Below are 57,671 nucleotides of genomic sequence, written 5' to 3'. Positions count from 1 at the left end.
CTTGCATTTTCTTTTTTCAGCTTCAACTGCTGCTGTAATTCCTCCAATCTTGGTGCCGAAAAATGTTCTTTTTCTATTTTCTCCAGCAAAAGTGCATACTGTCCAATTATTTTATCAATATCATCCGATTTAGCTATTTCTAACTGAATTCGTTTTAAAAACTTACCTAAAACGATCAGATTGAGGATAAACAAATAACTTAAACTCTTCAAAATAATCAAATCAGAAGTGAATAAGTAAGCTATAAACGTCATCAAAAACACAACCGGACTTATATAAGAGAAAAACAAAGTCCATTTAGGTAAAGGCTCGCTGTTAGACCGACTCCAGACCAACAAAGATTTGTAACTCGGTTCATTATCTTCGGCAACTTTGGCTAAAGCCAAAAACTCCTGACGAAATTCTATTTTTGAAGTCAACTCTTTTATTGCTTGTTGATTTTCCTGAATTTGTTTGTTAGAAGATTTTTGCAACAAACTATCCGCTAAAGTCTTTTTTCCAATGTAAGTTGCCGTTCTGTTCAAATATTGAAACAGGGAATTATTTCCAAAAATATCCAAATCATACGCATAAGGATGATGAAAATCTGTAAACTCAGCTCCATTTTCAAAAGGGATTTTTTTTCGTTCCAAAAAATCCAACTCGTCCTGATTGATATTCAAAAGTGACTGATTCAATTTTCTTTGAAACTGAAGTTGGGAATGTCTTCGCATTAACCCAATAAAAATGACCAAAAACAATCCGGAAAACAACAAATAAAAAAAGCTGTTTTGCTGGAAATAATAATATAATGACAATAAAAAAAGCGCTATGCCTCCTAATCGCAACAAACTAATTAAATTATACTTTCGATTGATTTTACTTAATTCAGCGGTAAAAAAAGAAATTTTGGACGGATATATATTCATAATTCAAAAATGAATTACAAATATAACGGAGCTTGTATTATAATTGCCCTTTTTTAGCTTAATCTTAAAAAAGTTAAAGCATAAAATTACCGAAAATTCATAAATACATTTTTAAATTTTCTAATTTTCAATCAAAAAAATCACTGAATAGGAATCGCTAAAATAGGAATATCCCAATGCGCTGCAATGTCTTTAGTTAAACTGTGATGGAACAAACTTTTAAAGAAGTTGTGTTTGTAAGCTAACATTATCAATATATCGATATCTTTAAACAAAATAAAATCAAGAATACTTTCTTTCACTTCTTCGCTGAAAACCACATTAAATTCCACCGGATCATGGGCAAATTCAGCTTCCCATTCTTTAATTGTTTCTTTGGATACATCCGAAGCATCCGTTTTAACATAGAGACATTTAACTTTGGCATTCATTTTTTTGGCAATTTCAACCACATTTTTCAAAGCCGGCTTATCTTTGGGTCTAAATCGGGTGGTAAAACCAATGTTTTTTATCGTTTTAAATTTGGCTTCAGCCGGAATACTCAACACCGGTATATCTACATCTGAAATTACCGCAGTTGTACGGGTCCCTAAGAACAGTTCAGTCCAACTTTTTTCACCTTCTGTTCCCATAACGATAAAATCGATTTTATCTTCCTGAATCGATCTTTCGATTGTTCCTAACAAATTTCCGTCCATCAACCGATGAGACATTTTTATATGACTCAAATTACGTTCCTGGGCAATAGCATGAAGTTTCGGTAATTCATCTTTAAAAAATTCAAATTGGGTCAACTCCACCGATTCGTAAATCAGCATGTAATTTTCCGGAAAATACTGGCTGTCGAAAACAGGCAAATCAAAAGCGTGTAGCAAAATCAACTCACCCTCAATGCGATTGGCAAATTCTAAAGCATGAATAAAAGCATTGGTGGCAGTTTCAGAAAAATCGGTAGGAAATAAGATGCGTTTCATTTTAAATTAGTTGTAAAATTAAACCTTAGCTAACCCAATAAAGATACAATTTTAACGCTTTAATTCCCAATAAATTATGCTTTTATGTTTTAAGTTTTAACAATACTTAACCAGATTTAGTACCTTTGCAGCCAATTCAGAAAAAAATGCTTAACAACGATTCAATAGTCGCGCTGGCCACAGCTTCAGGAACCGGAGCCATTGCCATTATACGTGTTTCCGGACAGGATGCCATCAGCATCGTGAACACTGTTTTTAAATCAATTAAAAACAAAGATTTAACGAAACAAAAATCACACACTTTGCATTTAGGGCATATAGTGGACGAGACAAAAACTTTGGATCAGGTATTGGTTTCTGTTTTCAAAGGACCTAATTCCTATACCGGCGAAAATACTGTTGAGATTTCCTGCCACGGATCGACTTATATTCAGCAGCAAATTATTCAATTATTACTAAGAAAAGGCTGTCGCATGGCCGATGCCGGAGAGTTTACGCTAAGAGCTTTCTTAAACGGAAAACTGGATTTATCCCAAGCCGAAGCCGTTGCTGATTTGATTTCGTCAGACAATGAGGCTTCACACCAAATTGCCATGCAACAAATGCGTGGTGGTTTCTCTAACGAAATCGCCAAACTACGCGAAGAACTATTAAATTTTGCTTCTCTTATAGAATTAGAATTAGACTTTGCCGAAGAAGACGTAGAATTTGCCGACCGTTCACAGTTTAATGAATTAATTAACAGAATTGAATTTGTTTTAAAACGTCTGGTAGATTCATTTGCCGTTGGGAATGTCATCAAAAACGGAATTCCGGTTGCTATTGTTGGTGAACCGAACGTAGGGAAATCGACATTGCTAAATGCTCTTTTAAACGAAGAACGTGCTATTGTTTCAGACATTGCCGGAACGACTCGCGACACTATTGAAGATGAATTAACTATTGGAGGTATTGGTTTCCGATTTATTGATACTGCAGGAATTCGCGATACTCAGGATGTGGTGGAAAGCATCGGAATCAAGAAAACTTTTGAAAAAATCGAACAGGCTCAAGTTATTTTGTATTTAGTTGATGGTTGTCAGTTGTCAGTTGACGGAAAATTAGATAATTTACTGGTTGAAATCAACAGAACACAAAATCAATACCCTCAAAAACCGATTTTAATTCTTATTAATAAAAAAGACTTGCTCTCTGATAAGCTACTACATACTATAGAGACAAAACTAGCAACTAACAACCAACAACTAGCAACTCTATTCATTTCCGCCAAACAAAACGTTGGGGTTGAAGAATTAAAAAACCAACTGCTCTCTTTTGTCAACACCGGTGCTTTACGCAATAACGAAACAATCATTACCAATACAAGGCATTACGATTCTTTACTTAAAGCTTTAGAAGAAATACAAAAAGTAAAATTCGGTCTGGAAACAAGTCTTTCAAGTGACCTGATGGCATTAGATATTAAAGAAGCTTTGTATCATTTTGGAATGATTACCGGACAAGTGACTAATGATGAATTGCTTGGGAATATTTTTGCTAATTTTTGTATCGGAAAGTAATTAGAAGTTAGAAGCTCGATTCAATTTCTTTGAAAACATCAAGGTTAGAAATTATTCATCATCTGAATCAAAAAAATCGTCTGGATCAAACGGAATATCATCATCCGGGTCTTTGTCGTGTGCGCTAACTCCCGGCGGGTTAAACAATCCCCAACGGTCTATGATATAATTCCAAGAATCAAATCCAGTAACCCAATCTACAAATAACAGGCGAAATTCTTCAATAGTTTTGCGTAATAATTCAATATAATCAAGTTCTTTACAACCTTCTTCAAAACGCAAACTTCCTGCCTGAACATACAATTCCCGAGCTGCTTTGCGAATAAGCGCAGCATTTTCCATTTTTAGATCATACAAACCTACTCCACTAGCCCCGGCAATTTTAGCCGGAATGAGATAGGCATTTTCCATCATATAGCGCACGGAGGTTTCCTGCAAAAACTCATTTTCTTTTGGGACAGTTTCAACCAAACCTCTGGTAATTTGCAGGATTTGCTCAGCCTTTTGATACAAAGGCATCTTTAAAAGTTCATCTCTATTTTGCATATATTTTATTTAGAAATCATCACTTATTAATGGTTTCTTATCCAAATCCACCACCCAATCACTAACTTCATAACTAAACCATTCGTTAAAGGTTTTAAAGTCTCGTTTTTGTGGCCAGTCGACTTCATCTGTCCAAATACCTTCCAGTTCCAATTCAAAAATTATTTTGTAATACTTTTCAACTAAGGTTATTGGGTCATCAAAATTTTCTTGAGTCAAATAAGTTTTGGATTCGCCCAAGATATTTTCATCCATTTGAAAATCTGGAGTTAGTTGATTGTTCCAGTCTACAAATGGTTTTTTGTAATTGATAGTAATAGCAGAGCGGTTATAAACTTTCATATTATTGCGGTTTAATATTATTTCAGTAAGTATTACCAAAAAAGCCTCTTCCAAAAACACAACTAATTCCCAAATTTACAACTATAATAACAGTAAAAAAAAATCTGAACTAATGAATATCCTTTTTGCTAAAACCTTCCTGCTCTATTTTCCAACAACTCCAAATATTTTTCTTTCATATCCTCTGATAGAAAAGAAATTTCAAGTAGCTCCTTCCATTTAGGAGTTGCTTTTTTCATTTGATTTAGAATAGCATTTATCGTTTTTTCATTCAACAAGAGTTTTTCTTTAGCGTAATAATCTATTAAATCAGCTGCTTTTAAATTACTTTTTTTTCCTTTCAGCATAAGTGCAATTTCTTCCTCAGGATTTTTAATCGCAATCGTAGAATTTAGAAAGTCATATATTGGAGTGAGTGTCGTTTTACCTTTTTGGGTTATCAACGAAAAGTTCTTTAAGTGCATATCTTCATTTCCGGTAACATAACAAAAAAGGATTCTTTTAAAAAAATCAGCTTTTTCAATGACAGGAAAAGAGCAATATTCATCCAATACAGGAATCAGTTTTTCCATCGTAAAACGGTATTTTGTATCTCTGGTATTCCCTGTCAATTGAGCAAAATCTTCTGTTGCCCATTTTTTTCCTTTGCCGTAGCGATCAAAACGTTTAATAAAATAAGACAAACTACCATCTTTAGCATATAGCATGCCATGAAATGGTACTTCTAAACCGAAAGCTTTAGCCATTCTCATGGTTACATCTTCGTTTTCGGGTAATTGTGGGAACAAATCATTTTGTGGCTTTATGATGTAAGTTCCAAATTGATCCACAATTTTAAATTCCTGGTCTATTATCGAAACAGCTGCACTAAGCTTTGGTTGTACTCCCTGAATAGATAGCTTTTTGGCTCTGTTAGCAGCTTCCTGACGAAGTTCTGCAGCTGTATAAGGTAAATCGTTTAAATGCGTTAATTTAGGAGCTATCAAGTGGATTCCTTTTTCGCTGTATTTATTCGTTCCGCACAATTCATATGTTATTGGACATCTATTCATCTTTCATCAATCTAACCGTTACAGCTCCCACTAAATCATTTCCTGTGGCAAGCAATTGAGAAAAATAATCCGTTTTGTCAATTTTTGCAATACGCAATAAACCTTCTAGCATAATGCCTTCAGGTAACAAACCTTCAAAAAACGGAGGAAATGATTTAAAACCGTATTTTCTGTGATTTACAGGCATGGTTAATGAAACCGCAGCACCTTGATAATTTTCATCATACTCAAAATAATATTCATTAGCATTTATTTCTGTTAAAATTCCTGCTCTGTTTCCATGTACAAATACAATTGCCTGTCTCATAATTATTTATTTATAGAACTTTTGAATTCTATTTTAATATTCAGTACTTTGAGTACTGCCAATAGATTGTTCCAACGAACCGTTTCTTTATTTTTTTCAATATCAAAAACAGTTGTTTTCCCTACTCCTGCTAAGTTGGCTAGTTCGATTTGTGTCAATCCTGCTTTTTTTCGATGCTCTTTAATAAAAGCTCCTAAATCAAAACCATTCATTTTTTACTGTTTTTACGGTAAAAATAATCATTTTATAGATATAAACGTATGTTTTTCATTTAAACATCACAATATTACTGCTATAACGGTAAAATAAAAGATTAAAAAGTAGTATTCGTTAACAAAAAAATAAAAAAATAGCTTAATTACTGTTATGACGGTAAAATTAGATTTAGTATCAGAATTGGAAAGGATAACACAACAATACAAACAAAATCATTTCTTTTTAAATGCTGTTTTTCTAAGAAAAACGAATACTTTAACCATCAAAAATTCATTTTATTATCTAAATCAAAAAATTTAATAATGAGGTGAAATTGTAAAATCCCCTACCTTTTTATGCAAAACAACACCGTTATAAAAAGGCATTCAAGGCTATTTTTACTTGTTTGCAACTTTAACAATTTATGCACATTTTTAGAAAAGTAAACAGTTAAGCTGTATCTTTCCACCTACTATAAAATTAACTTAAAATTTTATTATCCTATTTTTTATTAAACCTCCAAAAGGACAATTACAAAATGAAAATAACATTGCTTAAAAACTATTTAATCATTTTATTTCTGTTATCTCTAACTAAAATAGCACATAGTCAGGAAAACTGTTCTTTCGAAAATTATCTCGTTGAAGACGGACTCCCACACAATATCATCAATCAAGTTATACAGGATAAAAAAGGCTTTATTTGGCTGGCAACCACAAACGGTTTAAGCAAATACAACGGTTATACTTTCCAAAATTTTATAACAACTGCCAAGAACAAAGTATTAATGAAAAACAATCGTATCAATTGGATTGTGGAAGATTATTACGGACGTATTTGGATGAAAGCTTTTGCCAATGAAACAAAAGCTTATTGTTTTGATCCAAAAACAGAAACGTTTTGGGGAACCGAATTAATCCAAAACATCCCAGATAACAATTTCGAAATCAAAAAAATAGCACCTAATAAATCTGGTTTCGTATGGTTACTTTCAAAAAATAATGGCGCTATATTAATAACCGATAAAAACTATTCTAACAAAATCTACCATACTCAAAAGCATACTTTAAACACCAATATTATCAACGATGTTTTTGAAGACCGTCAAAAAAATTCCTGGCTCTTAACCGACAAAGGGATTGCGGCGATTGGATTCCATAAAACAAACGAAAAACCTTTCTATTTAATTCCCAAAAACAACACTTCAAATGCGTTTTACTCGGCCGTAGAACTGGATGATGAAATTTGGTTTGGAGGAAGCAACGGAATTATCATCAAATATGATAAAGGAACCAAAAATTACCGTACTCAAAAATTAGAACTCAATGCCAATGTTGTCAAAATTGAAAAGTTAGATAAGCAAAGAATTTTAGCCTTTACCGACCAAAAAGGTTTTTGTACCATAAATATTTTTACGGGTCAAATAGAAAACTACAATTCGACAAATTTTCCACAATTAAATACAAAAAACCTCAGCTATGTTTACCTTACAAAAGGACAACTGTTATGGTTTATAAACAAAGATAATCTGGGAATATCGCTGTTTAATTTTAAAACCAAACAATTAAAATATTTCTCTGCAAAAACCGATATTTTTTCGGCTACATTTGGCCCAACTCTTCCTATGGTTTTAACCGACTCTAAAGGTGATGTTTGGGTTCAGCCACGCGGTGGTAATTTTTCTAAATACGATCCGGTAAAAAATGAATTAATCCCATTTACAGCATCTTCGTCTTATTTTCCTAATGGTAATTTCAATAATAATTTCCACATTGCTTTTTTTGACAAACAGGGAAATCTTTGGTACAATACCCAAACTAATGGTGTTGTAAAAGTAGTTTTTAGTCAGGCTAATTTCAAAGCATTACACACTCATAATCCGACAATTCCAACCATCCGAAATGATGTCAGAGCTTTATTTCAGGATAAAAACAAAAATATCTGGGTCGCTACTAAACAAAATCAGATTATTATTTATGACAAAAAACTAAATCGAATTGGTCATTTGTCACCAAACGGTCACCTACAAAATAATGTTACCTGGCAAAAAGCTGTTTATAATATTATGCAGGATTCTCAATCAAATATATGGATTGGAACCCGCGGAAACGGAATTTATAAACTTACTCCAAAAGACCAAAATTATAATTTCACTGTAAATCATTATACTCATAACAGTACTAATCCTTATAGTTTGAGCAACGACAATATCTACTCCATTTTTGAAGATAAAACCCGAAAAATTTGGGTAGGAACATGGGGAGGTCTGAATCAAATTTCTTCCATAAACCAATCTGTACGTTTTATCAACACCAATAATCAATGGAAATCCGATTTATTAAAAAAACACATTAATATCAGATGTATTTCGCAGGATGCAAAAGGCTTAATGTATATTGGAAGCACCACGGGGCTTTTAGTCCTAAATCCTTCTAAAAATCTGAATTCGACAGAAAACATAACTATTTACGAAGTTACCAAAAGCGACAAAAAATCCTTAAACAGCAATGACGTTATTGATCTATGTATTGCTAAAAATGGAAAAACTTTTATTGCAACTGCCGATGGCGGAATTAGCCGGGTTTTAACAAAAAATTCATTAGGCTACCCTCTTACTTTTAAAAATTATACTTTAAAAGACGGGCTTCCTTCCAATAACATTCTTTCGATGATAGAAGATAATGATGGAAAACTATGGATTACAACAGATTATATTTTAATGCGTTTCAATCCGGCTGACGAACGCTTTGAAGTTTTTACCGATGTAAAACCGATCATGTCTTATAAAAATTTTACCGAAGCAACACGAGTAAAACTAGACTCCGGAGAATTGCTGTTTGGCTATTCTGAAGGCTTTCTTCATTTTTTTCCTGACCAAATAAAACCAAATAACTTCAAACCTTATCTGGCGTTAACCGCATTGCAACTATTCAACCAGCCAGTGGCTATCAACGAGACTTCTCCACTAAAATTTACATTAGATGATAGCCAAAATATAACACTGAAACACAATCAAAATTTCTTTAACATTCAATTTGCTGCTCTGGATTACATCAATCCAAGGAACATCAAATATGCCTATAAACTCGAAGGTTTTGACGAAAACTGGAACTATGTACACAAACAGAGAACCGCTTTTTATACTAATGTTCCAAAAGGGACTTATACCTTTAATGTAAAGTCAACCAACAGTCAGGGCTATTGGGTAAACAATCAAAGAAGTATTACTATTGAAGTCAAACCGGCTTTATGGAATACAACGGTGGCTTATATCCTTTATGCTTTATTGTTTGTTGGTATCATTTATCTCATCAATCGCACGGTACTTACTATTTACAGCTTAAAAACTGCTGCAAAAAATGAAAAAGAAATATTTGATTTAAAACAAAAATTCTTCATCGATATTTCCCACGAATTACGTACTCCCTTAACCCTGATTACTGGCCCAATTGAGTATTTAATAAACGACAACCGAACTCCGGAAATTATAAAAAAACAATTGTCTTTTGTGGCTCAAAGCACCAATAGATTACAAAGATTAGTAAATCAAATTTTGGATTTCAGAAAAATTCAATATCAAAAATTGAAAATTTCAGAGATTAATCTCATCGAATTTGTTAGCGATATTTTTAATAATTTTTTCGAAATCGCTCAGGAAAGAAACATTAAGTATCAATTAGAAATTGAAGGTGAAGACATCAAATTATGGGCCGATCATAGCGCTTTGGAAAAAATCATCATGAACCTTTTGTCCAATGCTTTCAAATATACTCCGGATAACAAATCCATCACTGTTTCTATCAAAAAAACGGAAAAAAATATAATACTGACCGTTGTTGACGAAGGAATTGGAATTTCCGAAGAACACCAACAAAGTATTTTTAATCGTTTTGCATCTTTCAACAAAAATGAAAATAACCCAAGCACCGGAATCGGATTAGCATTAGTTAAAGAATTAGTAGAAAAACATCAGGGTGAACTCTATTTTGAAAGTCAAACCAACAAAGGAAGTACATTTTCAATATTATTTAAAACCGGAAACAGCCATTTCACCGATGATGTAGAATTTATTAGTAAAGAAGCTATTCAGGATACGGAGGAACGAAATTTAATCAAAACCCAACCTATCGCACTGTACAAAAATCAGGAAAATTCAAGCGAAAAAATTAAAGTTTTAATTGTTGAAGATGATTTAAAACTGTTGACATTCATCAAAAATATTCTTGAAGAAGATTATGAAATACTAGAAGCCGAAAACGGAGCTATTGGTTATCAAAAAACACTGGATAACTCGCCGGACTTCATTATTAGTGACATTATGATGCCGGTAATGGACGGAGTTGAATTTCTGAAAAAAATCAGAACCAATATCGAAACCAGTCATATTCCGGTTATTCTTTTAACTGCCAAAACAACTATCGAAAGTAAATTAGAAGGACTTTCCTATGGTGCCGACGATTATATAACCAAACCTTTTAGCGTTGCTTACCTCAAAGCCCGAATTATTAATTTGCTGGAACAACGCAAAAGATTGCAAAGCATTTTTGATGCCTATGACAAACCTGAAAACGAAACCAAAGAATACGATCCGAAGCCTTATTTAATTACCGATCAGGATGAACAAATTATGCAAAAAGTAATGCAGATTATCGAAGAAAACATGGATAATAATGGCTTTTCAGTTGAAGATTTGGGAACAATAATCGGGCTTAACCGAACTTCTTTTAACAACAAAATTAAAAGTCTCACCGGCTTTACTCCGGTAGAATTCATCCGGGATATTCGTATCAAAAGAGCCGCACAATTACTTACAAACAGTCAATTACTTATCAAAGAAATTGCTTACATGACGGGATTCTCAGATATTAAATATTTCAGTAAAACTTTTAAAAATAAATACGGTCAAACTCCAAGTGAATATCGTAATTCTAAGAACGATTAATTAGCAAAACAGCTTAAATTAAAACATTAAACAATCTAAACAACCATTTTATTATCAGTATTATAAATAAAAAAAGTATTGACTTTAGAAATTTAGTCAATACTTTTTTTATACTATAAATCAGGATAATTAGTTTTTAGTAAACCGAATCCAATCTATATTGCTATAACCCGCATTATTGATAATACCTTCTCTTAAAGCCACAAAACCTAGTTTTGCACCAATCCAGGTTCCTTCTGATGCTTTAAATTCCGAACCCGCTTTCATGAATTTTTTATTGTCATAGCTATAATAAAATTGACACAAAGCTCCTTTTTCCACTTTAACTCTGAAATAAAGCGAACCAGAATTCAAATCGGCAATTTCGGTTATTTTTTCCGCTTTTCCTTTATCAGCCTGATTGCCTGTTGCCTGAATCAATTTTAATTTCCCTGCAATTTGTTTTACAGCAAGATAACTATAACTTCTTCCCATTACCAAAAATCCAAATTCTTCATTATCAAAATTTGGCGTAAAATCAAATTTGGTTGTAGCCGTAAACTCCTCAGCCGGAAATTTTTGAGCCAAAATATTTGACACCTGCCATAAACTCACATAATTTTCCGGTTTTGGAATACAATTGAGTCTAAAAAAGCCCATTCCCGCCGATGGATAACCCCAAACTAAATTTTTATTAGCGTGCCATTGCCATTGCAACCCCTGACTTGGTAAATTAAATTCATCCGAATCCGGAGGTGTTGCCAATGGATAAGTTGCTCCAACATTTGGTTTTTTATAAGTCGAAACAGGCTCTCCTATTCCATTTTTATCATAATCTACTCCCATAACCGGCCAGTTATCTTTCCAGCTCATCGGATTTAAATGGACTACGCGACCATAAGCCCCCTGATCCTGAAAATGAATAAACCAGTCTTCTCCCGTTACCGTATCTACCCAAGCTCCCTGATGTGGGCCATTGATATTGGTTTTACCCTGTTCTAAAACAATTTTCTCTTCATAAGGACCATAGATGTTTTTGGAACGTAAAATCAACTGCCATCCTGTTGCTACTCCTCCAGCAGGTGCAAAAACATAATAATAGCCGTTTCTCTTATAAAATTTTGGCCCTTCTACCGTAGTATGATTTGTATGTCCATCAAACAAAATAATATCATCATCATTAGCCTGAGTACCCTCAATATTCATAGAACACATCATTAAAACACTCTTCGTTCCGGCGCGACTGCCCGCCAAGGCATAACCTAAATAGGCTTTCCCGTCTTCATCCCAAAATGGAGCCGGATCGATAATTCCTTTTCCGGGTTTTACTAAAATAGGTTCACTCCATTTCTCCTTAGGATTTTTGGTTTTAGTCATATAAATTCCATAATCCGGATCCGGATAAAAGATGTAAAACTCCCCATTTTGATAACGAATACAAGGTGCCCAAACACCATTTCCATGTTGTACTTTATCAAAAACATCAAAAGGCGGTTGTTTAGGTAAGGCATAATTGATTAATTCCCAATTGACCATATCATTAGAATGCAAGATTGGTAATCCGGGAATACAATTGAAAGACGAAGCAGTCATATAGTAATCTTTACCTACTCGGCATACATCCGGATCGGAATAATCGGCATAAAGAACCGGGTTTTTATATTTTCCATTTCCTAAATCGGAAACCCAAACTTCTGAAACATTTTTTTTATCATTTTGAGCATAAATACTTCCCATTAAGGATAGCATTACTAACGATGTGAATTTTAACTTTCTCACTAAAAAATTATTTATTTAAATTAATAATAAAGGGCGAAACGACTGCAACAAATGTAACTAAAGTTGTTTCCCCACAACAACCATTTTATATTTTGCTTATAAAAAGCTCTATTTTAAAACTTTAACTCACTTCAAAACTATACGTTTTTCCAGCTTCAGTTTCAAAATCATACAGCTTAGTTTCAGGTGATTTATAACCTTTTAAAGCTGCTTTTTCTGAAATCAAAGGTGTTTTAATTTGTTCAACTTTGTAAAAAACGTTTGAGTTTTCTCCTTTGGCTTCCTCTAATTTTATATCGCCCACTAAAATAACATCAGATGCCACACGCAATCTGCAATTTCCTCCTAAAGCCGACTTTACAATCAGTTTTTTTAGTTTTCCATTTTCCCATTCGATAGCCACTTCAAAACCTCCTCTGGCTTTTAAACCCGTTACTTTTCCGTTTTTAAAATCATCCGGCAACGCAGGAAGCAGATAAATAGCCCCATCGTAACTTTGCAGTAACATTTCGGTAATTCCGGCAGTACAACCAAAATTTCCATCAATTTGGAACGGCGGATGTGCATCTAAAAGATTTGGATAAGTTCCTCCCTGCTGCCCTTTGGTTTCCATTGGTGCCGGACTTAGCTGGTCTTTAATCAATTTAAAAGCACGGTTTCCGTCTAATAATCGTGCCCACCAATTTACCTTCCAGCCCATAGACCATCCTGTGGAAACATCGCCTCTGGAAATCAAAGTGTTTTTAGCTGCTTCAATTAATTGAGGTGTCTTAAATGGTGAAATTTGTCCTGAAGGAAACAAACCATACAAATGTGAAATATGGCGATGATGATCGTTGGGTTTGTCCCAATCATGCAACCATTCCTGTAATTGTGACATTTTTCCAATTTGCATTGGAGGCAATCTTTTAATAGCTACAGCAACCGAATCAACAAATGGAGTATCTTTTTCTAAAACTTTAGAGGCATTGATAATATTATTAAAAACATCAAAAACCAATTGATTATCCATCGTGGTTCCGGCTGTGACCCCTACACTACTTTCATAAGTGTTTTCGGGAGACATCGAAGGTGCAACCACCAACCATTTGTGCTCCGGCTCTTCCTGAAGTACATCCAGATAAAATTGGGCCGCCCCTTTTAAAACCGGATAATATTCCTTTAAAAATGCTTTATCTCCTGTGTACAAATAATGTTGCCACAAATGCTGAGTAAGCCAAGCACCCCCCATTGGCCAAAGACCATAAAAACCACCGTCAACCACTCCGGTTATGCGCCACAAATCGGTATTGTGATGCATATTCCAGCCACGGGCATGGTACATTTCGCGGGCACTTTCCTGTCCGGTTTCGGCTAAATCTTTCAACATACTAAATAAAGGCTGATGCATTTCGCTCAGATTGGTTATTTCGGCAGGCCAATAATTCATTTCAGTATTAATGTTCACCGTGTATTTACTGTCCCATGGCGGCGATAATTTATGATTCCAAATTCCCTGAAGATTAGCTGGCTGATTACCCGGCTGTGAACTTGAAATCAACAAATACCTTCCAAACTGAAAATAAAGCGCTACTAATTGCGGATCATAAGAAGTTCCAAATTCCTTAATCCTTACATCTGTTGTTTTATCAGATTGGGGAGAATCGCCCAAATCTAATGTTACTCTGTTGAAATATTTTTGATAGGCCGCAACGTGATTTTGAAGCGATTCAGAATATGTTTTCTTAGAAGCCTTTGCTAAAACGTCCGCATTTTTCTCAGAGGGATTGGCTGATAAATCTTTATAATTTTTAAAATTAGTCGCTATCGCAATTCGGATAATTACCTCATCAGCATCCTTAATGGTTAACTTATCAGCAGTCGCAGTTAGTTTTCCACCTTGTAAAGTACAGGCCGCTTCTCCTACAAATTTTATTTTGCCTGTTTTATTATCAGCACTTCCTGATGTTCCTTCAAAAAATAATTTATTCTGCTGAGTTCTAAAATTGTTCAACAGTTGCGGACTGGTTGCTGACAACGAAAAACTAATACTTTTTTTCTTATCTGCGGTGAGTTTCACGATAATCACATCGTCAGCAAAAGAAGCAAAAACTTCCCTTTTATACGTTACGCCATTTGCTTTATAACCTACCGATGAAACCGCTTTTTCAATATCTAAATCACGTTTGTAATCAGAAAACTTTTCATGACCGGGAAATTCAATCCATAAACTACCAACAGTTTGATACGGCATTCCGTAATTAAGATTAGCAGGTGCTTGTCTCGGAAAAGTTGTGTTGGCTAAATCCTGAGCTTCTTTATTTTTACCCGCAAAAAGTAACTTCCTAATTTCTTCAATATTTGGATAAACATTTTTAGGTACATTATTTCCCGGTTCACCCGCCCAAACGGTTTCTTCATTCAATTGCAGTTCTTCCTTTTGAGGATTTCCAAAAACCATAGCACCTAAACGACCATTCCCCAAAGGTAAAGCCCCGTTCCAGTTGGTCGCCGGCTTGTCGTATTGTAATTTTAATTTTTGTTGGGCATTTCCCTGAAAAACACTTATAGACAAGACTAAACTACTTGCAATAATCTTAATTCGATTCATTTTTTATATTTTATGAAATTAACACGACATTCTTAATTGCTAAGACCTACAAAACAGGAAACCAATCTTTAAAAATGACATTCAGCGTATATTGATTAGTAAATTGTTCTGATGTTAATAAATGAGACCAACTCACACGTGAAACCGTATTTCCTCCGGTGCCTGTAGATTGATACTCGGCATAGAAAGTGGTAGTTTCTGCTTCCGGTTTACCCCAGTTGTTCCAACCTTCTGGTTTAATATGTGCAGCCATTTCGCATTGAATAAAAACTGTTTTAGCATAAGGTCGCCAGGGTCTTCCTAAATAATAGCTGCTATTTTCTGAATTCGTAGTCAATTTGCAATTTAAAAATACCAAACCATAGCGAGTGTTTTCCAAAGTGCTAGCGGCGGTTAAATAACCAGCTGTTGCTTTTGCAAAAATTTCACACTGATCAAAAACTGCCGTTGAAGCTCCAAAAATAAAATCGACAGTTCCTTCTATATAACAATTTTTATAATACTGTCTGCTTGTGGCACTACGAGGATACAGCGTATCCTGAAACCCCAGAAATTTACAATTATCAAAAATAATTTTATCCCCATCAACCCTCACGGCTACCGCCTGACCTACAGGTCCTGATGAATTTTCGAAAGTGATATTCTGAGCTTTAAAATTATCTGCTGTAACAATAAAACTGGCTGAACCGGATGTGCCAATATCTTTTCCTTCACTATTTTTCTTGGAAGCATAATCATCATAAGTAAGAATAACATTTTCTTTACTTTCTCCAATTAAGCTAATGTTATTCTTATCCTTGATTACTTCCAATTTCTCTTTATAAACACCATTTTTTATTAGAATTCTGGTCTCCTTTGTTTTGAGAAAAGCTACTGCATTCAAAGCTTCTTGTACGGTTTTATAATTACCGCTTCCGTCCTGAGCAACCACTATGTCGTATTTAACTTTTTCTATTTGGATTTTAGCTTTTCGAAAATTATCAGCTGCTTCTGCTGAAAAACTACTCATTAAAAACACAGAAGCTATTAAAAAATTTAAAATCATTATTTTTTATATTTTTATTAATATTGATTAAGACAAAATCATCTCTTTACAAAATTATTTTTTGATAAGCTGTATTTGCTAGTTTAACAAATGTAAAAACTACTTTATCGAAATACTGGGGATAAAAAACAATTTGGATGGGGACATATTGCTCCATATTAAAATAATTAGAAAAAGACAAGTAAATTTTATAACTTTATTTACTATCTTTTTCTAATTAATAAAAACGCTTATACCTTGCTTATAAGCCATTTTTTGACTTCCAATTTGGATAATCTGTACTGATTAATGTTAAAGCCCAAGTTCCATACCAGGCATAACCAACTCTTCTTTCATTATCGATTTCTGCCAAAGTTGTTTTTGGAATTCCGTCACGTCCGCAAAACATAGGCAAATTGTTGGTTAAATCATAAAACCTTGCCCAGATAACATTTCCGGGAGAAGAAACCACAATGACATCCTGACCCGTAGGTTGAGAAGCATCATTAATTTTTTGAGTTGTAATATCAAATAATTTAGCGCCGTTAAACCAATCCATCGCATCTTTTATGGCTTGTTTTACTGCTGCTGAAGGTTGTTCAACCAACATTAAAACCTTTACAACTCCCACCGATTCCGAACCACTAAAAGAAGGTAATTCGTAAGCTCTGGCCAAAGCAGGTTGTAAAGTAACCTCATCATGCTGCGCGCACCAAACTGTTTTTTTTCCTTTATAAGTAATCTGTGTTTGTAAAATAATATCGATTCCTTTATTAAAAGCGGTAACTGCATTATTCTTATAGTTAGGATTAACTAAATCCATGTTGTTTTTTCCTTTACTAATGTCCCACATCAAATTCATCACATTAGCCATCGCATTATCATTATAGGTTATCTGATGTCGGTAACCACTTTTATCCGGATAATACTGTGGCCAACCACCATTAGCATATTGTGCTAAAAACAAATAATCAATGGCTTTTTCGGCTGCTAATAAATAATTAGGATTCTGAGTTGTTTTATAGTCGGCTAATAACCATCTTAACTCCGTTACCACATGACCATTATCTATCGTGGTATCAGTATTATTTTTTGAGGCCAAAGCAGTAGCTTTTTGTTGATCTGTTTGCACCAAATTGTAATCATTTAAATCCGGAACTGCTTTTCCCCATCCGCCGTTACTTCTTTGCCACAATAAAATACTTTCTCCTCTTACTGTGGTAGCATACGTTGCTGTCACTCCTGAAATAGTAATCTGAATTTGCGAACTTTTTCCGCTTCCGTCTGTTGCTGTGGCAGTAACGGTAACCGTTCCGTTTAATCTTGGTGTTAATAATCCGTCAGCATTTACAGTAGCAATAGCCTGACTGGAAGTTGTCCAAGTAAGTGTTTTGTTGCTGGCATTTTCAGGGCTAATTTGAGAAGTCAACTGCAAAGGTTGTCCATTAGTAATCGATACATTGGTTATGGAAATACTTTGAATCAATACCGCAGCTGTTGTTATTCCGGAAACGGTATAGGTTTTATCTCCTTTACTAGCTGAGCCGTCTTTGGCAGTGGCTGTAACTTTTACAGTTCCGTTTTTAAGTCCGGTCAAAAGTCCGGTTTCTGAAATTACAGCCACACTTGGGTCAGAAACACTCCAAGTAAGTTCTTTGTTTGTGGCATCTGTAGGCAACACTGTTGCAGTTAATTGTTTTGGTGTACTTGTTAGAGAATTATCACCATTAATGACAATTGTTTTTACCTGTACTTCTCCTAAAGCATCTTTAGAACAGGAAACAAATAAAGTACAACACATGAAAATTATAAGTTTTTTCATTTCGTAGATTTTTTTCAATCAAAAAAGTAGATCGATTATTTAAAATAATAATTTTTAAATTCAGGAAGTATTAAAAGAGGCATGCATATAAATAAGCATGCCTCAAAAAAACTAAAAACTAACTATTTTTATTACAATCTCCAACGCGGATCTCCACAATCTCTTAAACCTCCAAAACCAGAGTCAATGAATGTAAAATCTCCATTTGCGTAATCTTCCCATAAGGAAGTAGAAGTTCCTGAATACCTAAAATTAATTGGTGATGGAGGACCAACTGTATAAGCCGTATCAGAGGTATCATAAGTATTAGTAAATATAAATGAAGTTTCTGCCATAGTTCCTGACTTAACAAAGTTAAAAGCATAGACTTGGGTATTTGATAAATCCCATCCTCTTGAAATAATTGTATTGGTAAAAAATACACCATCAGTACTATTAGAAGCAAATTCAAATAAATTGGCACCAGCAGCAACTACTTCACTAAAAGTACAATCCTCAATTTTGATACTTGTCACCGGAGTTGTAGCTTTATTTACAAGGAATTTTTGACACTTATAAAGTGTTGAGTTTTTGAATAGAATATTCCCAAAATTAAATCCTGAAGTTGACTCATTCATTAAAACAGAATAATCTCTTATATTGGTAACAATCGAATTATTAATTATAAAATTATTTAACAATCCTGTAGTTCCCGATCTACTTCTCATAAGACCTCTAAAATCATAAATTCTACAATTGTCAAATTTCAATTCGTTAATAGTATATGATTTATCAGGGCTAAATAAATAACCCGAAGGATTTGTTCCCGGAGATAATGGTTGATACAAAGAAACTCCATCAAAAACAACAGAAGTAATATTTGAATTTTCTACAAATTTAAACTGACTAGAGACCGCTATTTTAGCTCCTCCCGGTACAAAACTATATCCGCTCTTAATAGTTACAGATTTACTGAAGCTAAATCCTGTAGCGTTATAAGTATAATTTCCATCCAAAATAATGGTACTAGCTTCGGGTGCAGAAGCCAATGTACTTATTAACAAACTTGGATCATTAGTTCCTCTTAAATCAATAACGTCCGGTCCAGTAGGTAAAGGATCTTTGGTAGTGTAAACCTCCCAACCTCTTACTGTTGAACCACTATAAATGGCAATTTGATATTTGGTTCCCGGTGTTAATCCATAAATGATTTTTTCTCCATTTAGTTTTTCATCGTCCGTAGTAGGATAACTGGCTAAAGGAGTTTGCAATAACTCATCTTCAAAAGCAAAAACTTTAATATCTGTCACTTCTGCTCCAGAATCTACTGTAGCCCAATGTACTTTAGCTCCGGTATCAATAACATCTGATCTTACAGGTATTGCCATTATAGAAGGAAAACGTTGCGTTTTTATATCTCCTAATTCGGATATTTTACTATTATATTGTTCGTCAGAAGCGAAGGCAATAGCTCTTACCTGATATGAAGCATTCCACACTAAATTGTCAAAGACAACCTCATTACTACTCCCTTCATAAGTTTTAATCACCGTTTTAAAAGTATCTCTACTAATTTCTACTTTATATGCAATTGCCGATTTCATTTTGGCCATATTGACAATAATAGTATTATCAATCGAAATTAAGGGCTTATTCAAAACGGGTCTAAAAAGCCTGGTTTGCTTAACCATATCTTCATTCTCACTACAGGAATAAAGGAATAATACTCCAAAAAAGAAAAGCATTATTCTGTATATATTTTTGTTTAAATTTTTCATTTTCTTGAAAGCTTTAAATTAATTTAAAAATTAAATCCGTAACCATCATTTTGTAATAATCCCTGGCTATTAGTTACTGCAACACTTGGAATAGGCATAATATATCTTACCGGAGCTGTGGTATAATTAGCCCAGTTAGTAGTTATCCATGATTGGTAAGGTGATGGATCTGTTGCATTTGGTGTTCGGTGTAAACTAATTAACCAGTTTGCTCTTTTCCAAGTGTCATCAGGAGCTGCAGCAACTTTATTATCTGAATTTAATATTACTAAATTACCACTCTCATCATATTTCCAGTAAAGATAATCCGGTAAATCACCAAATCCTAAATAAGCATCATCTGCCAGTTTTTTGAGTCCTTCAACAGTTTCATTAATTTTAGTATCATATAAATTCCAACGAATTAATTCATACTTACGAATCATTTCTCCACCAAATTCCCAGGCTCTTTCATCTACAATGGCATCAAAAAATGTTGCTTTTCCTGCTGAAACGGAAGCAATATATTGATCTACTTTTTCTGGCCAGTCAACTTGATTAAATGCTCTTTGTCTTACTCGGGCAAATGCTGCTTTAGCGGCCGCTGTAGGACCATTCAATTCATTCTCTGCTTCAGCAAACATTAACAAAACATCAGCATAACGTAACATTGGCCAGTTGATTCCAGTGCCTTTATTAGTTGACGGTCCTGGTGGAGGGTTAAGGTATTCTCTGCTCCATTTTCCTTGAGAAATAGAACCAATAGCCACTACTTGTTGTTTAAAATCTTTATCTCTGTAATACAGTCCGCAGGTAACATCTCTTCTAATATCTTTTTTATCAAATGAATAATAATAAGTTGGCGGCACATTCATATAATTACTTCCGGAACCATACGGATGTGTCCCTGCATCAACCCGAATACCAATATTCCAGGCTACATCACCTTCTCCAATTGCAAATGGAACTTCAAATAAAATATCACTATTACTTGCCACAATAAATTTGGATTCATTTAAAAATACCTGTCTAAAATCTGTAGGCAATTCTCTATCTTTTAAATCCATCAACTTTTTAGAATAATCACGTGCAATAGCATAATAATCTAAATAATCAGACTTTCTTTCCATTGTCATATCCGGTTTCAAAAAATAACCTCCGCGTTGCAAAGCCAGCCTGGCAATCATTCCTAAAGTATATTCTCTATTTACCTGTTCAATTCCATAAGGGAGCTCATCTGCCCATTTCATATCTGCTTCAATATTAATCATATCCTGTATTACAGAAGAAAGAATCATATTTCTATCTTCTTTAGGTAAATTAAATTCCAATCCAGCCCTAGGAGCCTGATTTGAAAAAGGAACATCACCAAAATGGTAAATTAACATGCTATACCAGTAAGCTCTTAAAGTATATGCCTCTCCTAAAAAATGTTTCATATCTTTTTGGATTGCAATATCTGTTGAATTCAAAGCCGCGCTTTTTGTAATTCCATCGATCACAATATTGGCATCTCTAATGGCTTTATAAGCAACTTCCCAAACCACTTTTAAGTCTCCGTTGTTAGGTTGGGCTTCTAAACGCCAAATTTCATAACGGGCTGTACTTCCGGTTCCTGAATTTTGTTCTATATCGGTATTTCCTGTCATATTATTAGACAATCTGGATCTAAATGCATCTTCACTAAAGTGCTGATAAATAGCATTTGTTGCTTTTCTGGCATCATCTACATTAGAAAAAACGTATTGAGTATCAAATGTGGACAATGAATCCGGATCTAAAAAATCAGAACAGGCATTCAAAGACAATGTCAGTGCCAAGATTGATATATATTTTATAATCTTCATAATAGTTTTTTATTATAATTATTAATTAGCTTCAACTTTTAAAAAGTAACATTTACACCGAAAGTAAATGTTCTACTTTTCGGATATGAAGAATAATCTAATCCCGGTGTTAAAGCAGCATAACCATCACTTCTGGTTGAATTTACATCAGGATCAAAACCTGAATATTTGGTCCATAATGCTAAATTGGTTCCTGTAACATAAAATCTTAAACTTGAAACAAGAAATTTTTTCATGGCTTCCATCGGAACGGTATAACCAATAGTCACGTTGTTTAATCTTAAATAGGAACCGTCTTCAATTGCCCAATCGCTAACCACGGGAGTAGAACCTCCAAAAGAGTTGTTCCCGCTCCAAATTGTCTTCCCTTGATTCATTTCTGCTAATTGTGCTAAATCTGTAACTACACTTCCCGCTGTTCCTGTATAAGAACCATCCATATCGATATAAGTAAATCGTTTTGAAGAATTCATAGAATTTAACATATTCCCATAGGAAGAACGATACAATTGGTTATAATCAATTTTACCTGTATTATATACATCATTACCTATAGACCAATTGAAAAAAGCAGATATATCAAAACCTTTCAGATTACTTGTAAATCCAAATCCTCCTTGTGCTTTTGGTAAAGCATCACCAATAACTTTTCTATCATTGGTATCTATTTTCCCATCACCATTTAAATCTTTTAATTTCATATATCCTGGTTTCACACTCGAAACACCAAGAATCCCTTTATTATCCGGAACTCCTTCTTTTAAAACATAACTTTTAGAATTTTCATTATAGCTATCGAAATCATCTACCGTGTACATTCCGTCATTAACATAACCATATATTAAACCAACCGACTTACCTACTCTTAAATAATAATCATCTCTGTCTTTCAAATCAGTACTACCCCAGTTCGATTGAAAAAAGCGTTCAGTTGTACCATCTAAAGCAACTATTTTAGCTTTATTGGTTCCTATATTAAAATTAAAATTCAGGGAAAAATCTTTTTTATTAATTAAACTTGTATTTACAGCTAACTCAACCCCTTCATTAGACGTACTACCAATATTTGCCCATTGTGAACTAAATCCTGATGTTTGAGAAACAGCAGATTGTAATAATAAATCTTTAGTTGTGTTTCTATATACATCCAAACTACCATTAATCGCTGAATTAAATAATCTGAAATCTAATCCTGCATTTCTGTTGATAGTTGTCTCCCAAATCAAATCCGGATTAAATAATACATTCCCGTTTATTCCATAATATACATTGTAATTATTGGTTCCAAAACCAGGTCCATTATTAGTATCCGATTTAAATAAAAATTTTGTTGAGTTTGCAGGAATTCTGTCATTTCCTGTTTCCCCATAAGTCAATCTTAATTTTAATTCATCAACAATTTTAGAATTTTTCAAAAATGGTTCATTAGATATTTTCCATCCTATTGCAAATGCAGGAAATATACCAACATTATTTTCCTTGCTAAATTTACTTGAGGCATCGCGACGGGCGGTTGCTGTAAATAAATATTTGTCTTTAAAAGAATAATTTAGTCTTCCAAAGAAAGAATAATAATTTTCATCCGTATTTTCATAAGTACTATATTCTATTAAAGTCCCTAAATTCATGGAAGCAAACATTTCTTTAGGAGTTATAGATTCTCTAAAATTCTCCACTCTGGCATGTTGCGATTTTCCACCACTAGAACGTACTTCCTGCCCTAATAAAATTCCTAATTGATGTTCTCCAATATTTTTAAAATCATAATTTAAAGTATTTGATACTCTATATGAAAAACCTTCAGAATTATCTTTAGTACCTAATGGCAAACTATTTCCCTCCTGTTGCGCTACACCTGTCAAAGGGCCATAAAATCGTAAATTTTCTCCAAAAGATCTACTGGTAGTTACCGTAGATTGTGCCTTTAAATTATCTAAAATATCCCATGATAATCCGGCATTAAACACGTAAGTTCTTGTAGTTCTTTTTCTCCAATCCTGCTTTGCTAAATCTACCGGATTTATCAAATTCAAAATAAATGACTGATAATCGTCTTCATTATCTACATTAGCAATATCAAATTCTAATTCATCAGCAATACCATTTGTAGGTCTTGATGTGACTAGATTTTTAATTCTAATTTGAGAACTACCAGAAGTTCCGGCTCCATCCACTTCTAAATTGGTAATTCTGGAAGATAAATCCAATCTTAATTTTTTAGAGATTTCATGATTTAATTTAAAATTAAGTACATCACGATTTAACCCGGATCCAATCATTAATCCCTGATCTCTATTGGAAGTATAACTCAAAGACATTTTTGTTTTTTCGCTTCCTCCGGAAATACTTAAATTATTATATCTGGAAATAGTAGAATTACCTAAAACTTCATCTTGCCAGTCGTTAGCTTTTTTATATTTATAAAGTTCTAAATCATCGAATTTTCCAAAATATTTTTCAAAATTTCGAACGTCAGCATCCGATTTCATTCTTGCCGTTTCATATTGCATTTGAACATATTCATATGGCGACAATACATCTAATTTTCTGTCTTTTGGTAATTTTAACAACTGCATGTAAGAGTTGTAACTTATAGTTGTTTTTCCAACTTTAGGTTTTTTGGTAGTAATAACTACAACACCATTAGCTCCCTGAGCACCATAAATAGCTGTAGTAGCAGCATCTTTCAAAATATCAATACTCTGAATATCACTTGGTGGTATATCATTTATATTACTCACTATAAAACCATCTACAACATACAAAGGTGAGTTATCCTGAGTAATAGATCCTCCTCCCCTCACGCGAATTACAATATCGGCACCAGGAGCACCATCGACTGATTGCACACTTACACCTGCCAATCGTCCTGCCATCGCTTCTGCTACATTTGTTACAGGAATTTTAGATAATTCTTTAGCTCCTATTGAAGCTACAGAACCTAACAGGTTCTCTTTCTTTATGGTTCCATATCCAAAAGAAACTACCTTCACTTCGTCGAGATCAGTTGCTGAATCTTTCATTGTTATGGACAAAGTTGTTTTTCCTGCTATTGCTACATCACGGGTTTCCATTCCTATAAATGAAAAAACCAGATGACCATTAGCAGGAACATTTGCAATTACAAATTTTCCATCAATATCAGTTACAACACTATTTTTAGTTCCCTTTAAAAGTACTGTAACACCAGGTACCCCCATGCCATTGCTATCAACCACCGTACCTTTTACTGTTATTTCATTTTGAATAACATCCGTTAATGTATTGACTTCTGTATATCTGCCATTTAAATAATTTATGGTTTTAGATTTGACATTAGCACTAATTGTAAATTCAATTAAAGAAAATGCAATTGAAAACAATAGCGTTTTTCTTTTCAAAAATTGAAACAAGTCAAAGTTGTCCTTCGACAAATAATTCTTCATAATTTTTTGGTTTAGTTAGTTAATAATTGTTGGTGTTCCGGAGAATCGTTTTTTTTCTGATGGTAAACTCAATTCAACTAAAAATCTCCGGAAAAGCAGTTGTCTTTTTTTACATAATAATCTATTTATAAGGTTTCACAATAAAAATTAAACAATTAGCATTTTTATAATAATTAAAATTAATTTATATAAATTTTAACCTAAATAAAATGCATTTTGTTTATTTCAAAAGTAATTTTTAGTAAACTGAAGAACAGGGATAAAATACAAATTGAAGGGGGTCAAATTACCAAAACCCTTGTTTTTAAGGAAGTTTAAAACAAATTACAATACTAGACCTAAAAACCAATTTGAAGTAGTATTCACTTTTTCTCAAAAAACAAATCCGCAGTAAAAAATGATTTTAATGCGGATTTTTTCGATCTAAAATTTCTCTTCCGTTTATAAAAATATAATTTACTACATCTTAGTTTTTAAAAATCCCAACTCTTTTAGCCAAAGTTCGCATAGACTAGTCCAAAGTTCCGTAGAACCGGGGTTGTTTCTTAAAGCAATGGAATGCCCTCCCTGTGGAAAGATATGCAATGTTGATTGTATCACTTTTGACTGTAAAAGTGCATTATAGTATTGCAAACTGTTTAATGGATTAACAACCGGATCATTTGCTGCACACACCACAAAAGCTGGAGAAATAGCCGAATCAACATTTAATTCTCCTGAAAAAAGAGTCTCTAATTCATCTGAAGTTTTTTCTCCTAATAAAGCATCGTGACTCCCTTTATGAGACTTTTGTCTCATACTGATAGCACCGGAAACAATAATCTGAAAATCCGGATTTATCGACACTAAATCTAAGGAATCATTTATTTTCGAATAATCGGTTTTAATCGTTGCCAAATTCGCAGCCAAACCTCCACCTGCTGAACATCCCATGACACCTATTTTATTCCTATCAATTCCCCATTTATCGGCATGATCCCTAACAATTTTCATAGCTCGCTGTGCATCCATTAAAGGTCCGAAAGCGGGAGTTTTTAAATCAGGCGAAGTAGGAAGTCGATACATCACTACAAAGGCATTTACCCCAATGGTGTTGAACCATTTAGCCAATTGCAATCCGGCAATGTTATAAGTCAGTTTTTGATAACCTCCCGGCGGAAATATTAAAACGGCCGTTCCGGAATTTTCTTCTTTCGATGTAAAAAAAGTATACATTCCCGGCACATCTACCTGAGTGATACGTTCGCGTTCTTCAATACGCTCTAACTTCATTCCCTTAGAATTAGGCATTTTCCCTTTAGGCCAAAGCGGGATATAATCCTGTCCCAATGCGGAAAAAGACAAAAAAAGAACGAATAGTAGATTTAATTTTTTTATACTTTTCATATTAAAAACGATTTTGTAGGCTAATCAAAAAAAGCGAACTACATATCCCCTTTTTCTAAATCCCAATTACTTTCTTTTTGAAAAATATTTTTAAACTGATATTTTTCAGCCTGACTTTTAGTTAACTGATGCGACCAACTCACCCGTTTCGAAACATTCGCGCCTTCTCCATTATTATTGTACTCAGCAAAAAAAGCAGTCTTTTCTTTTTTAGGATTGTCCCAATTATGCCAGCCAACAGCCAAAATATGTTTCCCTAAATCACAATCCATAAAAACTACTTTAGCATAATCCCGCCAAGGTCTGCCTAAATAAACTTTATCAACTCCGTCATCAGCAGTTAAATGGCATTTTGTAAATACATATCCAAAAACATTCTCTTGTGGAGTATTGGCAGCCGTAATAAAAGAATTAGTTTTGCTGTGTATTTCACAACCCTCAAAAATAGCCGTAGCAGCGCCAAAAATAAAATCTGTCGTACCGGAAATATAGCAGTTTTTAAAATACTGCCTACTGTTCTTTCCCGCTGTATATAAAGTATCCTGATTCCCTAAAATACTGCAATTTGAGGCTATAAAAAAATCACCTTCCACATGTAAAGCCACAGCCTGACCAACTCTCCCTGCCGAATTTTCGACAGTAAGATTTTCTATTTTGATATAATCACCTAAAATTTTCAGAGTATAACTCGTAAAAGTTCCTATTCCCTGCTGTCCGGAATAATTATTATAATCGATAATGGTTTCTTTCTCACTTTCACCAACAAGCGTAATATTGCTGTGAAAAGAGTCTATTAAAATTTTCTCTTTATAATGTCCCTTTTTTATAAATATTATCTTTTCCTCCATTGAAAAAGCACCACAGGCAGTCACCGCTTCCTGTATCGATTGATAATCTCCGGAACCATCCAGAGCAACAATGTAAGTATATCGGGGATTTGTGGCAAATAATGTATTTGTCGAAATTAACAACAAACAACTTAGTAGCCACCCAAAAAAATATTTCTTCATTCTTCATTAATATTAAAAAAAGAAAGAATAACAAACTGTAATTTATTATCCTTTCTTTAAAAACTAACCATTAAATTTTCAAAATCATAGTACTCTCTTTAAGTATAGTCCTTTTAAAAATTTTATTACTAACCTTCTACAAACTTCGTTTTTCTAATGCTTAACAAGTAGGCTATTTTACAATTTAAATAGGGTAATATTACAACAAACCTCTTTATCCAATTATTTTAATCTCAAAATAGTGCAAACAAAAAAGGAGTTAAAACTTAATTCAACTCCTTTCTTTTTTACTATTCTATTTCTATTTTACTTTATTCTGATTCGAATTGGGTTTCAATTCGTCCGGACTGTCTTTAGTATAAGTATTAAAAACTTCTTTTGACGGACTTACCATAATATCCTGAATTACTTCAAAAGCCACTTTATTTTTCGGATTAAAATTATCCGAATTCATATAATTTTGAAGCGAATAAAACAATTGTCTCGAAGCCAATTTGTTTTGTACTTCCGGACCTAAATTAGCACTACTTACTATAATTTTTCCCTTTCCTACCTGAGCTTCAAAAACCAAAGCCAATCTTCGATTCATAAACCAAGTATCTATAGGCTGGATTAACGGACGGAAATCAGCAGGAAAATCTTCTAAATTCATCACCTGAGCTCTGTTTTGAATATCCCACCATTGCAAATCGCTATAATAATTGGTTGGAAAATTTTTAAACGCCGGACTTTTATCCTGAATTAACATTCCGGTTACGTGTGGCGGACGCATTTTGAACCAGGAAGTATTCCAAAAAACAGGTAAAAAGTTCATGGCCACTTCTTTTCCTTTTACCACTTTGCCAGCAACATTCAAAAATACTTTTCCTCCTTTGTCTAAAACTGCTTTGGCTTTTTCATCCAAAACACTAGTATAATATATTGATGGAGTAACTTCTGTCTTTACTTCAGGATACACCCAAAAATCCCAATCATTTGCAAAGTGGGTTCCCTCTACTTTTACTTCCAGATTATATTTACCAGCTTCTTTAATTTGATTCAAAGAAAAACTCAAATTCCCTACCGCTATACCATTTCCGTTTTCATAGGTTTTGGCAGCAAAATTTCCGGAAGTAAGCAATTTTCCGCTTTCATCTTTTATGGTCCAACTAACAACCGTATTTTTTAATGGCATATCAGCAACATGAAATAATAAAATATCCGCTTTGAAAGTTTCATTAGTATTGTAGACAAACTTTTCAATCTTTGCCAATGGCACAGTTGAATTACAAAAACGGGAAAACTCATCAGCCGTTACATATCCTTTTTCCTGAAAAAAAGCATCCAAAACACCTACTAAAGCCGTTCCCTGCCCTGGAAAATCCTGTAAACCTAACATTTGGAAACCTCCGTAATCAGGAGTACGAAGTATTTTTTCGATTTCATTTTTATAACAAAGCACTTGTAATTTTCCGGATGCATTCAAGAAATCTTTCGCCTGGTCACCCATGTGATGATCGGCTAAATCCTGACGGAACATCTCAAAATTTTTGGCACGATACACTCCGGTATATTTTTGGATTTCATCAAAATTTGGAAACACACAATATTGACCAATTTCATGCGCTATAAATGGTACTTTGAACTTTTGAATTTCCGCACTAAAATCGGAAACTGATTCTAAAGTTTTATCCCATTTTAAACCGCGAACACCACCGCGAACTAAATATTCCGCATTAGGTACAACTGGCCAACTTCCTCCTACTGACATTCCGGTATAAACTCTTCTGCTGTCTTTTGCTTTCCAAAAATCAACAAATTCGTTCAAATATTTCACCTGATTCCCTGCCGGTTCATTTCCTGCTGATAACATGGTAAATGAAGCATAATTACCATAATCCTTAGCCATACGTTCCGTTTCCTCATAAAGGAATTTATCTACAGGCTGTCCTAAACCTATTTTTGGTCCGTGATTTGGCCAGCTTGGACCTTCAGGTTGTAAATACAATCCCTCTTTATCTGCTGCTATAAAAGCTTCTTCCGGTGGACACCAGGAATGAAAACGTACGTGATTCAATCCATAAGATTTAATCTTTTTAAAAGTAACTTCCCACTCTTCTACCGTTGTTGCCGGATAACCCGTAAGAGGAAATTCGCAGTTATGAACCGTTCCTCTCAACACTACCGGAACACCATTTATCATAAAATGATTCCCCTGAATTTTAAATTCACGCATTCCAAAAGAAACCATTTTCTCAGTTTGAATCGCTTTGGAATCTAATTTTACTTTCAAATTGTACAAAGCAGGATGAAATTCGTCCCAAGTCAACATTCCTTTGCCAAAAGGCAATTCGAGCGTAATAGCATTTTTAGCTCCTTTTGCGACTGAAACTTTAGTGACAAATTCTTTGGTAGCATCTGAACTCGTACTATTAAAACTTTTAGCCGAAATAGAAATATTGCCTTTAAAGTTTTTAAAAGAATTATTAGATACCGAAATTTTCACAACAGCCTTTCGGTTTTTCAAATCCGGAAACACCTGAACATTATCAAAAAATACAGGTTCAAAAGTTTGCAGAGCAATATCCCCAACTATTCCGTTCCAGTTTCCCTGCGTATGATCAGTGACACTATGTGAATCAGGACCTACGTTATTTTTTTTAATACTATTATCTATTCGAATGGAAATGCGCTGTTTTCCAGCAACTAAAAAATTGGTTAAATCGTAGTCATGTGGCGTAACTAACGAATTTTGCATCCCCACTTCTTTGTCGTTTACCCAAACACGGGTTTCAATATGCGCTCTTTCCAAATGCAAAACGATACGCTTTCCTTTCCAGTTTTCAGGAATGGTAACCTCTTTTTGATACCAGGCAGCACCTACATAATGACGGGCTGGCGTTAACCAAAAAGGAATATGAATATTTCCGGGTTGACGGTATTTTTCCAAACTAGGTCTGAAATAAAACGAACTGTCATAAATAGAACCTGTCCATTTGGTTTTCAAAGTAATTTCGTCTCCTTTTAAAAATTCAGCCATGGAACCCGGCAAATGAATTTTGTCTGAAAGATTCTTATTGAACCATTTTTGAGAAATACCTTCGTCATTGCGGTCCATCTGAAATTGCCAGTCGCCTTTTAAACTAATTACTTTATTCTGTGCCATTGCACTAAAACAAAACAGCACTAAAACAAGACTACAATAGAAAAACTTTTTTATCATTTTGGTTTATTTATAGTTTAAAATTCAATCATAAACTACAAATATTATTCTTTATTCCTAAACTAACTAATTTATTAAATAAACAAATTTGTGACGACCTTAATAATAGACAACAGTAATTTTAAAAATTTTAATTCTGATTTATAAAATATAACGGTTGAGAATAATTAGCAATTGCAATTAAAGCATTGTAAATATATTGACTCACCAAAGCACCACCTTCAAAATTGATTAAATCGATATCATCTTCGGGAGTGTGGTACTGTGGATGCCCTCCGGTATGAAAACCAACGGCAGAAATTCCCGCTCTGTAAAAAGAAACATGGTCCGATCCGCCTATGTCACCAGCATGAATAACCGGATTTAAACCGCTATTTTCGCCTAATCTTTTCATTAAATCCACCCCATCCGGGAAAGTACCGGCACCTCCCATATAAATTTGTTTTTCGGCATTTAAACGTCCTACCATATCCATATTCAGCATTACTTTTACGGATACTATAGGAACTTGCAAATGATTGATAAAATATTTTGACCCTAACAAGCCTTCTTCTTCTCCGCTAAAAGAAACAAAAATGAGACTTCTTTTAGGTTTTACTTTAGACTTAGAAACTTTCTCTAAAACACAAAGTAAAGCAGCAACTCCCGAAGCATTGTCATCGGCTCCATTATGAATCGCCACAGTATCTTTCTTTTTGCTGCTGGAACCTACTCCGCCCCAACCCCAGTGGTCGTAATGCGCTCCAATTACAATGTATTCGTTTTTGAGTTTTGGATCTGAACCTTCAATAAATCCAACAACATTCTGCGTTTGCACCGTGTCCGAAGGCATTTTATTTACTCCTTCTTTGACAAATAATTTAAAGTATTGATAATAGGAATCTCCTTTGAGAGGCTTTAAACCGTATTTCTTAAAATATTTTTTGATGTAAGCTGCGGCAGCATTATTTTGTTTAGTCCCTGGAAATCTACCTTCCATTTTATCCGAAGAAAGATATTTATCATGCTTGTAAAATGTTTTAGCCAAATGACTATCCTGAGCATTTACAGCACAACTTAAAAAGACAGCAATTGCCCAAAAATATTTCCACTCATTTTTTTTTACTAATAACATATTTAATGATTATTTTAATTCGAAAATTTTATCCATCAACATCCATTTCTCACCTGGTTGCGCATCCGGAAGTGCTTGTTGAAATTTCCACATTAAGGTTTCCCATTCCTGAACTTTTGGATTTATAGCATCCAATTTTGATTTTTTCGCAAAAGAAAAGTTTTCATCAACTTCCATAATCATCAGCAAACGATTTTGCACATTGTATATCTCCAAATTTATAATTCCGGATTCTTTTATACTCTCTATAATTTCAGGCCAAACATTCTGGTGAAAAGTTTTATATTCTTCAATTAAATGAGAATCATTTTTTAAATCCAAAGCAAGACAGTATTTTTTCATAAACTATAATTATTTTTTCATTTCAAAACTTACATACTTAATATATTTCCTGTTATAAGTATATACAATATGAATTTTACCATTAGCCGTTTGAATAATAGCGGGATAGCTAAATTCTCCTTCTTTTTGATTTTCTAGATCCAATAACTTCTCCCATTTCACACCATCTATTGAATATTCAACATCCAAAATATTTCGACCATAAAACCAATCTTTACCTTGTGGCAATGGATTGTTAACTAATAAAAAAGAATGTTTGGATAAACTTAAAGAATCAATACCTGAATTTGAATTCACTACATCAATGATTTCAGCATTAGTCCATGTTTGACCATTATTAACAGACCAGCTAGTTACCAACTTATTATGTTTACTTCTAAAAAGTAATTGTAATTTTTTATTGGAATGTTCTAAAATTGTAGGCTGAATTATATCGTATTCCCTATCATTTGGAATGGAAATTTTAGACCAGCTATCAGTTAATTCATTATAGATTTCTAAATGAGCACGCCATTGATTATTTTCGACACTTTCGGTACTGCTCCCGCATAAAATAACACCCGGATTAACTTCAATAGCTTTATTTCTAATTGGTCCCAAAAATCCATCCGGTAAATATTTAGGTGAACTCCAGGAATTTCCATTATCTAAAGATGTAACCATAGCTCCAAACCATTCTCTTGGATTTTTACCCACTTTATAAAAAAGGTATAACTTTTTAGTTGTTTTACTCTTAAATAAAACTGGATTCCAACAAGCCAAGGTATCTCCTTTTATTATGGCAGGTTTTATAACTAACTGAGGTTTGGTCCATCCCTTTTCTTCTAATTTTGAAGTATAAATAGCTACATCTTTAGCCCCTTCATAACTTCCTCCAAACCATGCTGCCATAATTTTATTTGGCTTATATTCAACTAAAGTTGCTGCATGGCTATTAATGGTTACTGGTTCACTTGCAATATAACTGTTTGTAACCTTAATGACAGAAGGTTTCTTAAGCAAGGCATTACAGGAAAAAAACATTGAAACAATCCCTAAAACAAAATATTTTAATTTTAAAAACTTCATTATTTTTCGCCTTTAAGTCCTAATTTATGCCCGGCAACAGCATAATATAAAATAACCAGATAACAAGGTAATAAAATCCAATAACCTTTAGTGGAAGCGGTAGCCGTTGCCAGAGCCTCGTCCATCCCCTGTGTTAAAAATTCCGCTTTATTGGCATCAACCCATTTTCCATACAAAGGCGGAATAATAGCTCCTCCAGAAATAGCCATAACCAATAAAGCCGAAGCCGTTTTAGTAAATTTTCCCAATCCGTTTAAAGTAAGAGGCCAAATGGCAGGCCAAACCAAAGCATTGGCCATTCCCAGAGCTGCTACAAACAGAACAGAAGTAAATCCAGAAGTAAACACAATACAAAATGAAAATATAATACCAAGTAAGGCACTAAGTTTTAAAGCTAAAGTTTGCCCAATGTATTTTGGAATCAAAAATGCTCCCAAAGCATAAGTGGCAACCATAGCCATCAAAGTGAAAGTAGTAAAAAACTTAGCGTCGGCAACAGGAATTCCTAATGAAATTCCGTATGCGATAATAGTATCACCGGCAATAACCTCTACTCCCACATACATAAAAAGCGTAAATACCCCCAACCATAGATGCGGAAATTGAAAAATACTCGTTTTTGTATTTGTTCCGTCATTGGATTCCTTAATTGGAGCTGCTTCTACATCAGGTAAAGGAGCTTTTCTAATTAATAATCCCAAAATAAATAAGACTGATGCCATAACCACATAAGGCATTACCACGCTATCAGCCATTGTATTTAATAATTCGGTTTTTTCGGCAGCGCTAACGACATTTAATTTTTCTTTGATTTCATCAATACCGGTTAAAAGCAATGCCCCAAAAATAAGAGAACCTAAAGCACCTGCTACTTTATTAGCTATTCCCATAATAGAAATGCGTTTGGCAGCACTTTCTATTGGACCTAAAATAGTAATATAGGGATTGGATGCTGTTTGTAATAAAGTCATTCCCGCTCCCTGAATAAAAATTCCCAGTAAAAACATCCAATACGTTCTTGCTTCAGCAGCCGGAATAAAAACTAAGGCTCCCAAGCCCATAATAAATAAGCCCAAAGACATTCCTTTTTTATACCCAACTTTAGACAAAACATAAGAAGCCGGTAAAGCCATCACCACAAACGAAATGTAAGAAGCCGAAGCAACAAGAAAAGATTGGGCTGAAGTTAATTCATTAATGGTTTTCATAAACGGAATTAAAGCTCCGTTAATCCAGGTAACAAATCCAAAAATAAAAAATAGTCCTGCTATAATTAAGATTGGAATCAAACTATTATTTTTAGTTTGCGGTAAAGTGATGCTGCTAGTATTCATTTTAATTATCTTTTGTATGTTCAATCACATTTATGAGTTGAAACAATGAGTATTTATGTCAGTAGTATGTCGTAATAGGCACTTTAACTAACGGATGCTAGTATTTTTTTAATTTTATCATAATCAGAGTGAACGAGAATATGTTCATCAAAAAAAACGGAACTATTCATCGGTATTGTTCCCAATTTATTTACATAGTGTATAGTCGAAGCTGAACAATGAATTTCATTAAATCCGGCTTCTTTAAATTGCAATGCATTTTCAGAATTGATTCCACTGCCCGGAAGGATTATTAATTTGTTATGAGCCTTTGTTTCTAAATCTTTTAGATGTTCTATTCCTTCAGTTGCTGAAGTACTTTTTCCGGAAGTCAAAATTCGATTTACACCAATATTTTTTAATATTTCAAGTGCTTCAAAAGAATCTTCAACCCAATCAAAAGCTCTGTGAAAAGTAAATGATAATGGTTTTGACAATTCAATTAATTCTTGCGTTCTAATAACATCAATCGTATTGTCTGATTTTAAAACGCCTGAAACAATTCCCTGACATCCCAATTCTTTGCACAGTTTAATATCTGCTTTCATAATTTCAAATTCTTCATCAGAATAAATAAAATTTCCACTCCGTGGTCTTATCAATACATGTACCGGTATGGAAAGATTATCCTTTACTCTTTTGATTAAGCCATATGAGGGCGTAATTCCTCCCAAGGCTAATTCAGAACACAACTCTATACGATGTGCGCCAGCATTTTGCGCATTTGTGGCCGATTGATACGATGAAGCACAGATCTCAAGTTTCATAAGTATTGATTAAATAATTCCATAAGTTCACTAAAAGAAATGACATTTAGAAAAAATAAAAGGAGAATTCCTTCTCCTTTTATTTTAATTATTAAATGAAAGAGATTAAAAAATCATCTCAAAAAAGGGATTAATTAACGTCCCACCAAAGTTTAGTCCCTCCGGTATCTGGACCACCTAATTTTTGAATTCCATCTAAAAGAGCTGATCCATTTGAAGAATATTCATTTGTAGTATAAATAACTCGTTTCATTAAACTTTTACCAACTCCTGCATCAACATTATCCGTATTCAATAATGGATAAACTACACTAACATCAGTTCTACGCAAATCTGCCCAAGATTCCCAAGATTCAGGAAATAATGCCAAATATTTTTGAACCGTAATTTGCTTACGCTGATCCGCTTCTGTACCAGCCCAAGAAACAGCAACAGTAACTGGTGGTGTATATAAATCTAAACTAGGATACAATGTAGTAATTGCAGGTACTACTGGCGTCGATGTTCCTGAAACATAATTGCTAATTGCTGTCGGATCTGTGATACCCCATTGATTCATAGATAATGAAATTCCTGTTTCATACAAATCTTTTGCTGTACCATCCATATTCCATCCGTTCAAAGCTCCTTCTGCACGATTCAAATAACTCTCTGAAGCCATCATGATTTCAATCGCTTTAGTGTTTTGAAAATCACCTGCTAAAGCATCACTAAATGGAGAAAATTTTGTAGTTCCAAATTGACTTTGTAATCCACCGGCAGGTTTTCCTAAATAAATTCCATCTGCATTTGGTGCAAACCATTTCGACATCCTTGGATCATTATAACCTTTAAGAATACTTTCCATAGAAGCCGTCATATAATATCCCCAACTATTTACAATCATATTCAAGTTATTTGGTGTAATATCACTAACTTTAAAGGTAGCACTTTGTGCATTTGACTCCATCACTCCATTAGCGACAGCAAGTTCAGCTTGTGTTTTAGCTTTATCTGGTTGAACACCTGATATACGTAAAGCTAAACGTAATCTAAGACTGTTTCCAAATGTTTTCCAATTGGCTACGATTCCATTAAAAATTCTATCAGAAGTTGCATATAATCCTACTGTAGAAGTATTGGTTGCAGATAAAGTTGTATTAGCCTCATCCAATAATTTAAAGAAATCTTCATAAATCGATTCCTGAGAATCATAAGCTACATTTGCTTTTCCATTACCAGCCTCAGTGTAAGGAATAGGTCCATAATGATCCGTCATTTGATTGAACATAAAAACTTTCCAAATTTTTAAAATTGCAGTAGCTTCTGCATCGTCTTTTGCTGCTATAAAAGCATTATTTAGTGCAGGCACAGCTACAGTGTAAAAACGTAACCAACCTCTTTCACCAAAAGATCCAAAAGCATTTCTATCAGTGCTGTATCCTGTGTTCATATATTGAACAAAAGTAGAAGATATAATACCAGTTGCTATTCCCCAAGTTCCCTGATCATCAACACCAGGTGAAGAATAAGAACCATTATGTATACCTGCATACTGAGCGGATAAAAAAGCTGGTCCGGCTAATGAAGCATCTAATTGATCAGTTGTTAAGGTATTTTTATTGGTATTTAGTTCATCAAAATCTTTGGTACAACTTGTAAAAACGCTAACAGTTAATATTGCTGCTAATGTTTTAATTTTATAACTATTTTTCATACTTTATTTTTTTTAATTAAAATCCAAATTTCACATTCACTCCGTAATCTCTAGTAGAAGGAATATTGAAAGACTCTATACCTTGCAAGTTCCCTGTACCAGCTCCTTGCTCTGGATCAAAATATTTAGCTTTATTTACGATAAAGAATAAATTTCTGGCAACAAGAGAAACGTTAAAACTACTGAAAACTGAATTTTTCAATAAGCTTTTAGGCATTGTATATCCAAATACTAATTCTCTTAATCGAATATTTGTAGCATCATAAATAAAAGGTTCTGCAATAGGAGTTCTTTGTCCTACTGAAGTCCAGTAATCTTCTGCCGAAACTGTTACTGTATTAGGAGTATATCCTCCATTTCCATCGGAAACTACACCATCAACAATAAAACCATTTTCACGACCCGCCAATGTCATTGTATTTACTCCTAATCCTGCTTGTCTGGCTTGAGTATAAGAAATCACTTCTCCTCCAATTCTCATATCAATAAGAAAACTTAAATTGAAATCTTTAAATCTAAAGTTGTTTTTAAATCCGGCAGTCCAATCAGGATTGAAATTTCCAGCTAATACATCAAAACTATTAGTAGCAATAGGTAAACCCGCTGAATTCACAATAATTTTTCCATCATCTGTTCTTTGAAAACCTTTGATGTATAAATCTCCATACTCACCACCTTTGATAATTTTACTTCTCACTAAGCGTCCTTCACCAAGAACTAATTCATCTCTATCTTCAAAAATGGATTTTACTTTTGATTTGTAAGAAGAGAAGTTGGTTGTTATGTCCCATGAAAAATTGTCAGTTTCAACAGGAGTTGCTGTAAGCATAACCTCTACCCCTTTATTTTGGATAGTTCCTCCATTAACAACTGCTCTTGAATATCCAGAAGCTTCTGGCGTGTTGATGTAAAAAATTTGATTTTTTGTATTTGTATTAAAATATGTTACATCTAATCCTAAACGATTATTTAAGAATTTAAGTTCTGTACCAAATTCCGTAGAACTTGAAATTTCAGGTTTAAGATTCGGATTAACAGCAGTAGTTTGTGAATAAACCATACCTCCATTTCCTCCAATATAAGATAATTGAGGACTTAATTGATAAGGATTTGTATCGTTCCCCACTTGAGCATAAGAAGCTCTTACTTTAGCATAACTAATGGCTTCAGGTAATTCAACCATATCTGAAATTACACCAGATAAACCTACAGAAGGATAAAAGAAAGAACGATTTTTTGCAGGTAAAGTAGAAGACCAATCATTTCTGGCTGTTAAATCTAAAAACAAATAATTTTTATAACCTAATTGAGTAGAACCATAAAGAGAGTTTATTTGTTTTTCTGAAAGTGATGAAATTGATTGAACCGTTTCAATATTTGATAAAGCAAAGAAATTTCTTCTACTTAATCTACCTCCTGAAGACAATGAAGATGTTGTTTGTTTTAACATATTCGCTCCTGCATTGGCTGTCAAAGAAAATTCACCAAATTTAGTATTATAACTTAATAACACATCTGAATTTAATTCTCTTACGGTTTCATACATTTCTGAATAATTTCCCAAATCATTGTTAAATCTATTAGTAGCATATCTGTCACTAAAATTTTTATTAGTCATTTGATCTAAACCAGTTCTTACTTGTAAACTCAATTCATTAGTGAATTTGTATTTTAAAGCAGCAAAACCAATAAATCTATTTCTTTGATCAGTACGCGAATTATCTCTAAGAGCTGACCAATAAGGATTTCCTCCTGCTTGTCCAACTTCATCTGTAAAGTAATTTTGTTGTAATTGTCCTGAAGCATCTCTGTATTCGAAATTTTTATAATCACTATGAGCAATACTTCTTGGTAATAAATAAAGTGAAGTTCCTATAGATTCCTCACCGGTACGAATCATATTATCAATATCCTGAACAATATAATTTGTTTTTACGTCTAAAGATAGTTTATCCGTAAGGTCACTAGTTAATCTCAAATTAGCATTATGTCTTCCTAATTTATTTCCACCCACAATACCTTCGGCAACCGTATTTGTATAAGAGAAATAAGCTTGAGTCTTTTCTGAGCCTGTAGAGATAGACAAAGTATTTGCTAAATTATAACCTGTTTTAAAAAAATCTTTAACATTATTAGGTTGAGCAACATAACTTGAAGTTGCAGCACCTGAATAATCTGGATTACGTACTAACTGCCAAGCAGAAACCTGACTACCATCTAACTTTCCTCCCCAACTTGATTCTGCAGTAGCATTATAAACTCCACTTTCTCCCTGACCGTACTGATTTTGCAAATCCAATAAATTATAAGCTGAAGAAGCCATAAAATTAGAAGATATGTTAATTTGCATCGCTTTGTTTTTCGATCCTGACTTAGTTGTAATAACAATTACACCATTACTGGCTCTGCTTCCATATAATGCTGCTGCTGAAGGTCCTTTTAAAACAGTCATAGAAGCAATATCATCCGGATTAAGATTTGAAATACCATCAGGTTGTGTAGTCCCTCCTGTATCAATATCAGGATTTCCATCTGTTGATCCATTACTCAACGGCACACCATCAACAACATACAAAGGCTGATTGTTTCCATTAAGAGATCTATTACCTCTTAATGTAATTCTTGAAGAACTACCTACACCATTAGAAGTAGTTGAAAAATTTAAACCTGCTACTTTTCCTGAAAGTGAATTGGCAACGTTTAATGACCTAGCCTGAGAAATCTCATCAACATTTACATTTTGTGCAGAATAAGTAATGGCTTTTTTCTCCCTTTTAATACCTAAAGCTGTAACTACTACTTCATCTAATTTTTGTGAATCTTCACTTAAAGTAATTGTAATTGAACTTACACCGTTAAGCGGTACTTCTTTTGTGCTATAACCAATAAATGAAACTACTAATGTAGCCGATTTAGAAGGAACCTTAATGGTAAAATTTCCATCAAAATCAGTTGAAGCCCCTCCCGTAGGAACTCCTTTCACAATAACATTCACACCAGGCAGACTCATCCCACTTGCAGCGTCTGTAATTTTCCCCGAAACTGTTGTATTTTGTGCTTTAGCACTCTGATAGCCAAACAAGCAAAATACAAGCAGTAGTTTTAATACCTTTTGAATCATAATTTTGTTTTTGAGTTAGTAAATTTGTTTCTAATTAGTTAACCTTGCGTTAATACTTAGTTAAATGTAAAGAGAAAGATTTGTTTGTATTTCATAATTTCGACCAATGACAAATTTAAAAAGACGTTGGTCATATTTCAGTGTTATTTTCATTAAAATTCTTATTTCAATATATATTTATTAAGAAAACAATACAACAACACCATATTATTTAAATTATTTTTTTTTCATTATTCTGACTCATTTTTAGATATAAATATTAAAACAACAAACAACATATCAAATAATAGTCAAAATAGTTATAAAAAAACAAAACTGTTTTGCTATTCGCAAAACAGTTTTGTTTTTCCATTTTAAATAATATACAATTAAACTCAAAGAATCCCCTATCGAGGAAATTCAAAAGAATTAATCCTTTTTTACCACAAACTTAATCTTTTGTAAATTAGTTGAATTCCCTCCCACCATTACTTCAAAATCACCTGGTTCTACAACTCTTTTCATTTGTCTGTTCCAAAGGGATAATTCATCTGGGGTTAATGTAAATTCTACATGTTGCGTTTCTCCTTTTTTGATGAATATTCTTTTAAATCCTTTCAATGATTTTTCGGGTGTTGTTGTACTGCTATAAACATCATTAATGTAAAGTTGTACCACTTCTTCACCGTCTCTGTCACCAGTATTTTTCACATCCACTGCTACTTTAATTTGACCAACTTTTTTAATTTCTGAAGCATTCAATTTTAAATTAGAATATTCAAAAGTGGTATAACTTAATCCGTAACCAAATGTAAATAATGGATTTTCGCTTTCGCTAACATATCTGTGAATGGCAGATGGTTTTTGATTGTAATAAATTGGTAATTGTCCAACCGATTTAGGAACTGTAATAGGCAATCTTCCAGCAGGATTGTAATCACCAAATAATACATCAGCTACTGCTCTACCACCTTTCTCTCCTGGAAACCATCCTTCTATAATAGCCGGAATATTTTCGGCAATCCAGTTAGTTGATAATGGACGACCGTTCAATAATACACAAACTACAGGTGTTCCGGTTTTTTGAATGGCTTCGATCAATTCTTGTTGCATTCCGTGTAAATTCAAATCGGCAACATCTCTGTTTTCTTCAACTAATTCGTTTGATTCTCCTAAAACAACAACGGCAACATCTGCTTTTTTTGCAGCTTCAACTGCTGGTTGTAAGTTTACTTTTTCCAGATTCCAACGTAAATGTGCTCTGGCTCCCCAGCCTCCTTCCCACATTTCGATACGAACTTTGTATTTTTTACCTGCTTCAATATTTTTTGGAGTCGTTACAATACTTGTTGCTCCTTTTGTCCAGTTGTCTATTACCAATTGATCATCAACCCACATTCTGATTCCGTCATCTGAACTTAAGCCTAACCATCCGTCAAAAGCTTTATCTGATTGAATATAACCTGTCCAACGAATAGAAAAATCATCCACATTTACACCATCACCAGGCGCCCAGGGCCAGTCAAACTCTAATTGGCTATCAATACGAGTTAAAGCTGGAGTTCCTTCTAAATTTCTATTATTAAAATATTCCCCCTTTAATCCATTTTGAGATCCGTCTGAAGTAAATAAATATTTAGAAGGAATTGCCTGCCCTTTTATAATCAAGGGTACACCTTCTTCATAAACTACATTAGCTGTTTTTCCAACTAATTGCTGAATTCCTTCAAAAACAGTTACACCAACACTATTTTTTGGAGAATAACCTCCCAATCTCGAAGCATTAGCATTTGGTCCAATAACGGCAATGTTTTTAAGGTCTTTTTTTAATGGAAGAAGATTGTTTTCATTCTTCAATAAAATCATGGATTTTTGAGCAGCTTCTAAAGCAACATCCTGATTTTCTTTGGTATGAAAACGCTCTTTGATTAGATTTTTATCAGTAAATGGATTTTCAAATAATCCCAATAAGAATTTCAAACGTAAAACGTCTCCCGCGGCACGGTCAATATTTTCCATTGATAATTTCTTTTCATTTACTAATTCAATAATTGTATTTTGCCAGAATTCATTTGAAAAATCATAAAACTGCATATCCACTCCTGCTGAAACCGCTTCCCGGATACTTTCTTTTGGAGAATCAGACACTTTATGAGTCGTTTGGATGTATTTAATAGCTCCTAAATCGGATACAACAAGTCCTTTAAAACCCCATTCGTTTCTCAAAACATCCGTTAATAACCAATGATTTGCAGCACAAGGAATTCCGTCTAATTCAGAATAAGCACACATTGTTCCTAAAGCACCACCTTTTCTAAAGGCTTTTTCGAAAGAAGGTAAATGATCTTCACGTGCAGAACGTTCTCCTACCAAAATTGGCGATGAATTTCCTCCCGCCTGTGGAATACCGTGAACGGCAAAGTGCTTTGGTTCAGCAATAATAGAACGATCTGATTTTAAATCGTCTCCTTGTAATCCTTGGATAAATCCTAAACCAATTTCACTATTCAGGTAAGCATCTTCACCAAAAGTTTCAGCAACTCTTCCCCATCTTGGTTCACGCCCTAAATCTAAATTAGGTCCAAAACCAAAATGAACTCCGTGAGCACGGGCTTCCATTCCGATAACGCCTCCTACTTTTTTCATCAATGCAGTATCCCAAGTTGCACCAAGTCCGATGTTCATTGGGAAAGCCGTACTTCCTTCATCTAAATATCCGTGAAGCATTTCACACATAATTAAAGCCGGAATTCCCCAACGATTCCCTTTGATGACATTAGTCTGTAAGTCATTAATCATTTTTGCTGAACGCGGATAAAGATCATGAATAGCTCCAATTCCTAATTTCCCTATTTTTTCAGCTGATTTAGACTTGGCAAAATCTTCTTTTTCTTTAAAAAAATCGCCTCGGTACATGTCCATCTGACGTACTTTTTCTTCAAGAGACATACGACTTAACAGGTCTTTTACTCTTTCCTCAACAGGTAATTTGGAATCCTGATAAGGATATTTTTTCTGAGCAAAGCCAGCTTGACTAAAACTAACAGCCATCACAAAAAGAATAGCTGTTTTTTTAATTTTTAATTCTAACATATTTTAGGCGTATTTTTTAATTCTGTATCACTTTTAAAGTCTTTCCATTAACTAAATTGTCATGAGAAATAAAAAAACTATTTAGTGGTTTACCGTTCAATTGTATTGCTTTGATTTTTCCATCGGTATTGACTTCTTTTTCGATTACAATACTGTCATTTTTATAATATTTTGAATCTAATTTGATCGTTACTTTATCAAACATTGGCGTTGTAATGGTATAAACTGGTTCTCCCGGAACAATTGGGTAAATTCCCATCATTGAATACACTAACCAAGCCGACATGGTCCCTGTATCATCATTTCCTGGTAATCCTTTTGGTTTGTTTTGGAAATATTCGCGTACCAGTCTTTTTACATTTTCCTGAGCTTTGAATTCCTCACCTTTTACATAATTAAACAAATAAGGATTAGCGATATCCGGTTCATTAGCCATATCAAATTGTTTGCTATCAAAGATTTTCTGCAATTGTGCCGAAAAGGCTTTATCTCCACCCATCAATTTTTTTAATCCATTGATATCGTGCGGAACCATAAAATTATATTGCCACGCATTTCCTTCAATAAAACCAACATTTTCTTCAAAATTAGCTCCGGAATTTGGATCAAAAGGTTCATACCAACTGCCATTTGCTATTCTTGGTCGAAATAATTTTAAATTTTTATCGAATAATTTTCGATACGAAAAGGAACGTGCTTTAAATCGTTTCGCATCGGCTTTTTTCCCTAAAGCATCCGCTAAAAGTGAAATGGCATAATCAGAAATATTATATTCCTGAGTTGTCGAAACCGGTCCTCTGTTATCCGTTGTTAAAAAACCTTTTTGGATATAATCTTTCAATCCTGGACGAAGCGGATTATTTTCCATTTGATCAGCTCCTTTCAGCATCGCTTTGTAGGCTTTTTGTACATTAAAATCACGAATTCCTTTCAGATAAGTATCCGCAATGACAATGCTTGCCGGATCTCCAACCATCGTAAAAGTTTCGGTTGAATTCAATTCCCATTTAGGTAACCAGCCATTTTCATCGTACATTTCAATCATACTTTTCACCATATCTGATTGCTGTTTTGGATACACCAAAGACATCAACTGATGTAAATTTCTATACGTATCCCATAATGAAAATACGGTATAACGAGTACCACCGGTTTTACCTATTTTACTTCTTTTGATTTCCGGATATTCTCCATTGACATCATTTAAAGTATTGGGGTGAATTAATGTGTGATACAAAGCAGTGTAAAAAATAGTTTTGTCATCTTTAGAACCACCTTCGACTGCAATTTTAGATAATTCTTCGTTCCATTCGTCATAGGTTTCTTTGTAAACAGTTTCAAATGATTTGTTTCCTACTTCTTTTGCCAGGTTTTCACGAGCGTTTTCGATACTGACATAGGAAATACCAATTTTCACTTCAACCGTTTCTTCTTTGTCGAATTTATAGGTAAAATAACTTCCAATACTATCACCTACAACGGTTTTGATTGTATTTTCCATCATCCTTGCTTTTCCATTGTACCCCATCCATTGTCCTTCAACACCATTGTATTTGGCTGGTTTTTTCCACACACCAAATTTGGCTGCAGGCTTCGAAAATTTAGCCACGAAATAAACCGGATAAGCATCTTCCGGACTATTGTAACAAAATGAACCAACAGAACGCATTCCTTCAATTTCAGTATTCGAAACCACTTTAATCATGGCTCCTTCTTCATTGGTTAAACCAACTCCCAGATTTAATAAAACATTCGATTGCCCTTTCGGGAAAGTGAATCGGCTTACACCAACACGCTTAGAAGCAGTAAATTCACCTTTTACTTTGTATTTATCAATATTTACACTGTAATAAGCTGCTTTGGCTACTTCGTCAGAATAAGTAGAACCGTATTTTAAATGATCTATTTCTACTTCACCAGTGGTGGGCATTAACAAAATAACACCCAATTCCGGACAGCCAACACCACTCAAATTCACCTGACTAAATCCTGTCAAAAAAGTATTCTCATTTACATACGGATTGGATAGCCATTGACTGTCTTTTTCCAAAGGTAGATTCTGTGGTCCGGAAACATTAAACGGACTTATACTTGCCATTCCGCGTGGTGCAATGGGCCCGGGAAAAGCCGCACCATAGTTGGATGTCCCAATTATTGGGTTGACAAAATCAGCCGGTTGCTGTGCAGAAATAGTGCTTTTAACAAACAGCATGTACAAAATACATGTTACCTGAATAATATTTTTATTTTTTAAAACCATAGGTTTCAATCTTAACGGTTTATTGCTTCGATTTTTAAAGTCCAAGCTTCTTTACAAGGCAAATTGTTTCTTAAATTTTCAGGAATTACTACTTTAAATCCTTTATCAAATTTAGTCCATTTTAGCGCCGTTTTTGAACCTAAAAGCGTAATCTTAGTTCCTTTTTTAGGACTGATTGATTTTACTGTAACTTCAGCCGGAATTTTATTTTCTCCTTCTTTAGCTAAATAAAAAGCATATACATTGCCTGCTTTATTTTGGGTAAAACAGATGTTTTCTTCTTTGTAAGGCTCAATAGGTTTTGAGTTGTAAATCGCTGTGCTGTTTACTTTCATCCAGTCACCATAAGCCTGTAACAAATCATAAGCTGCTTTATCCCACTCCCCTTCAGGACTTGGCGCAATGTTTAATAATAAGTTTCCACCTTTTGCAACAATATCAACTAACATATGAATCCCCTGACGTCCTGTTAAATATTGTGCATCTGGAGTATAAGACCATCCTCCGCCAGCAGGAATACAAGATTCCCAAGGATAAGGCAATGTTTTAGCAGGCACACGTCCTTCTGGAGTTAAATAGTTTTGGTTTTTACCATGAACTGCTCTGTCTACCACAATTAAACCTGGTTGTTTAACACGAGCTTTGGCTACTAATTCGTCCATTTTAGGATCCTGATCCACTACTCTGTGTTTAATGAAACCGTTTTTAGATTCGTTTTCAGTAAATTTCTCGTCGTAGTTTTCTTTGATGTTTACTTGGTCTCTTTTACGAACCCAACCTCCGTCTAACCATAAAATATCTACTTTACCATAGTTAGTCAAGATTTCCATAATTTGGTTATGCGTAAAATCGACATATTTCTGCCATTTTTCAGGGTATAAAGCAGGATCGTAATTTACATTTCTATCAAAAGGAGGAAAATATGGATCCCAATAATATTCACTATGCCAGTCTGGTTTTGAAAAGTACGCTCCTGTTGAGATTTTTTCGGTTCTGAAAGCATTGAAAACTTCTTTCAAAACGTCAGCTTTAGGGTTTGAATGAAATGGAACGTCTTTACTAGTGATTTTATAATCAGAATATTTAGTATCATACATATTAAATCCGTCATGGTGTTTTGTGGTAAAGACCATGTATTTCATACCAGCATATTTAGCCGCTTTGGCCCATTTTTCTGGGTCAAATTTTACCGGATTAAAAGTTTTTCTTAAACCTTCGTAATCTTTTATGTAATCATTATAATTTGATGGATTGCTGCCTTTTTTACGTTCACACCAGCCATAATCTTCAGGACATATAGACCATGATTCTACGATTCCCCATTGGCTGTAAGTTCCCCAGTGCATTAGTAAACCAAACTTTTTACCTTGCCATTCTTCTAAATTTTTCAATACCAATGGATCGGTTTCCGGTACATAACGCTCATCTTCATAAATGGCTTGAGAAAAGATTTGTACTGAAAACAATAATGCTATGATTGCTATGCTTTTTTTCATTCTTTCGTATTTTAATTCTTAAATCTGTTATTACTTAGTCTCTGTATTTAATGTTTCAAGTATCGGTTGGTCAGTAAATGTTAATTGGGTTTGTGCTTTTTCATTTAGTTGTTCTAATACTACAATGCTATTTACACCTTTATTCAACCAACAACCTGGTACATATAAGGTTTGTTGCGGTCCTACTTTCCAATAGCGTCCTAAATTATGTCCGTTTACAAATACAATTCCCTTGCCCCAGGCTGACATATCCAGAAAAGTATCAGCCGGTTTATCAATGTTTACAATGGATTCATACAAAACTGGTCGACCTAATTTGATAGTTTCATTTTTAACTGTTGGAACTTCACTCATAGGCATTTTATACATTTCCCAACCTCCGGTAATTTCATATTCATTGATTACTACTGGAGAAATAATTCCTTTGGTATTGTGAACAATTTCGGCACCGTAATTAATACGTCCCATGTTTTCAACCAAAATTTCTAAAATTCCATTAAAAGGAATGGTAACTGGCAACTCGTAGTTTTTGAAAACTCTGTTTAGTTCCCCTACCTTTGATCCATTAATATATACAGTGGCAAAGTCTCTTAATCCCTGGATTTTCAAAGTTCCAGAAATAGGCTGTGTGAATCTTTTTCGATACAAAACATAACCATTACCCTGACCCAGTTTTTCAAAAGTCAAGGGTTGATCATTTACAACTGCTTTTTCCTTTTTAATCCAGCTTAAAACATCCATACTGGATTTAACAGGCTGATTAGGAAATTTTATTACTGGAATTTTCTCAGGTATAGCTGGTAATTTTGTTTTAGAAAATTTATGCATGACATCTCGAATAGCCAAAAACTTTGGTGTTGTCCAACCAGCTTCGCTAATAGGTGCATCGTAATCATAACTTGTAATATCAGGCTGAATATCCATTTCTTCATTATAATTAGCACCAGAAGTAAATCCAAAATTAGTCCCTCCATGAGCCATATAATAATTAAAAGATACGCCGGCTTCCAAGTACTTTTTGGTTTGATTTGCAATTTCCTCAGAACCGATTTTTACAAATGGTTCTGCCCAATGATCCAACCATCCCGGATAAAACTCCGCTACCATATAAGGCCCCTGACCTTTATGAAATTTATCAACCTGCTTCTTTAAATTTTCAATATTTGATTCTCCATTAGCAGTTGGCAAAACTCCGTCAACAGCTCCCCCCTCAAACAACCAGGTTCCGTCAGAAGTAAAAAAAGGCTCCTGAAAACCAGTGGATTTCAACATATTGTAAATAGCCGTTTTGTATTCCTTATGATCGTTAGCATTGATATCTGTTCTTTGAGAAACATAAGAGCCAAATTCATTTTCAACCTGAACCATAATAATTGGCCCTCCCTGATTAGAAAAAAGTCCTTTTACTTCGGCAGACAAATGTTCTAAATAGCTTTTACAAGCTTCTAAAAAGGCTTTATTATTGGTACGAATTACTAAATCAGGATTATTTTGTAACCACCAAGGATAACCTCCAAATTCCCATTCTCCACAGGCATAAGGTCCTGGTCTCAAAATCACATACAATCCTTCACTTTTAGCTGTGCGAATAAATTCAGCCAAATTTTTATTTCCGGTTTTAAAATCCCATATTCCCGGAGCGATTTCATGATAATTCCAAAACACATAAGTCGCCACGGTATTCATTCCCATGGCTTTAAGCATTTGCAATCTATGCCTCCAATATTCTTTTGGAATACGTTCATAGTGCATTTCTCCTGAATGTATTTTAACAATTTTTCCATCCTGTTGGAATTCTCCATTAGCGATAGAAAATCCTTTTGTTTGCGCCTGATTGAAAAGCGGCATCAAACACATTAATACTATTCCGAATTTAAATAATAGTTTGTTCATTCTTTGTTCCAAATTATACATTTATAAAACCTAAAATTGAAAGTTACTTCACTACAATTTCATCAAAAAACATAAAGGAACTATCTCCTTTAGGACTTTTTTTCAAATTTGTAGCTACTACTTTTACAAATTTTGCTGCAGTAGGTTTAAAGTTTATTTTAAAATCTTTTAATTCTACATAAGAATTGATAGCAAATGGGTGTTCAACTTTCCCAACTTCTTTATAATTAATTCCATCTGTGGATACAAATGCTTTGATCTCAGTAGGAAAATAGATTCCGGCACCTTGATTTTCTAAAGAACCCAAAGCAACCTCACTAATTGTTTTTGTCGTTTCTAAATCAATCACCACATTCATATCGTCAACTAACCAAGCCTGCCATTGTCCGTCATGGAAATTTTTGCTTCCACGAATAGCATTTGCTAGAGTGTAATCATCTCCTTTATAATTTGAATTGTAAAGCGTATTGTATTTTACCTTATTAGCAAAGGCTTTGTGAAAAACAATAGAATCAGTATATGTTTTACCAACTGGTTTATTATCCTGAAATAAAGAAGCTTTTAAAACGGTAGATTCTTTTATTTCAATTGGTTTCACATATTTTACTGCATCAACTTCAATACTTTTATCACCTAAAACATAACGAATATCTGGATTAGGAAACTCATTTTTTAATTCAATTTTTATTGATTTATTAGCTAAATCAGCTGTTGAAGTTGCTGTTACCAAATAAGCACTCTTTGAATAATTGATTCCTAAATAATCGTAACGTTTTAATAAAGGGAATAATCGTGAAGTAAAATCATTCCAGCTACGATTATCTTTTGGACTCCAAAGTGTTTCAGACAAAGCAGCCAACCTTGGAAAAATCATGTATTCTGAATCCTTTGGTGTAGCCAGATATTCTGCCCACAAATTAGCCTGTCCACCCAAAACATGTGCAGCTTCTTTTGGTGACATAGAGTCAACTACAGGATCAAATTTATAGACTTCATTTAAAAAATTGTAAGCATTAAAGGCCAAAGGTTCTTCGTTTTGAGGACCTTGATAAAAATTAAAATAACAAGGATTTTCAGGTGTCATAATTACATCATGACCTTGATCAGCAGCTTCAATTCCGCCCTTAGTACCTCTCCAACTCATTACTGTAGCATCCGGAGCTAAACCACCTTCTAATATCTCATCCCATCCTATAACTCTTTTTCCCTTTGAATTGATGTATTTTTCCATACGCTTTACAAAATAACTTTGTAATTCATGGACATCTTTCAAATGTTCCTCCTTAATTCTTTTTTGACAATGAGGACATTTTTCCCAATTAGTCTTAGTAGCTTCATCGCCACCGATATGAATATATTTCGAAGGGAAAATGGCAATTACTTCATCAATTACATTTTGTAAAAATTCAAAAGTCGTTTCTTTACCCGCACAATAAATATCAGTTAATGGCCAAAGTCCACCTGATGGAACTCCAATTCTTTGATTAAAACAACCCAATTCAGGATAAGAAGCAATAGCACTACTTACGTGTGCCGGCATTTCGATTTCAGGAATGATTTCGATATTTTTCTTTTGAGCATATTTTACAATTTCTTTCAGTTCTTCCTGAGTTAAAAATCCGCCATAAGTTCCCTTTTCATCAGGATTTGTCGTTAATCGCGCATTCCATATTAGATTTTCCTGATTAACACGCCAAGCACCAACTTCGGTTAATTTTGGATATTTTTTAATCTCCATTCTCCATCCCTGATCGTCAACCAAATGCAAATGCAATACATTCATTTTTAGCATTGCCAAACGGTCAATTGTAGCTTCTATATATGATTTATCAAAAAAATGACGGGATAAATCCAACATTAAACCTCTCCACTGAAAGCGAGGTTCATCGATAATACTCACATTAGGAACAGACCAATTTACATTAGCAACTGTTTTTTTACTTTCAATTGCGGTAGGTAATAATTGTCGGATGGATTCTAAAGCATAAATAAAACCTGCATTTTCCTTTGCTGTTATGACGATACTTTTTGAAGTAACTTCTAATTTATAAGCTTCTCTATTTAGGTTTTTATCAACTTTAAATTCGATAAAATTATTTTTAGGTTTCTTATTTGAAATTTGAGGTTTCCATCCTGCTGCCAATTGAAATTTAGCAATCAATGCCGCTGCTATTTCCTTTTGTGCATCCCCTTTTACAATGAATTTAGTACTTGAAGAAAATTGAAACTTTCCTTGTTTAACTACAGTTTGAGCAGGTTTAGGTATAATAGCTATGTCTTCCTGTGCCACAACCGAAGTCGTAATCAGAAGTAAAAACAAGGCAATCGTAGTTTTAATTATTCTCATAAGTTATTTATTTTAAAAGGCTTCTATATGCTGTATTTGGCTTTGTATTTATTTTTAAGGACTGTAAAATTATTTATCCCAAGTCATTTTAAACTTTGCGTCTTCCATTCGATTTCCTTTTTCATCATCGCAAATAGCGTAATTGAAACCGGAACGCAAACTGTAAGCTCCATGTTCCCCATTTTTATTTAATGCAATAAATCCAACTTGTAGATATTCCATATCACGGTGGTTTTTATGTTTCTCATAAATTCGTTCCGTAATTTCTTTACAAGCTTCATATGGCGATTTCCCCTGACGCATTAATTCAACCACCATAGCACTACCGGCGGTTCTAATTACGGCTTCACCTAAACCGGTTGCAGCTGCAGCTCCTACTTCATTATCCAGGAAAAGTCCCGCACCGATGATTGGGGAGTCACCGACACGTCCATGCATTTTCCAGGCCGCTCCGCTAGTCGTACAACCTCCGGCAAGATTTCCGTCTTCATCTACCATCAACATACTAATAGTATCATGATTTTCAAAATTGATAACGGGTTTGTATTTAGATTCTTCTAACCATTTTTTCCAATCTTTTTCGGCTTCAGGAGTTAATAGATTTTCCACTTTAAATCCTTCAGAAAGTGCAAACTGTAACGCTCCAGATCCAGACAACATTACATGTGGTGTGTTCTCTAAAACTCTTTTAGCTACCGAAATGGGATGCATAATCCCTTCTAAAAAAGATACTGAACCACAATTGCTGTTATGATCCATAATGCAGGCATCCAAAGTTACTTTTCCCTCACGATCCGGATAGCCTCCATAACCAACGCTTCGTACTTTAGGATCAGCCTCTGGAATTCTCAAGCCAGCTTCAAGCGCATCTAAAGCTTTTTTTCCCGCTTTAATTTGCGTCCAAGTTTCCTCATTAGCTGGCAAACCATGATTCCAAGTCGAAATAACAACAGGTTTTTTGACTTTTTTTGAAGCACTTTTTAAAGGAGTCTCTGGCGTAGTCATTCCATTGACTCCTATAAAAGTACCTAAGCCTATGGTTCCTAAAGTAGTTTTTTTAATAAAATTTCTTCTGTTTGACATAGTCTTAGATTGAGTTAGTAATTAGATTTAGTTTGCAATTTATTTTAGACTTTCTTTAGTAGTTTTGATTACTTTCAAATATGCATCAGATATGGCATTTCCATCAAAAAATGCTACACCTTTAGCGCCGTTTTCTTTAGCTGTCAGGATCGCTTTTCTTAAATCAGCATCATTTTCTATTCCGGGAATATAAATTCCTGTATTAACTTTTGTGATTCTTCCTTTTAAATCAGTCACTCCTTGTTGAGTAGCAAAACCTACCCAATTAATTCCTTCATTGTAAAAGTTATGATAAATCATTGGATAAACCTCATCAATATCCCATTTATCCCAACGTTGTCGCACCATGTGATCAGCCATTTCCGGATAAGGGAATACTGCTGCAGTTAGAGTTTTTCCATATTTATGGGCAATTTCATAAGCATGATTGACTACATTTCTTATTTGGTTCAAACGAAATTGCTTCCATTCCATATCAATTTCAGGATGTTCGATTTTTCTTGGGTCTCTACCAAATTCCTTTATAAATGCATTGACACTGGCATCTGAATAATCAAAATCATAATCTGGTAATTCAGTATTTTGAACCAAATTATATTTTGGCAACAAACCAATTGGCAAAAAAACATCAGGGTAACGAATATAATCCAAGTGTACACTTTCTACACCTTCTACTTTAGCCAGTCCTTCTAATAAATCATAAATATGCTGGCGAGCTTCTGGATGACTTGGAGACAGCCACTGATAATAATCTACATACGGACGATCATCAAAACAGGATTTCCCGCTTCGGCTCACCATATACCAATCTGGATGTTGTAAGGCAACTTTATCCCCTGGACGATTCATAGTCATAATCCAGGCATGAACTCGTAATCCTTCATTTTTAGCCAATGGAACTAATCTTTTCAACAACTCAGGACTTGTACCCGTGTTGATTAAAACCTCATCAATACCCGCTTCGTGGTACTTTTTAAATTCAACACTATAAGATTCGTCACTACGTTTAGCATCGGCTGAAATCCAAACTCCAAATTCAAAATCTTTTGCTTTATGTTTCACTTCTGAATTTTGGATTATCTTATTCGAACAAGCCGTGATGATTAATCCTAAAAATAATAGTTGAATATATTTCATAATTAATTTTTCTTTTTGTTATTCTTAAAACTATTTTTTCATGTTTTCAAAAAGCGTATCCAGTAATTCTTGTTTACTATCCAAACTATATTCCCAGAACATAGCTCCACCTAAACCTTTAGTTTTAATAAAATTTGCTTTCAATTCAATCTCATTTGGTGTTTCATAAGAAATAAAAATGCCGTCTTTTTCATTCCACAAATAAGAAGCTTTTGCCGACTCATCATAAAGCTGTTTGTATTTTCCGGTAGCTATTTCTTCTTTAATTTTCCAATAAGCGATAATCTCTGCACCTGTTTGCGCCGATTGATACAAACCGTTATTTTGTGGATTTACTTTAGACCATTTTCTTCCATAAAAAGGAATCCCAACAACGATTTTATCGGCAGTTATTCCTGTCTTCAAATAGGCATCAACTGTTTTAGTCAAATTATCTCCACCAAATTTTTCAAATTTTGAAGCATTTAAATTAGCATGATGTCCGGTTTGATACATCCAACCATTATAAAAATCATAACCCATGATATTAATGTAATCCAGGCATTTTTGAGCCGCTTTTAAATCGGTATGATCTAAATAATTTTGATCAGCTCCCGAAGCAATACTTAATAAATAATGAACCTTATCTGAAGTGGTTTGTATTTCTAACTGTTTACGTAATTCGGCTAGTAACAACGTAAAATTGTCTTTATCGGATGGTCTGAACACATTGTCTTCCGCTCTTTGTCCGGGAAATTCCCAATCAATATCAATTCCGTCAAATCCGTATTTTTTCATCAATTGTACCGCACTTTTTGCAAATTGTTCCCTCGAATTTTGATATGCAGCAACATTAGAAAACTGATCAGACCAAACCCATCCACCTATTGAAAATAAGACTTTCAATGAAGGATTTTGCTTTTTAAGTCCCATCAATGCTTTGATTTTAGCATCATCAGTAGCTAATTCAAACTGAACATTGCCATTTACAATATTTGCAAAAGCATAATTAACATGAGTTAATTTAGTCGCATCTACTTTAGCCGGATCAAAATCCTCATAACCTGCAACGTAACCAATTATTTTAGAATTTTTAGGTTCATTTTTCTTTTTTGTATCTAAAGAAGAACAAGCAAAAAAACAACTGATAATCACTATGTAAAGACTTAATTTCATTCTTTTATTATGCTTTTTATTTACATTAAACGGGATCATTTCTCTATAAACTGACCATCTTCTTTGATGATAAAAGTTTTGCTTGAAAAAGGACTTTTTACTGATATATTCCAACCAAAACTATGGTTCTCTAATTTAGGAGTTATAATATTTGTACCAACTTTAATCACACTTTTTGTTAATTGATTAATTGCTACTGCCCATTTTCTATTTTTGGCTAAATATTGTTTTTGCGCTCTGTACAATTCGAACAATTTCCATTTAATTTTTTCATCCTGAGGAATTGTAAAAGTTACTTTATTTCCAATTTCTTCAGAAGTAAAATATACATATCCCCATTTTTCAGGTTCATGCATGTTAATAACACCCTGTGGTGACCAAACCCAATTGTATTCCGGTAAATATTTACGTGAGGCATCTTTTTTGCGTTCGTACTTACCGTTTACAATATCGTGTTGCCAATTTACTCTGGAAAAATTCACCCTCCAGAATTTATCTCTTGGAACATTATCTTCTCCAAAAGATTTTTGATATGAAGTCCATGGAATTGCAATTTCTAAAGTCCAACCTTCGTCTGTATCAGCAGGATTATTTAAAGTCCCCTGAATTTTTACCGCCGATTGTAATCCCGTATTATTCCAATCATTAAGCACAACATTTTTTTCACGATAAGGCTTGGTTAAAAACAAATCCCAAGCCGTATTCAAAGCATTGATTTCTAATTCGTAATAATTAAAAGTATCACCATCAGGATCAATAAAAACTTCAAAATCATTATTGTAAAATATAATGGTATCGTGTTGTTTCAAATTTGCCCAAACATGTGGCTCTTGAATTTTTGCCAGGATATAATAATTTTTATCATCCCAAAGCATTTTTACTTTTGTATTGTATTTAGGTTTATCAACACCTTCAATATCAATAAAAGCATCTGTCCACTCTGCTTTTGACCATGAAGTTTCTGATTCTTCACCGTCAATTTGGATTTTTTCTGATGTTTTGTAAGCTACATAGTTTTTGGGTACAATTCCTTTGGATTGGGCAAAACCAATAGAGGAAATGAAACCTAAAACAAACACAATACTTTTAATTTTACTAATCATACTTTTTACAAGCTATTATCTTTTGTAAACTGAATTACTTCGCTTAATTTTCCAAATGCCATAGCAACTACGGTATCAGCAGCTCCGTAATATACCGCTAATTTATCTTCTTCTATATCATGTAAAGCAGCACACGGGAAAACTACATTTGGCACATCTCCTACCTGCTCATAATTTACCGCTGGTCCTAATAAATAAGGTTGTGTTCTGTATTTTACATTATCAGGTTGTTCTGTATCTAAGATAGCAGCTCCCATCGCATAACGGAATCCATTACAAGTATTAATTACACCGTGATAAATCATTAACCAACCTTCATCTGTCAAAATTGGGATAGGTCCTGCACCAATTTTAGTACATTGCCAAGCACTATCTTCAAAAGGCGTTGGCTTCATTACTAAACGATGTTCTCCCCAATATTTCATATCCGGACTAAAACTAATCCAAATATCGCCAAAAGGAGTGTGACCATTATCACTTGGACGACTTAACATGGCGTATTTTCCATTAATTTTTTGAGGAAATAAAACTCCATTTCTGTTAAAAGGTAAAAAGGCATTTTCGCATTGAAAAAATTCTACAAAATCAAAAGTATAACCAATACCAATTGTAGGTCCGTTATATCCATTACACCAAGTAATCCAATAACGATCTTCAATAAACACCACACGTGGATCGTATTTATAGGCAGATTCAATCATTTCGGTATTTCCAGACTGCATTACAATGGGTTCATGGTTAATATCCCAATTGATTCCGTCTTTACTAAAACCTGCAAAAATATTCATTTGCACCGCTTTATTATCACATCTGAAAACACCCGCAAAACCATCTCCAAAAGGAACTACAGCACTATTAAAAACACTGTTCGATGAAGGAATAGCATATCTTTCAATTATGGGATTTTCTGCATATCTCCACATAATGTCATTGTTATTTTCGGGTCTGTCTTGCCAAGGAATTGTACTCATTTTTTATATATTTTGTTTATTCTTTTTTGTTAAATCTTTTAATGCTATTTGATTAAATTCTATCGTCAATTTTAATTTAATCTTGAATTTTTCGAACCTTATCTAACCAGGTATATTTTAAAATTACTGTGGTTACTAAGAAAACAACTAACGAAACAATCGTTTTTGGATAATCACGAATAATAAAGTAAACTGGTAAAACTATCATACTAGATTGCCAAATAATACCAACAAGGCAATTAAACATATCCATTATAAAATCATTATTTTTTTCAAAATCCTGCTCTTCTTTTTTCAATAAGTCATATACCGGTTTCCACCATCCCCAAGGCCTAACATTAGTGTAAAAAGATTTTAAAACTTCCATATCGGTTGGCTGGCTGAAATAGGTTCCTAAAACACATCCTAATGCTGAAAAAGCAAGAATAATTGGGAACAAATAAATAGCCTGCATCTCAGATAAAGTATGTAATAAAGTTCCCTGAGCGAAACTTCCTTTATTTTGTTCCAAGACAAATTCTAAGGAAGCAATAATCAATCCGGAGAACATTCCCCAAAAATACCCCCAACCATTGAAACGCCACCAAACCCATTTAAGGAAATTAGCTGCCACATAACCTCCAAAAAGAGCACTAGTAATCCATAAGGTCAGTGAATTAATTGACTCTGCAAAAAATCCCATAAAAACGCCTAAACCTACTACTAAAAAAGAAGCAATTTGGCTCACTTTGATGTAATGCTCACTAGTTTCATTTGGTTTAAAATATTTTTTATACAAATCATTTACAATGTAAGCCGGACCGGCATTTACAAATGCTGAGAAAGTAGACATAAATGCAGCTAATAAACCCGCTAATAACAAACCTTTAATCCCAACCGGAATTTGAAAATTAATTACTTTTGGCATAATAACCTCTAAATCAGCACCACTTAAATTTGGATTTAAATTCATTTCAGGAGCCATTGTTACTAATGCAATTACTACAATTCCGGCAATTAAAAGGTAGCGAGGAATAAACAAAATCAAATTAGTAAATCCACTCATATA

The 57,671-nt window shown here is 33.9% G+C and carries 37 protein-coding genes (2 of these 37 cut by a window edge); 2 read left to right on the top strand and 35 right to left on the bottom strand.

What is annotated here, in order from left to right; translation table 11 throughout:
• Both B6A10_RS07935 and B6A10_RS07930 read right to left on the bottom strand, forming a co-directional pair.
• Positions 1-908, bottom strand: partial view of a MutS-related protein gene (locus B6A10_RS07935; protein WP_055092070.1) — the 5' portion only. The gene continues 865 nt to the left of window position 1, outside the view; the window shows 908 of its 1,773 coding nt (coding positions 1-908); its start codon is at positions 906-908; its stop codon lies off the left edge, out of view.
• A 140-nt stretch (positions 909-1,048) separates the two neighbouring features.
• The gene (locus tag B6A10_RS07930; RefSeq protein WP_055092071.1) at positions 1,049-1,882 is read right to left on the bottom strand and encodes a universal stress protein; all 834 of its coding nucleotides are present in this window, start codon (positions 1,880-1,882) and stop codon (positions 1,049-1,051) included.
• A gap of 146 nt (positions 1,883-2,028) precedes the next feature.
• Here B6A10_RS07930 and mnmE point away from each other — a divergent pair, with 146 nt between their 5' ends.
• Positions 2,029-3,441, top strand: a complete 1,413-nt coding sequence (gene mnmE, locus B6A10_RS07925) for a tRNA uridine-5-carboxymethylaminomethyl(34) synthesis GTPase MnmE (protein WP_188220447.1) — start codon at positions 2,029-2,031, stop codon at positions 3,439-3,441.
• A gap of 51 nt (positions 3,442-3,492) precedes the next feature.
• On the opposite strand, the gene B6A10_RS07920 is transcribed toward mnmE, so the two are convergent.
• The 5 genes from B6A10_RS07920 to B6A10_RS07900 all read right to left on the bottom strand — a co-directional run bounded on the left by B6A10_RS07920 (position 3,493) and on the right by B6A10_RS07900 (position 5,900).
• The gene (locus B6A10_RS07920) at positions 3,493-3,987 is read right to left on the bottom strand and encodes a hypothetical protein (protein ID WP_188220446.1); all 495 of its coding nucleotides are present in this window, start codon (positions 3,985-3,987) and stop codon (positions 3,493-3,495) included.
• A gap of 9 nt (positions 3,988-3,996) precedes the next feature.
• Positions 3,997-4,329, bottom strand: coding sequence for a hypothetical protein (locus tag B6A10_RS07915; RefSeq protein ID WP_157502628.1), 333 nt, complete (start codon positions 4,327-4,329; stop codon positions 3,997-3,999).
• Positions 4,330-4,457: 128 nt separating this feature from the next.
• Complete coding sequence (locus B6A10_RS07910) at positions 4,458-5,381, bottom strand: HipA domain-containing protein (RefSeq protein ID WP_188220445.1); 924 nt, start codon at positions 5,379-5,381, stop codon at positions 4,458-4,460.
• Positions 5,374-5,688: a HipA N-terminal domain-containing protein gene (locus B6A10_RS07905; RefSeq protein ID WP_188220444.1), complete on the bottom strand. Its 315-nt coding sequence runs from the start codon at positions 5,686-5,688 to the stop codon at positions 5,374-5,376. Before B6A10_RS07905 ends, B6A10_RS07910 begins: the two co-directional genes overlap by 8 nt.
• A gap of 2 nt (positions 5,689-5,690) precedes the next feature.
• Positions 5,691-5,900, bottom strand: a complete 210-nt coding sequence (locus B6A10_RS07900) for a helix-turn-helix domain-containing protein (RefSeq protein ID WP_188220443.1) — start codon at positions 5,898-5,900, stop codon at positions 5,691-5,693.
• A 521-nt stretch (positions 5,901-6,421) separates the two neighbouring features.
• On the opposite strand from B6A10_RS07900, the gene B6A10_RS07895 reads away from it, so the two are divergent.
• A complete protein-coding gene (locus B6A10_RS07895) occupies positions 6,422-10,825 on the top strand; it encodes a hybrid sensor histidine kinase/response regulator transcription factor (RefSeq protein ID WP_188220442.1) in 4,404 nt (1,467 codons plus the stop codon).
• Positions 10,826-10,954: 129 nt separating this feature from the next.
• Here the strand turns inward: B6A10_RS07895 and B6A10_RS07890 are convergent, their stop codons facing one another.
• The 28 genes from B6A10_RS07890 to B6A10_RS07755 form a co-directional block, all read right to left on the bottom strand.
• Positions 10,955-12,583 carry a glycoside hydrolase family 43 protein gene (locus B6A10_RS07890; RefSeq protein WP_317172012.1) on the bottom strand — a complete coding sequence of 543 codons (1,629 nt, stop codon included), beginning with the start codon at positions 12,581-12,583 and terminating at the stop codon, positions 10,955-10,957.
• Positions 12,584-12,704: 121 nt separating this feature from the next.
• Entirely contained in the window at positions 12,705-15,173 is a 2,469-nt protein-coding gene (locus B6A10_RS07885; RefSeq protein ID WP_188220441.1) for a glycoside hydrolase family 95 protein, read from the bottom strand.
• A 46-nt stretch (positions 15,174-15,219) separates the two neighbouring features.
• Positions 15,220-16,218, bottom strand: a complete 999-nt coding sequence (locus B6A10_RS07880; RefSeq protein WP_188220440.1) for a pectinesterase family protein — start codon at positions 16,216-16,218, stop codon at positions 15,220-15,222.
• Between the two features lie 241 nt (positions 16,219-16,459).
• The gene (pelA, locus tag B6A10_RS07875) at positions 16,460-18,019 is read right to left on the bottom strand and encodes a pectate lyase (RefSeq protein WP_188220439.1); all 1,560 of its coding nucleotides are present in this window, start codon (positions 18,017-18,019) and stop codon (positions 16,460-16,462) included.
• Positions 18,020-18,150: 131 nt separating this feature from the next.
• Positions 18,151-19,776, bottom strand: a complete 1,626-nt coding sequence (locus B6A10_RS07870) for a DUF4957 domain-containing protein (RefSeq protein WP_188220438.1) — start codon at positions 19,774-19,776, stop codon at positions 18,151-18,153.
• Positions 19,777-19,799: 23 nt separating this feature from the next.
• Complete coding sequence (locus B6A10_RS07865) at positions 19,800-21,602, bottom strand: RagB/SusD family nutrient uptake outer membrane protein (protein ID WP_188220437.1); 1,803 nt, start codon at positions 21,600-21,602, stop codon at positions 19,800-19,802.
• Positions 21,603-21,640: 38 nt separating this feature from the next.
• Positions 21,641-25,027 carry a SusC/RagA family TonB-linked outer membrane protein gene (locus tag B6A10_RS07860; protein ID WP_084817098.1) on the bottom strand — a complete coding sequence of 1,129 codons (3,387 nt, stop codon included), beginning with the start codon at positions 25,025-25,027 and terminating at the stop codon, positions 21,641-21,643.
• A gap of 459 nt (positions 25,028-25,486) precedes the next feature.
• Positions 25,487-26,413 (bottom strand): alpha/beta hydrolase, encoded by a 927-nt coding sequence (locus B6A10_RS07855; protein ID WP_188220436.1) that lies wholly within the window; start codon positions 26,411-26,413, stop codon positions 25,487-25,489.
• A 38-nt stretch (positions 26,414-26,451) separates the two neighbouring features.
• Positions 26,452-27,423 carry a pectinesterase family protein gene (locus B6A10_RS07850; RefSeq protein WP_188220435.1) on the bottom strand — a complete coding sequence of 324 codons (972 nt, stop codon included), beginning with the start codon at positions 27,421-27,423 and terminating at the stop codon, positions 26,452-26,454.
• A gap of 301 nt (positions 27,424-27,724) precedes the next feature.
• Positions 27,725-30,625, bottom strand: coding sequence for an exo-beta-1,4-galactosidase (locus tag B6A10_RS07845; RefSeq protein ID WP_188220434.1), 2,901 nt, complete (start codon positions 30,623-30,625; stop codon positions 27,725-27,727).
• Between the two features lie 130 nt (positions 30,626-30,755).
• Positions 30,756-31,739 carry a M20/M25/M40 family metallo-hydrolase gene (locus B6A10_RS07840; protein WP_188220433.1) on the bottom strand — a complete coding sequence of 328 codons (984 nt, stop codon included), beginning with the start codon at positions 31,737-31,739 and terminating at the stop codon, positions 30,756-30,758.
• A 9-nt stretch (positions 31,740-31,748) separates the two neighbouring features.
• Positions 31,749-32,081, bottom strand: a complete 333-nt coding sequence (locus B6A10_RS07835) for an L-rhamnose mutarotase (RefSeq protein ID WP_055092096.1) — start codon at positions 32,079-32,081, stop codon at positions 31,749-31,751.
• A gap of 9 nt (positions 32,082-32,090) precedes the next feature.
• Positions 32,091-33,149, bottom strand: coding sequence for a sialidase family protein (locus B6A10_RS07830; RefSeq protein WP_188220432.1), 1,059 nt, complete (start codon positions 33,147-33,149; stop codon positions 32,091-32,093).
• Positions 33,149-34,483: a sugar MFS transporter gene (locus tag B6A10_RS07825; protein ID WP_188220431.1), complete on the bottom strand. Its 1,335-nt coding sequence runs from the start codon at positions 34,481-34,483 to the stop codon at positions 33,149-33,151. Before B6A10_RS07825 ends, B6A10_RS07830 begins: the two co-directional genes overlap by 1 nt.
• Positions 34,484-34,566: 83 nt before the next feature.
• Positions 34,567-35,289 carry a copper homeostasis protein CutC gene (locus B6A10_RS07820; protein WP_055092102.1) on the bottom strand — a complete coding sequence of 241 codons (723 nt, stop codon included), beginning with the start codon at positions 35,287-35,289 and terminating at the stop codon, positions 34,567-34,569.
• Positions 35,290-35,419: 130 nt separating this feature from the next.
• Complete coding sequence (locus B6A10_RS07815) at positions 35,420-36,985, bottom strand: SusD/RagB family nutrient-binding outer membrane lipoprotein (RefSeq protein WP_188220430.1); 1,566 nt, start codon at positions 36,983-36,985, stop codon at positions 35,420-35,422.
• Positions 36,986-37,001: 16 nt separating this feature from the next.
• The gene (locus tag B6A10_RS07810; RefSeq protein ID WP_188220429.1) at positions 37,002-40,106 is read right to left on the bottom strand and encodes a SusC/RagA family TonB-linked outer membrane protein; all 3,105 of its coding nucleotides are present in this window, start codon (positions 40,104-40,106) and stop codon (positions 37,002-37,004) included.
• 408 nt (positions 40,107-40,514) lie between these two features.
• A complete protein-coding gene (locus B6A10_RS07805) occupies positions 40,515-43,178 on the bottom strand; it encodes a glycoside hydrolase family 3 C-terminal domain-containing protein (RefSeq protein WP_188220428.1) in 2,664 nt (887 codons plus the stop codon).
• A 16-nt stretch (positions 43,179-43,194) separates the two neighbouring features.
• Positions 43,195-45,438, bottom strand: a complete 2,244-nt coding sequence (locus tag B6A10_RS07800) for a GH92 family glycosyl hydrolase (RefSeq protein WP_188220427.1) — start codon at positions 45,436-45,438, stop codon at positions 43,195-43,197.
• Positions 45,439-45,449: 11 nt separating this feature from the next.
• Positions 45,450-46,934: an alpha-L-fucosidase gene (locus tag B6A10_RS07795; protein ID WP_188220426.1), complete on the bottom strand. Its 1,485-nt coding sequence runs from the start codon at positions 46,932-46,934 to the stop codon at positions 45,450-45,452.
• Between the two features lie 30 nt (positions 46,935-46,964).
• A complete protein-coding gene (locus B6A10_RS07790; RefSeq protein WP_188220425.1) occupies positions 46,965-48,827 on the bottom strand; it encodes a glycoside hydrolase family 35 protein in 1,863 nt (620 codons plus the stop codon).
• A gap of 43 nt (positions 48,828-48,870) precedes the next feature.
• The gene (locus tag B6A10_RS07785) at positions 48,871-51,174 is read right to left on the bottom strand and encodes a glycoside hydrolase family 20 protein (protein ID WP_188220424.1); all 2,304 of its coding nucleotides are present in this window, start codon (positions 51,172-51,174) and stop codon (positions 48,871-48,873) included.
• 69 nt (positions 51,175-51,243) lie between these two features.
• Complete coding sequence (locus tag B6A10_RS07780; protein ID WP_188220423.1) at positions 51,244-52,257, bottom strand: isoaspartyl peptidase/L-asparaginase family protein; 1,014 nt, start codon at positions 52,255-52,257, stop codon at positions 51,244-51,246.
• Between the two features lie 39 nt (positions 52,258-52,296).
• A complete protein-coding gene (locus B6A10_RS07775) occupies positions 52,297-53,394 on the bottom strand; it encodes a family 10 glycosylhydrolase (RefSeq protein WP_188220422.1) in 1,098 nt (365 codons plus the stop codon).
• 30 nt (positions 53,395-53,424) lie between these two features.
• The gene (locus tag B6A10_RS07770; protein ID WP_238929375.1) at positions 53,425-54,549 is read right to left on the bottom strand and encodes a glycoside hydrolase family 18 protein; all 1,125 of its coding nucleotides are present in this window, start codon (positions 54,547-54,549) and stop codon (positions 53,425-53,427) included.
• A gap of 35 nt (positions 54,550-54,584) precedes the next feature.
• Entirely contained in the window at positions 54,585-55,652 is a 1,068-nt protein-coding gene (locus tag B6A10_RS07765; protein WP_188220420.1) for a sugar-binding protein, read from the bottom strand.
• A 5-nt stretch (positions 55,653-55,657) separates the two neighbouring features.
• The gene (locus B6A10_RS07760) at positions 55,658-56,623 is read right to left on the bottom strand and encodes a glycoside hydrolase family 130 protein (RefSeq protein ID WP_188220419.1); all 966 of its coding nucleotides are present in this window, start codon (positions 56,621-56,623) and stop codon (positions 55,658-55,660) included.
• Between the two features lie 76 nt (positions 56,624-56,699).
• Positions 56,700-57,671, bottom strand: partial view of a sodium:solute symporter family protein gene (locus B6A10_RS07755; protein WP_188220418.1) — the 3' portion only. Its footprint extends 906 nt past the window's final position; 972 of the gene's 1,878 nt are visible here — the last part of the coding sequence; its start codon lies beyond the right edge, outside the window — the gene reads right to left on this strand; the stop codon is at positions 56,700-56,702.

The sequence above is a fragment of the Flavobacterium pokkalii genome (assembly GCF_014596575.1).
In the GTDB taxonomy this organism is placed as follows: Bacteria; Bacteroidota; Bacteroidia; order Flavobacteriales; family Flavobacteriaceae; genus Flavobacterium; species Flavobacterium pokkalii.
Note: the sequence above shows the minus strand (reverse complement) of the source record. Positions and strands in the feature narration are given on the sequence as shown.

What these genes read in the sequence shown, in the direction of transcription:
- B6A10_RS07795 (WP_188220426.1), bottom strand. Translation starts at nt 46,934, where the DNA reads ATGAAAAAAAGCATAGCAATCATAGCATTATTGTTTTCAGTACAAATC.
- B6A10_RS07905 (WP_188220444.1), bottom strand. Translation starts at nt 5,688, where the DNA reads ATGAGACAGGCAATTGTATTTGTACATGGAAACAGAGCAGGAATTTTA.
- B6A10_RS07895 (WP_188220442.1), top strand. Translation starts at nt 6,422, where the DNA reads ATGAAAATAACATTGCTTAAAAACTATTTAATCATTTTATTTCTGTTA.
- B6A10_RS07775 (WP_188220422.1), bottom strand. Translation starts at nt 53,394, where the DNA reads ATGAAATATATTCAACTATTATTTTTAGGATTAATCATCACGGCTTGT.
- B6A10_RS07830 (WP_188220432.1), bottom strand. Translation starts at nt 33,149, where the DNA reads ATGAAGTTTTTAAAATTAAAATATTTTGTTTTAGGGATTGTTTCAATG.
- B6A10_RS07825 (WP_188220431.1), bottom strand. Translation starts at nt 34,483, where the DNA reads ATGAATACTAGCAGCATCACTTTACCGCAAACTAAAAATAATAGTTTG.
- B6A10_RS07770 (WP_238929375.1), bottom strand. Translation starts at nt 54,549, where the DNA reads ATGAAATTAAGTCTTTACATAGTGATTATCAGTTGTTTTTTTGCTTGT.
- B6A10_RS07845 (WP_188220434.1), bottom strand. Translation starts at nt 30,625, where the DNA reads ATGATAAAAAAGTTTTTCTATTGTAGTCTTGTTTTAGTGCTGTTTTGT.
- B6A10_RS07765 (WP_188220420.1), bottom strand. Translation starts at nt 55,652, where the DNA reads ATGATTAGTAAAATTAAAAGTATTGTGTTTGTTTTAGGTTTCATTTCC.
- B6A10_RS07920 (WP_188220446.1), bottom strand. Translation starts at nt 3,987, where the DNA reads ATGCAAAATAGAGATGAACTTTTAAAGATGCCTTTGTATCAAAAGGCT.
- B6A10_RS07780 (WP_188220423.1), bottom strand. Translation starts at nt 52,257, where the DNA reads ATGTCAAACAGAAGAAATTTTATTAAAAAAACTACTTTAGGAACCATA.
- B6A10_RS07790 (WP_188220425.1), bottom strand. Translation starts at nt 48,827, where the DNA reads ATGAACAAACTATTATTTAAATTCGGAATAGTATTAATGTGTTTGATG.
- B6A10_RS07910 (WP_188220445.1), bottom strand. Translation starts at nt 5,381, where the DNA reads ATGAATAGATGTCCAATAACATATGAATTGTGCGGAACGAATAAATAC.
- B6A10_RS07820 (WP_055092102.1), bottom strand. Translation starts at nt 35,289, where the DNA reads ATGAAACTTGAGATCTGTGCTTCATCGTATCAATCGGCCACAAATGCG.
- pelA (WP_188220439.1), bottom strand. Translation starts at nt 18,019, where the DNA reads ATGAAAAAACTTATAATTTTCATGTGTTGTACTTTATTTGTTTCCTGT.
- B6A10_RS07880 (WP_188220440.1), bottom strand. Translation starts at nt 16,218, where the DNA reads ATGATTTTAAATTTTTTAATAGCTTCTGTGTTTTTAATGAGTAGTTTT.
- B6A10_RS07815 (WP_188220430.1), bottom strand. Translation starts at nt 36,985, where the DNA reads ATGAAAAATAGTTATAAAATTAAAACATTAGCAGCAATATTAACTGTT.
- B6A10_RS07885 (WP_188220441.1), bottom strand. Translation starts at nt 15,173, where the DNA reads ATGAATCGAATTAAGATTATTGCAAGTAGTTTAGTCTTGTCTATAAGT.
- B6A10_RS07860 (WP_084817098.1), bottom strand. Translation starts at nt 25,027, where the DNA reads ATGAAGAATTATTTGTCGAAGGACAACTTTGACTTGTTTCAATTTTTG.
- B6A10_RS07855 (WP_188220436.1), bottom strand. Translation starts at nt 26,413, where the DNA reads ATGAAAAGTATAAAAAAATTAAATCTACTATTCGTTCTTTTTTTGTCT.
- B6A10_RS07850 (WP_188220435.1), bottom strand. Translation starts at nt 27,423, where the DNA reads ATGAAGAAATATTTTTTTGGGTGGCTACTAAGTTGTTTGTTGTTAATT.
- B6A10_RS07840 (WP_188220433.1), bottom strand. Translation starts at nt 31,739, where the DNA reads ATGTTATTAGTAAAAAAAAATGAGTGGAAATATTTTTGGGCAATTGCT.
- B6A10_RS07835 (WP_055092096.1), bottom strand. Translation starts at nt 32,081, where the DNA reads ATGAAAAAATACTGTCTTGCTTTGGATTTAAAAAATGATTCTCATTTA.
- B6A10_RS07865 (WP_188220437.1), bottom strand. Translation starts at nt 21,602, where the DNA reads ATGAAGATTATAAAATATATATCAATCTTGGCACTGACATTGTCTTTG.
- B6A10_RS07915 (WP_157502628.1), bottom strand. Translation starts at nt 4,329, where the DNA reads ATGAAAGTTTATAACCGCTCTGCTATTACTATCAATTACAAAAAACCA.
- B6A10_RS07805 (WP_188220428.1), bottom strand. Translation starts at nt 43,178, where the DNA reads ATGTTAGAATTAAAAATTAAAAAAACAGCTATTCTTTTTGTGATGGCT.
- B6A10_RS07760 (WP_188220419.1), bottom strand. Translation starts at nt 56,623, where the DNA reads ATGAGTACAATTCCTTGGCAAGACAGACCCGAAAATAACAATGACATT.
- B6A10_RS07810 (WP_188220429.1), bottom strand. Translation starts at nt 40,106, where the DNA reads ATGATTCAAAAGGTATTAAAACTACTGCTTGTATTTTGCTTGTTTGGC.
- B6A10_RS07870 (WP_188220438.1), bottom strand. Translation starts at nt 19,776, where the DNA reads ATGAAAAATTTAAACAAAAATATATACAGAATAATGCTTTTCTTTTTT.
- B6A10_RS07930 (WP_055092071.1), bottom strand. Translation starts at nt 1,882, where the DNA reads ATGAAACGCATCTTATTTCCTACCGATTTTTCTGAAACTGCCACCAAT.
- B6A10_RS07900 (WP_188220443.1), bottom strand. Translation starts at nt 5,900, where the DNA reads ATGAATGGTTTTGATTTAGGAGCTTTTATTAAAGAGCATCGAAAAAAA.
- B6A10_RS07785 (WP_188220424.1), bottom strand. Translation starts at nt 51,174, where the DNA reads ATGAGAATAATTAAAACTACGATTGCCTTGTTTTTACTTCTGATTACG.
- mnmE (WP_188220447.1), top strand. Translation starts at nt 2,029, where the DNA reads ATGCTTAACAACGATTCAATAGTCGCGCTGGCCACAGCTTCAGGAACC.
- B6A10_RS07800 (WP_188220427.1), bottom strand. Translation starts at nt 45,438, where the DNA reads ATGGTTTTAAAAAATAAAAATATTATTCAGGTAACATGTATTTTGTAC.